Below are 57,671 nucleotides of genomic sequence, written 5' to 3' on the forward strand. Positions count from 1 at the left end.
ATCATGTGCTTCAAGACTGATTCTTAAAAATTTCTTAATCTGGGCTTCGTCTTCAATAAGTAATATGGTTGCCATAGGTGAATGCTTAATAGGTAACAGTGTTCAAAGGTGTGATTGGCAGCTTGACCCGCATCATTGTGCCTTGACCTGAGGGATTGTCCAACGCCATAACCTGACCATCATGGGCTTCTACCATGCCGCGACAAATTGCCAGTCCCATGCCTGTTCCGGGAGTGTTGGATGCATGGCGATCTCCTTGAGCTAGACTGTAAAACATATCAAACACTTTCTCTTTTTCAGATTCAGGTATACCAGGACCATTATCAATGATGTCCAGCGTGATCCATTCGCTATCATGATGCACATTCAAACTTATTTTCAGCTCGGCAGAATGATGTTGAATAGCATTATCCAGTAGATTAAAAATAGCTTGTTCGATAAGCAGTCCCTGCACATAGAGCATCGGGGTATCTTCGGCTAATTTGAGTTTTAGCTCGACATTATCTAATTGATGCCCGAAACGGTTTATCGCACCATTAATCAGATCATCAATATCTATCCATTGTCTATTTAGATTGAGCTTACCCTGACTCAAACGCGTCATATCCAGTAGATTTTGAATGTGACGATCTAGCCGGTGCGCTTCATCTTCAATGGTCTGTAGCAATAATTGCTGATCATCACTGGATAATTGCTGAGCGTATTCCCTTAACGATGAGCTTGCTCCAATAATCGAAGAGAGTGGTGTACGTAAATCGTGCGACACAGAAGATAGTAATGTGGATCTTAATTGTTCGGTCTCTGCGATTAATTTGGTCTGCGCTAATTCTTCAACCAGATTTGTCCGCTGTAAAACCACAGCGGTAAGTTGGCAGAAAGTTTGAATTGCAGCGATTTGCTTGTCATTGATCCGTTCATTAATCGCCACCAGACCAAGCTGCTTGCCATCCCAACTCAAGGGAAAAAATAACCAGCCTTTATGCCAAAACTCTGTTTTTAACGCTTTGGAAAACATATGTTTAAACAGCTCTTCACCAGGATGACCACTGGTAAATTGTGTTGAGTGCAAAATCAATTGCGAATCCTGTAGGGTGGCAATTTCCACGTGACCATCGTTAGATAAAACACGGTGTAAAGCCTGCTTTAGAATTTCGATAGAAGATTCCGTGTTGGTCGCCGACGATAACGTTTGGCTGAATTCATAAAAATGCGATAGACGGTTTAATGCTATTTCTTGCTTTGCTATCGCTTCACGCATTTGCGTCGCTAAATGCGCTGTCATCAGTGCCACCATCAAAAAGATAATTAAGGTGGCGACATCTACTTTATGCAGCATATTAAAACTGTAATAAGGTTCGGTGAAAAAGTAATTGAAACTCAAAAAACTTAATAAGCTGCTTAACAACGCGGGACCAATACTAGTTTTTGCGGATACCAGCAACACACCTGCCAGAAACAATAACAAAAGACTGGTATAGGGCAGATAGCGATTGAGCACTTGAGCAAACAGTACGACGACTATGATCAACCCAATGGCCAGCAGATACTGTTTGATAGAAAGGTTGGTTGGTAAATAACGCATAGCTGCTTCGCTTTTGGTTAATAGATTTGATGTCAGTTTTAACAATATTTCGTTATTAAAAAAGTAAAATTTTTATAAAATTTTTATCTTTTTTTTAGCTGACTTTGAACCGCATGACCCGAATAATCCACCCAAGATAAATGTTTTGGAAGGATAACGTGATGCCGTGTTTTAGTTCTGGGTTTGAAAAGCATAAGTTACAGCGTATTTATCAGCGGACATATCTGATTAAGGCGGCTGTCTAATGCACTGGCGCGCCATTATTCGACTGTTTGGCTTGTTACTGATGTTTTACAGTCTCAGTTTTCTGCCATCTTTGGTAGTTTCCTGGATCTATAACGATGCACAGTGGATGACCTTTATCGGTTCCAGTCTGATCGTTTTTTTGGTTGGATTGACTTTTTGGTTAGGTAATTACTATCAACGGCAAGAGCTATCTGTACGCGATGGTTTTTTGGTGGTCACGTTATTCTGGTTTTTACTTGGATTGGTGGGTGCGTTACCGTTTTATCTAAGTTTGCACCTTGATTTTACCGATGCTGTGTTTGAATCAATTTCCGGGTTCACTACTACTGGTGCGACTGTCATCGTTGGTTTGGATCAGTTACCACAATCCATTCTCTATCACCGCCAGCAAATCCAATGGTTGGGCGGCATGGGCATTATCGTTTTGGCTGTTGCGATTCTGCCTTTATTAGGAGTCGGTGGGATGCAGTTGTATCGCGCGGAAACCTCAGGGGTGGCTAAAAATGAAAAATTAACCCCGCGTATCGCCGAAACTGCACGATCTCTATGGATTATTTATGTGTTGCTCACGGTAAGTTGTGCATTAGCTTACTGGTTCGCAGGTATGAGTCTGTTTGATGCGATTGGGCATGCCTTTACCACCGTAGCAACAGGCGGCTTTTCTACTCATGATGATAGCATCGGTTATTTCAATAGCCCTTTGATTGAAGCAATTGCCATCGTATTTATGTTGGCTGGAGGGATCAATTTTGCCGTGCATTTTCTGGTGTTGAGACATCGATTAATGTCTCCTTACGCAGAAGATCCTGAAGTGCGAACCTTTGGTTTGTTATTTATCTTCGCCAGTGTATTTATCGCGATCAGCCTGTATTTTTCCGGTGCTTATGCCGGGGGATGGGAAGCTTTTCGTTATGCTGCATTCCAGGTCGCTTCCATTATGACTAGTACCGGCTTTGGTACCGCTGTTTTTGCCGAGTGGCCATTACATATCCCGTTAATTTTGGTCATTTTGTCATTTATCGGTGGCTGCGCCGGATCCACTTCTGGTGGCATCAAAGTTATGCGAGTGATGTTGTTAGCGAAACTGGGTTTACGACAACTTGAGTTATTGGTGCATCCGCGAGCGGTGTCAGTGGTCAAGTTGGGCAAGCGGCCGGTATCTGAGACAGTATTGTTTGCGATTTGGGGCTTCTATGTACTTTATATTGTCACAGCATTACTGCTTACCGTAGCCATGATGGCTGCGGGTTTGGATTTGGTTTCAGCATTTGGGGCGGTGGTCGCAACGATCAATTTATTGGGACCGGGTTTAGGAGAGGTGGCGTCGAATTTTGCCACTGTTGATGCTACGGTGAAATGGCTGGGGATATTTGCCATGCTGGTCGGTCGCCTGGAAGTATTCACCTTATTAATCTTATTTCTGCCAGCCTATTGGCGTAACTAACAAAGAGGTTTAGCAGATGAAAATAATTATTTTAGGTGCGGGACAAGTAGGCGGTTCAACGGCTGAGAGTTTGGCCAATGAAGGTAATGATGTGACGGTCATTGATCAAAACCCTGCATTGCTGGAGCGCCTTCAAGAGCATCTGGATATTCGCACAGTAGTTGGACATGCTGCTCATCCAAGTACATTGCTAAAGGCTGGTATTAAAGATACCGATATGCTGATAGCGGTGACGCATAATGATGAGATCAACATGATTGCCTGTCAAATTGCCAGCTCATTGTTTAATACGCCAAAAAAACTGGCGCGTATTCGAGCCACAGATTATCTGGCTTATCCGGCGTTATTTGCCCTGGATGCCGTGCCAATTGATGTCATTATCAGCCCCGAACAATTAGTCACTGACTATATTACCCATCTAATAGAACAACCCGAAGTTTTGCAGGTTTTGACCTTTTTCGGCGACCGCGCGCGTTTGGTCGCAGTCAAAGTCGATGCTGGAAGTATTATGGATGGTAAAGCTATCCATGACTTATTGGATATATTGCCTAAAGTCCAAATGCGTATTGCCGCCATCTTCCGTAATGAGAGTGCCATTCCACCGGGAGGAAAAATTACTCTACAAGCAGATGATGAAGTGTTTTTTCTGGCCGAAAAACATCAAATCAGTGAGCTAGTCAAAGTATTCAAAAAAGATTATCAGCCTTATCAACGTATTTTTATTGCCGGCGGAGGGCAGATAGGTAAACAACTTGCACAGCGATTGGAAAAGTCACATAACGTTAAAATTATTGAACATAATGAAACTCGTGCACGGATTATTGCTGAAGATCTGCATAAAACGCTTGTATTGCATGGTGATGTTGGCGATGCCAATCTGCTTAAAGAAGAAAACATTCATAAAACCGATGTGTTCTGTGCAGTTACCAATGATGATGAAGCCAATATACTTTCAGCGATGCTCGCCAAGCGTTTGGGGGCGCGTAAAACCTTCTCAATTATCAGTAAAGCCAGCCATGTTGAGCTGGTAGAAGGCACCAGTATTGATATCGCAGTATCACCAGCACAAATCACCATTGGTACCTTGTTGGCCCATATTCGCCGTGGGGATGTCATCACTGTGCATTCCTTAAGACAGGGAGCTGCAGAAGCCATTGAGATTGTGGCGCACGGTGATAAACAGACGTCTAAAGTAGTCGGTAGAACCCTGGCAGAATTGAAGTTGCCTAAAAGTGCTACTGTCGGGGCAATCTTACGTAAAGACAAGATTTTGTTTGCCGAAAAAAATATCGAAATTGAAACCGGTGATCACCTTGTCATCTTTCTGACAGAACAGCAGGATGTGGATGAAGTAGAAAAGCTATTTCAGGTTGGATTTGAGTTTTTGTAAACCCAGTTTTTCATTCTATGAGCTTTAACCTCGGCACGGGCAGTCAAGCTTTGTTTGGCTGCAATTCCAATGTCTGCATCATCTGATACAAGAAATAATTGATTGAGCTTCGCTACATATTTCCTATACATCTTCATGCAAAACAAATTTGATGATAGTTAAATGATATGATATATCATAATGTTTGTACGGCGAATCCAAGGTCAATATGTCAAATCAAAACCAGCAGGCAGTTGCTGCAACGATAGATTTATCAAGTAGTGAAAATAGTGAGTCCCCAATTTGGGATGATCAGCAGGCAGCCTTTTATCTTAAAGGCATTGAGCAGTCTGATTACGCTGAAAAAGTGGGGGCAAGTCTGCTTGAGGCAATTGGAATCCAAACTAATCTGCTTGATATTGGCGCTGGTGTCGGTAGCATCAGTCGCCGGATTCTTGCTGACCATGCGTTGTGGACTGCAATAGAGCCTAACCATTTTTTAGCCAGTTATTTAACCAGCCATGCGGAGAAATGGCCTTATCAGCTCAGCGTGATGCAATCCAGCTGGCAACGATTAACAGCCAATGAAATTAAACCTCATAAGACATCTCTGGCGGCAAATACAAGTGGCCCGGTCTATGACACAAAATCGTTCTGGCATTGGCAGCGAAACTACACCACGGATTTGATGATCTGGATAGTGCCAGCCCAGGATGGTCCGCGGGGTAAATGTTTAAGCGGCTTTTTATCCCCAGAACTTCACGGCGAAGCGGTGGGTTCAAGTTTAGAGACGATTGTTGATGAACTTGATGAGTCAATGCAGCCGCATCAAATCTTCACAGTGGATTGGACCTTTCGCCAGGACTTTTCGACACCTGAGGAAGCAAACCAGTATTTTCAACACAATTTCAACACGACTGCTGATCCTGAAAAAGCACAAGCAATATCCAATTATTTAACGCTTCATCTTAAGCAAGAAGGAAAGCAGTTTTTTGCGTCAGCGGCAAAAAAGAGTGCTGTGCTTATCTGGAAATTTAATTAAGGAACCTACATGAAAGTGAAACGTCTAGCCCCGGTTTATTATGCTTCAATGACTATGATGGTATTGCATAGTCCATTAGTAGCGGCACAGCAAGAAGCCTCTATGATGAATCTGGATGAAATGATTGTGACTACATCAGGTCGCAGCGAAACACTTAATAAAGTCACCACCACCATTCAGGTCATTTCAGAAGACAAGATAAGACGTTCATCAGCACGTTCGGTAACTGACTTATTAGCAGAAAATGCAGTGGGATTTTTCAGTGAATGGACGCCGGCTCAAACCTCGATCAATATTCGTGGTGGGGCAACCGATGGACAGGGGCGTGACTTTCGCAGTCAAACACTTGTATTAGTGAATGGTCGCCGAGCTGGTACAGCCAATATTTCCAAACTCAGCTTGGGTGATGTATCTCGCATTGAGATTATAAGAGGTCCTGCCTCTGTCGCTTATGGCAGTCAGGCAATGGGCGGGGTAATAAATATTATTACTCGTAATGGCAGTAATACAACGGGTAGCAGTATTAATCTCTCCGGTGGCTCATGGTCATTAAAACAGGGCCATGCTCACACCGCCTATCAAGGTGAAAACGCTGATTTCTATTTTGGCTTAGGTGCCAGTGAACGTGATGATTACGATTCGGGCAGGGGCAGTAAGGAAACCATGCATAACACAGCGTGGGAAAGACGCAGCGCCTTAGTGGCCGCTGGTCTGGATGTAAATGATTTTCATCGTTTTGGCCTGACGCTGCGTACGGATGGAATTTACAACGCTGGATTCAGAGGCTCAAGCTGGTCACCGGAAGGTGATGAAGATCGCAAGAACCACTCAATTGATTTCATCTATGACGGGCAAAACCCAACAGGTGATCTGGCCTGGAATGCACATGCCTATATTGTCAGGGATGTGGATCATTTTAATTGGGAGAACCGCACATTCCTCAAACTGGATAATGAACGTGTATTGGATCTTTATGGCCTGCGTTTGCTGACGGAGTGGAATGTCACACAATTCATGGAATTCAGGATCGGCGCAGATCTGGAATACAGTGAACTGCGAAATGATCGACTGAACACATTGAGAAGTACTGGCGAAACGGTCAGAGCGGCACCTTACGATAATGATCAGGATGAACGTGTCGGCGCGGTTTGGGGCGAAGTTATTCAGACGGTGTTTAATGATCGACTGACACTCAGAGCCGGTGGACGTTATACCGACGGTAAAACCACGCTGCAACCGACCCCTGGCCTGGATCTTTTAAAGAGTTCTGAAAACTATGAAGAATTTACCCATAGTTTTGGGGCTGCTTATCGGCTCACCGATCAGATCAAACTCAGAACCGGTTATGCAACAGGTTTCCGGGCACCAACCGCCACTGAAATGGCCGCTGACTTTGAGACGTTTGGCGGCTCGCAAATTATTGGTAATCCCAATTTGGATAATGAAACCAATCATCAGCTTGAGGTCGGCCTGTCATTTTCCAACAATTGGTTGTTCAGCGATATTGCAGTTTTTGATAATCGCATCAGTGATCGTATTACTTCTCGTCCCACAGCAGATGGACGCAGTACCTATGAAAATAATGCCGATGAAATTGAACTGAAAGGCATTGATTTGCAGCTGGAAGCCAACCTGTCTTCCTTGTTGCAGACTGATATGAACTGGCGGGTTTTTGCTAACGGCAGTTACCATTTTCATATGCGTGACAAGGGTACACCCGACACGCTAAATACTGACCGCATCCAACGTATTTACAAATATCAGGCCGGTATCGGTACGGTATTAAGTCAGAACAAATGGGAGATGAGTCTCACCGGCATATTGAGGGGCCCGGTCTGGTATGACACAGAAGAACGATTGCTGAGTCCGCTCGCCGAGTCCTCACGTGATTATGTACATAAAAAATCAGCCTTCTGGGTATGGAATCTTCGTGGCAGCTATCAGCTCAGCAACAATCTGCAATTATTTGCCGGTATTAATAATCTGCTGGATAAAAATGAGCACCCGTTATTTATCGCATTGAATAAAACACCCTATATTTCAGACCCTGCTTTTTCCAGTGGTGGCCGCGGCAACAGCATGCCAGGACGGGAACTGTATGCCGGTTTGAAGCTGGACTTTTAGGGTGCTGATGCAGCCAAACAAAAATTCTGCAGGCGCTACATTTGATGGTAGCCGTCGCCAGTATCTTAAAGCCGGGATATTGGCGATGGCGTTTATACCTTTAACGGCTAACAGTAATACACATTCTCTTTTACCAATAACGGTCACTGATGCATTGGGACGGCAGGTCAGACTTGATCGACCACCACAGCGTATCGTTTCGATTTTTGCCAGTAACACCGAACTAATGCATGCGCTAGGGGCAACCAATCGGATTGTGGGCATTGAAGATTTCACTCGCTTTCCACCGGATATTCGAGAGGGACGAACCATTATCGGAGGACGTCTGGGGTTTTCGGTTGAAGCCATCGCCCGGTTAGAGCCGGATTTAATAGTGATGACACCGGCACGGCAAGCGGTTAATACCTTGTTAAAACCCATGGAAACCATTGGTGTGCCGGTTGTGGTGTTGTTACATCGTGATTTGCAAGAAATCTTCAGCAACCTGAATTTGCTCGGCCAGGTGCTGGGCAATGAAAAACATGCGGATCAGGTCGTTGCACAATTACAGCGTCGGTTAACCATGATCGACAGGCAATTAGATGGTGTTCAACGTCCGAGAGTGTATTTTGAAACCGGCCAGAATGATCGCGGTAATTTTACAACGATCCGCAAAGGCCACTACACCTACGACGCGTTATTACAGGCAGGGGCAGAATCGATATTTGCTGATCTTGATCATATCAATCAGGTCAGCGGCGAAGCCATCATTGCCGCCAACCCCGATGTTATTTTGGTTGCCCGTAATGAGGGCAGTGTAGACAGTATTAAGAAACGTCCCGGCTGGCAGAATATCCAAGCGATTCATGATGATCGGGTTTTTATGGTGCCCCGTGAGTTATTTTTAATCCCGGGCCCTCGAATCATTGATGGTGTGGAGTATCTGGCACCGTTACTGCACCCCCAAATATTTTCCGACAGGGCAAACGTTTAATGGCCGTGCAAGTTTTACAACCTGTGTCACCAATCAGCACCCGTTTTCCAGCAATGGCCATCAGTATCGGCGTTGTAGTGTGTTTTGTTTTTTCTGCATGGTTAGGTTCTGAATTACTTAGTCCGATTGAACTTTGGCAAACGCTTAGTAATCCGGACTCGGTGATGCGAACACTGATTTTGGAATGGCGTATCCCACGTGTTTTAACAGCATTCTGTGTTGGCGCCTGTCTGGGAATGGCGGGGGTGATTTTTCAGGGCGTGTTTCGTAATCCGCTTGCCGAGCCACATCTGTTAGGCAGTGCCAGTGGTGCCTCGGTTGGCGCTGCCATTGCTTTGATGTTACCGATGTTATTACCGGGGCCGTTTTTATTACCGCTATTAGCCTTTGCCGGAGCCTGGTTAACCACGCTGCTGGTGGTCAGTCTGGCCCGATTAGCGAGAGTTGAAAGTGGTTTTGGTTTGATATTGGCGGGTGTGGCAATTGCTGCATTACTAACGGCGATTCGTGGTTTGATCATGCTGACATTGTCTGACGATGCAGTCAGTTTACAAGTGATTCTGAGCTGGACATTGGGCGCTATTCAAACACCAACCTGGCAGGAATTCTTTGTATTTATGTTGCTGACCGTGGCTGGATTTATCTGCTGTCTGCGGCTGGCCAGAGGCTTGGATATTCTTGGTTTGGGTTCTGATGCGGCAAAAAGCATGGGACTTGATGTTTCAAAATTTATGCATCGAGCGGTACTGGTAGCGGCGGCAGTGACTGCTTTAGCCGTGGTATGGGGTGGTTTGATTGGTTTTATTGGGCTGGTTATTCCACATATGATGCGCTGGTGGTTGGGACCACGTCATCATCGACTGATGATCTTTAGTGCGCTGGGTTCCGGTGCTGCTCTAATGGTATTTGATGGCATCGCCCGTTCAATAATGCCGCCCGCCGAAATCCCTCTGGGTCTGCTAACCGCGTTGTTAGGTGCACCATTCTTTTTATTTATCCTGATTCGGGAAGCACGTCGATGAGTGAATTTACGATTCAAGCAGAAAACATAAAAGTCAAAGCAGGACAAAAGATCTTGTTGCACAATATCAATCTCGCTATACCCACAAGCCAATTCGTGGCGTTGGTTGGGCCCAATGGCGCTGGAAAATCGACTTTGCTTAAACTGCTTTCGGGCTTAAACAGACCGGAAAAAGGTGATATCAAACTTGCTGGTCGTTTGCTTAAAAAAATGACCTCAGCGGAAATTGCCGAGCAGCTTTCTTATCTGCCACAACGTTCTGAAATTTATTGGGATTATCGAGTCAGCGATATTCTTGAGTTGCATGCCGATTCAAGTAGTTTTGCAGCTGCTTTTCTGCAGGAGTTTGATATTGAAAACCTGCTGGATCGTCAATTCAAAACGTTGTCAGGTGGAGAGCAGGCAAGAGTATTACTGGCGGCTTCATTAATTTCACAACCTGCCATTTTGCTTGCTGATGAACCGGCTGCTGCTCTGGATGTTGCCCATCAATTACAGCTGTTAAAACGCATCAAGGATCGTACTGCCGAGGGACTAACAGCAATCGTGGTGATGCATGATTTGAATCTTGCCATCCGTTTTGCTGATCGTATTGTTGTTTTGAATAATGGTGAGATCCAATTGGATGACGCTACCCAGAGTGTCATTATGTCACCGGCACTGGATCTGCATTTTGATGTGTATTTTCAACGCTTAACGATGGATTTGCAGACCATATTGATCCCGCATTTTCATTCTGAGAAGCCAGCAAGGGAAAATGCTCTGTTAAAAGCAGTTTAACTATCCAGTTAAATCCCGTCGCTTAGAAACTACTGAACTGAAAAAGATTATCGTCTGGTCGTACGGTGAAGAATCAAAAATATTCCCATGAGGATGAGTGTTATGAGGATTAAAAAAAGTCAATGAAAGATATAAAAAAGCTATTTCGTAACCTCGAACAAAATTTAAGGCAATCCAGTTGGTTTGACGATGGTTGGGATATTTATAACCGAGGTCCTTATCTCCAGCTCTATAAAGAGAACTGGTATAACCAGAATCAGGGCGGCGTCCATTTTGAAACCTATATTGAAGCGCCTCAGCTGCAAAAAAAAGAATTCCCTGTTCATATGCATGCAGAAGAAGACTGCCCACAACAGCAGCGCTTTATTGAAGCATTTCTAGCGCTGGAGGCAGACCGAATAAGAAATTGGAAGGGCTATAGCGTGATCGGTGAGGGCTATAACATCTGTTCACGAACACTGCCCCTTAATTTCAAAAATCTAGAGTTACGTCTTTTCGAAGAGTTCAACAGGCTACGGCAGCTCGAAGCGAGTATCGATGCAGCATTAAATAAAGTTGCGTGATAAATCATGAAAACACCAATGAGCCCCTGTATTGATATCTGTGAATTCGTCGGACCCAACGGGTGGTGTACCGGGTGTGGTCGAACACGCGAAGAATGCCAGCAATGGAAAAAGCTGAAACCTTACAGCAAAAATTTGCTGCAAAACTCCCTTAAAAAAAGGATGAGTCAAATGAAGGTTGATAAAAAGTAAGGGACTTTGCCTTAGGCAAATCTGTTATTTCTGAAAGATTTGATATATCGTATCAACACTACCAAAGAGATATGCCATGATTGAAACACTGGAAAAATCGGCGATTGGAACTTCTTTGGATCTCAAAGAAGTTCTTGCAACGCTGCCCTGGAATAGTCAGGGATTAATCAATGCGATTGCCCAGCAACATGACACCGGCGAGGTATTGATGCTGGCCTGGATGAATCAGGAGGCATTGCTTGAAACTATCGACACTGGCAAAGCCTGTTATTGGTCGCGCTCCCGACAATGTTTATGGCGGAAAGGTGAAACATCAGGCCATCAACAACTCGTCAAGTCGATCCGGTTGGATTGCGATGGCGATGCGGTGCTGTTGTTGGTCGAGCAAACCGGAGCCGCTTGTCATACCGGAAGAATGAGCTGTTTTTACAATCAGATTATTGATGATCGCGTGATTGTCATCAGCGAACCGATTAACGAATAACAACAGTATTTTTATTGAGGGAAGACCTATGAGCAAAACCAAGACCAAAACAAGAAAAAAAACAAAAAACAAACCCCAAGCCAAAGCTAAAACTCAAGCCAAAACCCAAGTCCAAATCCCGGTAACTATCCTGACTGGTTATCTTGGCAGCGGTAAGACCACTTTGATCAACCATATCTTGAGCGTTCAACACGGTCATCGTATCGCCGTCATTGAGAATGAGTTTGGTGAAGAGGGCATTGATAATGAACTGTTGGTTCAGGATCGCGATGAACAGATCATTGAAATGAATAATGGCTGTATCTGCTGTACAGTGCGTGGCGATCTTATCCGCATTCTCAACGAACTGGCAGCTAAAAAAGCCGATGGTCGGGTAAAGTTTGACAGAGTCATCATTGAAACCACTGGCCTCGCTGATCCTGCCCCAGTGGCTCAAACATTTTTTGTCGATGATGATATTAGGCAGAATTTTATATTGGATGCCATCGTCACCACAGTCGATGCCAAACATGCTCCGGAACAACTTGATAAACATCATGAAGCTCAGGAGCAGGTGGGTTTTGCTGATCGGATTTTGGTCACCAAATCTGATTTAGTTAGCCCTGAGGAATTAGAGGAACTGCATAGACGGCTGCGGAAGATCAATCCTAAAGCCGGTATCCGTGAGGCCATTCATGGTGAAACCAATATTGACAATATCCTGGATATTAAAGGCTTTAATCTGGATGCGATTCTGGAAATAGAGCCAGACTTTCTGGATGAAGATGCGCATGCCCACACACATGATGATCATATTGCTTCATTTGTCTTTTCAGAACAGCGTGCATTAGACCCGGATCGACTGGAAGAAGTACTGGCCGTTGTTGTCGAAAAATTTGGTACCCAGTTATTGCGTTACAAAGGCGTATTAAATGTCGATGGAATGCCGCACCGCATTATTGTGCAAGGTGTACATATGTTGGTAGGTAGTGCTGCTGGCAGCCCTGGGGTAAAAACGAAACCCGACAAAGTAAATTTGTCTTTATCGGCCATGATTTGCCGAAAGATATAATTTTGGAAGGTTTAATGTCTTGCGTGGTTGAATAAATAGTTTGAAAAAAACCACCAGGCGATGTCATCGCCTGGTGGTTTTTTATATTGCGATAACTATTAGATCACGCTGGTAAAGCTAATCTGGATTGCAGCTGTTTAAGCAGTCTTTGCCGCTTAATATCACCAGCGACACCATCCGGTGCCTGTGTGGCTGAAGTGAAAAAGTCCAAAGCCTGTTCAATGGTCATCACACCGAGATTGTCGCCGTCACGATTACGAATAGCCACACTGGCATTCGCCATTTCCTGTTCACCGATAACACACATGAATGGAATGCGCTGCAAAGTATGTTCACGAATTTTGAAGCCGATTTTCTCATTGCGAATATCGGCTTCAGCACGTAGTCCGGCATGACGGAATAATGTGGTCAGATCATTCACATAATCGGCATGACTGTCACTAATAGAAAGAATTTTCAGTTGAATAGGTGCCAACCAGGCAGGTAGTTTGCCTGCATGATGTTCTATCAAAATACCAATAAAGCGTTCCAGTGAACCAAATAAAGCTCGATGCAACATGACCGGACGTTTACGCTGACCATCATCTGCTACATATTCCAGATTGAAACGTTCTGGCAGATTCATATCCACTTGCAAGGTGCCACATTGCCAATCACGACCAATGGCATCGCGTAATACAAACTCTAGCTTGGGTCCATAAAAAGCGCCTTCGCCGACATTCAGCTGATAGGGCAGTTGCATGCTATCCAGTGAATTTATTAAAGCACCTTCCAGCACATCCCAGGTTGCTTCATCGCCCATTCGATTCTCCGGGCGGGTGGAAAGATTGATATCCACGTTATCAAAACTGAATACTTTATAGATATCCAGCACCATGGAAATGACCTTACGACATTCATCAAGCAGTTGCTGCTCGGTGCAATAAATATGCGCATCATCCTGAGTAAAGTGACGCACCCGAAGCAAACCATGCAAAGCACCGGAAGGTTCATAACGATGCACTTTACCGAATTCACCCATTCTTATCGGCAGGTCGCGATAGCTTTTCAAACCATGTTGAAACAGCAACACACTGCCCGGACAGTTCATCGGTTTAAGTGCCAGTGAACGGCCATCTTCGGTAGCAGTGGTGAACATATGATCACGATAATTTTGCCAGTGGCCGGAAATTTCCCACAAAGAACGATCCATGACATCCGGGCTATTTACTTCAGTATAGCCAGCTGCTTGCTGACGCCTCCGCATATAGTTAATCAACTGTTGAAACAAGGTCCAGCCGCGGCTATGCCAGAATACGGCGCCCGGTGCATCTTCCTGAAAATGAAACAGATCAAGTTCTCTTCCAAGCCGTCGATGATCCCGTTTCTCAACTTCTTTGAGATGTTCAAGATAAGCATTCAGACTTTTTTTATCGGCCCAGGCGGTACCGTAGAGTCGTTGTAATTGAGCATTTTTTGAATCACCGCGCCAATAAGCGCCGGACAGTTTGGTGAGTTTGAAATGCTTAATAAAGCGGGTGTTGGGAACATGTGGACCACGGCACATATCCACGTATTCTTGATGAAAATACAAATTGATTTGTTGCACATCCGGCATATCTTCAATCAGCCGCAATTTGTATGTTTCACCCCGTTCAGTGAACAGCTTGATAACCTCATCGCGAGGTGTAACACGTTTGATAACGTCGTAATCCTTGGCTATAAGCACCTGCATACGCTTTTCAATGGCGAGCAGATCTTCGGCAGTAAAAGGGCGATCAAAGGCAATATCGTAATAGAAGCCATCATCAATCACCGGACCAATCACCATCTGTGCGGTGGGATAAAGTTGCTTGACCGCATGACCGATCAGATGCGCACAGCTATGGCGAATAATATGCAATCCATCTGCATTACTTGCAGTAATGATTTCCAATGAAGCGTTTTCATTAATGGGATCACACAGATCTATCAGCTGACCATTCTTTTTGGCCGCAACGGCTTGACGGGCAAGACCGGAGCCAATAGCAGCTGCTATTTCTGACGCTGTAACTGGTTGATGGAATTCACGTGCTGATCCATCCGGTAAGGTGATGGTGATTTTTGCTGCAACTTCTGTGGTCATCACTAAAACTCGTTCTGAATATTCTTGTAACCACGCACCAGTTCGTTATTGGTACGGGCCACGTCTTCGGAAAAATCACTGGCAGCGGCGGATACCTGCCCCAGACCAGACAAATCGGTATCAGGACCGATCCTTTCCGTTGACGCAACATAAAAATTAGGCGGTAGATGACAGCCATCGACCACAGCGTTGTATCGCACCACACAACCATCCTCAACTACACAATTAAACAGCACACTGTTAAAACCGATAAACACCGAATTTCCCACGGTGCAGGGACCATGGACAATGGCACGGTGAGCAATTGAGGTATGTTGACCGATGGTGACTTTAGCGCCTGATTTGGAGTGGATAACAACCCCATCCTGAATATTGGAATGAGCACCAATAATAATGGGATCGATATGCCCATTGGCATCCATTTCATCGGCACGAATCACCGCGTAAGGCCCGATAAAAACGTTTTCTTCTACGACCACCAAACCACAGAGAATGGCGGTGGGATCAACAAAAGCACTTGGATGGATTTGTGGCAGATCGCCACGGGGATTTTTACGAATCATATTTCTTTCTTAAATTTGTTAACAGGGAAATAGGTGACAGACCGTTGGACTTCACCAGCATGTAACGCAAAGCGGTTAAATGCGGGAATTCCAGCAACATGCCAATCACAATGGCGGCATAAATCAGTGGCTGATCAGGCAGCGCGACCATGGTGACAGCCAGCATCAGCGGTGCATTTCGTGCAGCAATGGTCATCGTCAACAAGGCATGCTCTGGATAACGCAGTTTGGATACACCACTGATAACTTCGCCCAAGAGAAAAGTCGCGACAAAGAAAATAAAAATACCCAATAGCAACCAGCTGAACACATTGCTGTGTTGCAAAATCACTGTGATGTTGCTGGCAAATATTTCCAGTACCAGCAAAGCAATAATCCACGGTGTCACCTGATCGACTTTTTCAAGAATCTGATTAAAAACAGTGGGTTTTAATAACAAGCGCAACAGATAATGCAGCGTTATAGCGAATAACAGCGGTTGCAAAAACCATTGCAACAGCGTGCTGCTGATAATGTCCGGATCGACCTGAACAATATTATTGGTAAACAGCTGCAGATAGAGCGGGTAAAGCATCAGCTGTAACAGCATATTGATGGGAATAAGCGAAGTGCCTAAAGCAACATTACCTTTTGCCAGCTTGGTAAATCCCAAAAACCAGTCGGTACAAGGTGACATGAAATAGATTAGTAAACCGACCATAAACAGCGGATAGTCGGGTAATAACACCGAAGCGATGGCGTAGCCAATCAGTGGCACCACTATAAAATTGGCGATTATCGCGATACCGATAAATCGCAGATGTCCGAATGAACGTACGATGGCATCAAAACGTACGCCAAAGAACAGCAAACTGATCAGCACCAATAAGGTGATATCAATCTGTTCGCCAAGCCAGCTCCCGGCGGCTGGAGATAAATAGCCAATCGTGGCACCCAGAGATATACCGCCTACTAGCAGGACAGTAATACTCAGTAATAATAATTGATTCAGCAGTTTTAGCATTCGCAGCCCTCACAGCATTCGCTATTGCCAAAAGGACCCCATACACCGGGTTCTGGATCCAGTTGACTGCTATCCAGTGCCATACACAAAGCAAGGTTATGGGCGATCATCGCAAAGCGCTGACGGAACTTGTAAATGAAGCAATAGATGCGTTCTTCCTGCCGAACTTGGGGGCCGACCAGAAACAAACCAGGGGTACGTGTTGATTCATCTGCTTCGGTTAGCATGATTTTTCCGGCCTCATCCCATTCCCACAGCTTTGCTATCTGCTGTGCGCCGCCGCCACTGGCAAAGCCGGTTGCTAGAATAGGTTGCTGTTGTTCATGCCAACTACGGCCATCGGCTGCTTCGATAAGAAAACCACCATCGCCTTGTTGAGAAACCTTTATTACATCGACACCAAAAACAACCTCTAATAGCCCGCTATGGATTGCTTGTGCAAGTCGTTCTCGACTATAGGGGGAGAGTGCCACGCTGGGATCATCACTTTGCCTATCCCAACTGGCTTTGCGGACCAGTAATCTTACCTGTCGGCCTTGCTTGATCAGATTGAAAGTGGCATCTACTCCGCTTTCATATCCGCCTATCACGGTATAGCGAGCTTCTGAAAAATCCTTCCAAGTAGCTACCTGAGCGTAATGAACGCAATATTCAGCTCCTGTGAAAGCCTGTAAATCAGGAAACTGATATTCGCCGGTTGCCCAGATAACAAATCGGGCGCTGAGCGGGCCTTGCTCTGTTTCGAGGACAAACTCTTTTTCCTGAGTGGTATTGACGTCGAGCACTTTGCAGCCAGTCACCACCGGTAATTTATGTACCTGCACCAGCATATTCAAATAATCGGCATACAGCTCGCCACTTAGATGTTCCATTGCTGCAAAATGGGCGGGTGAGCTGTGTTCGTTAACAGCGTTCAAATCAGCAAGACCAAATGGATTGCTGTAAAACGATGGGGTGATAAAGCGCGTTTCCAAAGGCCATCTTCTGAACGATTCGCCGATACGCCCACTTTCGACCAGACCAAACTTCAAGTCGGGTATTTTTTGTAATGCGAGGGCCATACCAATACCGGCTGGTCCAGCACCGACAATCAAAACATCAAGATGCTGCATCAAACATTACCTTTATTGCTGGAAGCAATGCAGCTAGCTGAATAATTACGGATATGTTCAATCATGTTCATTAAGCCAGTGGAACGCTGAGAAGACAGGTGATCGATCAATCCAGTCTGAGTGAGAAATTCTGGTTCAAGCGCCATGACATCCTGTGCCGGTCTGCCCGAATAGACATTGAAGATAATGGCCATTAAGCCGGACACAATCAGCGAATCACTGTTTCCCTCAAAGGTGACAATGCCATCATGGTGAGCAGCGGTTATCCATACATTTGCCTGACAGCCGTATAAACGGTTTTCCTCTATGCGAGGCACATCATTGTCACGATTTAATCTTCGGCCTAAGTCGATCAGATACTGATAGCGTTCATCCCAGTTTCCCAGCAGATGAAAATTTTCAATGATCTGCTTTTGTGCAGCATCTGTGCAGGAGTTTTGCTGTGTAAATGTCATAACATCCATAATCAATCGTTAGGGAGGGTGGATTTTAACTATGCGTTTGTTCGGTACTCATCACACCGAGACTGAGATGAGCAGATAATGATATGTTGTATCATATCTGATAGGCGCTTTCAAACTGAGCGTTAAACTATCTTAAGGGGGATTCATTAAAAGCCTGTTGTAATTTCCATGATTTAAGTTACAAGCAAAGCATGCTTGGAAAACTTCAAAATCTGTTTCAAATAATTAAACGATTGCTTCAGCTGAGTCAGTGGTGTGATGGTTATTGCTTGCGTGGCCGACCTTGGTTGTGCTAACTAGGAATAAAGGAAAAGCATGGAGCCGAGGTCTATGAGTAAAGAAATAGAACAAAGCATGATCATTCTGGCCCGGCATCGGTTGAAATGGTTGAGGGTGGCGTTAGCAGGACGCGATGCGGATTTAAATCTGGTACAAAATACCTTTCATCAACTGACTGGGCTGACCAGTTTACGGTTTGTACAAGATAATGGCCTGAGTGCAGCGACAGCAAAAGAGCTTGCTATCATTGATAATCTGGCAATTTTAAATGTGCAGCAGCAACATCCGGAAGTGTTGGAAAAGTTTTCCAATGAGTCACAAAAACTATCCAAATATTTGGATATGCCAGCTCGAGACTTACTCGATCTGCTATTTAAAGACGGTGAGCGATTTCATAATCAGGAAGCCATTTCTGTTGCCATGCATCGAGGCCTAATTAGTGATATTCAACACGAGAAAGAGGCCTACGCCAAACTAGATGCTCGCGAACAGAAAAAAGATGGCTAAAGCATTTTTATCACCATTCAATCGACTTGCCCTCCCAGTCAACAAATGACAGCTCACCGTCAGCAGGCAAGTTTTTTAATATCTCAAACAGTCTGTCGGCTACAAAGCCTGGGCTGAATAATTTGTCTTCGGACACATTGGCACTATAGGGGCGGGAAAGCGGGGTATCAGTAGTACCAGGATGAAAGGCAATTAATTTGACCTGTTTTGCCCGACGTGCATATTCAATGGCAGTTGTTTTTAACAGCATATTCAACGCTGCTTTGCTGGCCCGGTAGCTGTACCAGCCACCCATATGATTATCTTTGATGCTACCAACTCTCGCACTAAAGATGATTAATTGACAGTTCGCGGATTGTTTAAGCACCGGTAAAAGATGTTTCAGCCAGAGTACTGGCGTTATGGTATTGATATTGAATATGTGGCTGATTGAATCTGCAGAGAGTTCTTCCAGACGTTTTTCAGGTTTTATGTCACCATCATGCAATACACCGTGACAGATAAAGACTTTTTCAAAATTACGTTGTTCATCATAAAACTGCATGGCCAGTTTGTTCATACTGGCCTCGTCATAGTCAGACTGATGCCAGATTACACCGGCAAATTCATCTGGTTGCCGCCCACGACTGATAACAACAATGTTTTCAGCTGTTATGTAAGTTAGAAGTTTATCAATAATGGCCTGAGCTATTTGCCCATTGCCACCAATCACCAAAGCCGATGTTTTCATTTTTAGAGCATGCGACTGAAGATGTGAATTTTGTGTTAAAAAATTAAGTCATGAATCAATCAGCATTTTCGATAAACAATATCTAAACAATAGTGACCAACCGTATTTCCAGTGAATCGTGAGCCATGTCAATCTAACTTACTGTAGATAACCGATGACTGTATCATGAGGCTTTACTCACGGGATTAATCATGTTGTCTGTCAAAGTTGATTAACATTGAATGTGAAGCGCTGAAATATAAACCTAAGTTTATTAGTTTTAATTATTACCATTCAGCTACCAGCCGGGTAGCGCTTTGTAAGATGTCACTCGACTGAAAGATTAACGGAAAAAACTTATTCGTAGTCTTTGCTGACAAATGCTTTACAAGAAAAGTATCAGCGAAAGTGTTTTATTTTTCTCTAGGTATTAATGGGTAAGTAAGCAATCATATGAAAACACTCAAACAGCGTTATCAAGCTTCTCGGAGTTTATTTTCTTTGAATAAATTGACGAACGTGGTTCTGTCAGTTTTATTGACAGGATTTATTAGCGTTCAAGCTGAAGAGGCGATGCTGTCTGAAGATGATTGTGGCAAAGCTGATATTCGTTACACAGATAGCCCGGAGCTCACTAGAGCCGAACGTATAGCATTAATGGAAAAAGCGTTTTTTGATTCGCTTAACCGCTTTGAATTATGCAAATTAACCGATCCGAATAATACTTCTGCGGATAGTAGCAGTGGGGCCGACCAAGGTGGCGGTGGGCTTGATGGTAACAATGGCGCTAATAATTCAGTTGCCAGTCAGGATATGCAGGGAACCGAGCCAGAAACTCAGGAATCGATACCATCGGCTATGGGCGGCTCAGAAATTGAAGACACAATTAATGGCCAATCCGGCGTGCCGGTAAATGCGGCAAACAATGGCGCCATTCCAGAAGATATTCCATCCGCGAATAATGACGATGCCATCGCTTCACAAATTAGAGTGGCTGCAGAAGCTGAACAAGATCCGGAAATCAAAAAGAAACTCTGGAATGAGTACCGCAAATATAAGGGGATGAACGTTGTTGAAGATTGAAAATTTTAGGGCACCCTCTAAATTTCTGATTTACATGATCATTATGATGCATGTACTGACAGGCTGCGCGACAACCTCCGGTACTGCCGGCGATGTGAAAACCGGACCACAGCTTGCCTCAGCTCAGGATGCCCCAAAAGAGGTCCCTTACCAGGGGATTAAACTGGACGTGATTATTCCGGTCTTTTCACCTGGCCTTTCAGATAAAGCCGCCGATTATGAAGAAGAAGGTATTTGGCCTGAATTAAGACGTGCCGAAGCCAATCGTTTTGCCTATAAATTAAAAACCGCCCTTGATGAAACCGGTAAGTTTGGTGCAGTACGTGTTGCACCGAATAGTACGGCGTCAGGTGATTTATATACCGTTGGTGAAATCCTTGAATCTACTGGTCAGGAAGTCAAATTTCGTCTTAACGTAGTCGATGCAAGTGGTAAACAATGGCTCAACACTACTATCGACCACGAGGTGAATGAAGGTTTCTACAAAAATCCTCGTAATGATGGCAAAGATCCTTATGATCCGGCTTTCGCCGAAGCTGCGCAGGCCATTGTAGAAGCATTACTCAAGCAACAACAACGCGAGCTTGCTCAACTGCAAAATATTGCCGATTTACGTTTTGCTGCCAGTTTTAACGAACAAGCCTTCATGGAACATCTTGATACCAGCGGTCGGCAAATCAAATTGGTGAGCATGCCAAGTGATTCCGATCCCATGTTTGAACGGGTTAAATCGGTTCAGGTTAGAGAACAGCTGTTCATTGATAATCTGCAACAGAACTACAGTGCGTTTTCACAGCAAATGGATGACAGCTATCTGGCGTGGCAGGAAGCCAGCGCTGCTGAAATGCAGCTGCGTAAAGAAGCTAACACGAAAAGTATGTGGAAAATGATTGGTGGGGCCGTATTGATAGGTGCTGCGGTTGCTGCGGCGACATCTGGCAATTCACGTAATCCGAATTTTGGCAGAGATATAGCGACTGTAGCCGGTGGTATCGGTGGTGCAGTGCTGCTGACCAGTGGTTTTAAATCTCGAGAAGAAGCCAAGTTTCATCAGGATGCGTTAAACGAGCTGGGTGAGTCCATTAATCTGGAAATGGCGCCACAAGTGCTGAGCTATGAAGAAGAATCAGTCGAGTTAACTGGTGATATTAACGAGCAGTACCGTCAATGGCGTGCATTTTTGAATCGCATGTATCAATTGGAAGCGACGCCTGATGTTCAACTGTAAGAGATAAGTATGATCACGCAGAAAATCGCTGAAGCCAAACTCGCCAAACGCAAGCTATTCTTCCAAACACTGATTATCATTTTGCTGCTCAGTGTGTTGTGTGTGCTATTAATTGTTTGGGCTTCGATGCCAAAAACCACTAAAACAACCAGCGCAGCCGAGCCACAGCAGAAAGTAGAAAGTGTTGAACGCCCAGCCTTATCGGATGGTCCACAAGATGATGCATCGCTGCGCCAAGCCTATCTTGAAGCCTATGCACATTATGAAAACACGCTCAAACCTGAGCTGAACAAGATTGATCTGCAGCAATGGGATAATGCTCTTGCCGAACGTTTGAAAACCACTGAAACAGCGGCTATTAAACAGTTTGGTGAAGCGAAATATGCTCAAGCAAGCACCACCTTAGATGAGCTTATTAAGCTTGCTGAAACGACAATCACCGATAGCCAGGATCAATTTCAAACGGCCATGCAGGATGCCCAGCAGGCTTTTGATGACAATCAATACCAGCCGGCAAAATTGGCAATTTCTAAAGCGTTAATGTTGGATACCACTTCTCAGCAAGCAACTGAACTGGCGGATAGAATCGAGCAGTTACCTGAAATTGCGTCGTTAGTTGAACAAATCAATGTTGCGAAAGTGGAAAATGATCTGCAAACCGAACTGACGTTAATCAACGAGCTGTTAAAACTGACACCGGAAAGAGAAGCCCTAAAACAACGTGCTCAAACATTACAGTCCACACTTAATAATCAGCGGTTTCAATCGCTTATCGCTCAATCCTACACTGCAATCGAAAACGGCCGAATTGAAGCTGCTAAAACCGCACTGAGTCAGGCAAGAAATATTCACCCCAATCGTTCCGAGATTGGTGATGTTAATTCAGCGATACAGCAATACGAAAAAAATCAGCGGGTTCAGACATCTCTGGCAAATGCAGCACAAGCCGAATCAAGAGACGACTGGCAAGCGGTTAAAACTAACCTTGAGCAAGTTATCAAGGAAAATCCCAATAACCAAGCGGCAACAGACAAATTGGCAATGGCAAATACTATTTTGTCAGTGAGAAATAAGATTGATGACTACCTCAAGACACCTTACCGACTATCAAATCCTGAGCTGGCTGATCAGGCCCGAGCTGCAATAAATGAAGCCACAAAATATCGTAACCAAAGTGCTTCGCTCACTACTAAAAGTCGAGAACTGGAGAACTTGTTAACTGCCGTTAACCGAACAATTCCGGTGGAAGTGCGTTCAGATAATCAAACCCATATTCTGGTGCGTGGTGTTGGCAATGTCGGCGTGACTGATTCAAAGGTGATTCAGTTGAAACCTGGCCAATATACCTTTGAAGGCAAACGCCAAGGCTTCAAATCCAAGCTAGTTGAGGTCACGATTCCATACGATCTGAATAGTTACAGTTTACGAATTGTTTGCGATGAGCCAATTTAACCAGCAGCTGGAGCTTGCCAGAAAACGCCAGCACAGAATGTATCTGTGGTTGCTGACCACCTTTGCCTTGGTTTTTCTGGTGATAGTAACGATTATCTTTGCTTCACGCGGCACACGCATTGAGGTGAAACCTGACGATGCTACAGCTGTATCGATTAATGCGGACTCCTGGCTGGCAATGGTGGTGTTTGGCTCGGTCTATTCACTTGCCGACAGTACTGAAATTGAAATCACAGCAGATGGCTTTTATCCTCATCGCCAAACCATTGAACAGGCAGATTCCGGCAAAGTTCTGCGCATTACACTCACGCCATTACCAGCCAAGATCGTGCTTTCCACTTCTCTGGAAGATAATCAAACCGCTTGGTTGATGGACGATAAAGTGATTGCGATGGCAAACACACTGGAATATGAATTGCCCGCAGGAGAACATCAGCTCAGCGTCCAGCACCCTCACTATCAAACCATGACTATCGATTTATCGCTCAGTCGCGGTGAGACGGTGGCTCAGGATGTTGAATTGCAACCTTTGCAAGGTGAATTAACGGTGAATTCGCTTCCTAGTGGTGCCATGGTGACCATTGACGAGGCGGACGTGGGTAAAACACCACTGACCTTGCCGCTGCAAGGTGGTTTGCATTCTGTCAAAGTGTCACTGACAAAATATGAAACCACCGAAGAAACCATTGAGATAAAAAACAGTAAACCAGAGCTAGAACGAAATTATCGTTTATCGCCGGAAACGGCGGGAGTGCGTTTAAACCTTAAACCCTCTGGTGGTCAGCTGACATTAAACGGCTTACGAATTGAAAACGCACAACTTATCTCTGTTGAAGCCGGTAAATCACACCGTTTGACCTATGCCAAACCCGGATTTTTCAGCCAGAGCGAAACGTTCACACTTTCGACTAATGAAAAACGCAGCTTCGATATCACGTTACAACCTGAAATGGGCAAGGTAGAAGTGCTCTCGGCACCATCTGCTACGGTCACGGTGGATGGCAAACCCATGGGAAACACGCCGATCGAATTGGATTTACAGGCGGTTTCTCATGATATTCAGCTGAGTCTGAATGGTTATCGAACTGTCGCGAAATCCATCACGCCATCTGCTGCAGAAGTGCAGAAACTGTCTTTTACGTTGATTCCTGAAGCTCAAGCCAAAAAGGCTGAAGCCCCCAGGCTCTATAAAAACAAAGCCGGTGGTGACATGGCTTTATTTTCCCCCAATGACATTATCAAAATGGGAGCAGGGCGAGATGAGCCGGGTCAGCGTGCCAACGAGTTTATAAAACAAGTCCGGCTCAATCGACCGTTTTATGCCGGCACAAATGAAGTCACCAATGCAGAATATCAGCAGTTTGACAGCAGTAAATCTGGCGATCCTCAATTACCCGTCACCAATGTGAGCTGGCTGGAAGCGGTCAAATTCTCTAACTGGCTAAGTGAGCAGGAAGGTTTAACCCCGGTTTATGATGTGCAGGGCAATCAGTTAAATCGTATTAATGACAATGCCGATGGTTACCGATTATTAATGGAAGCCGAGTGGGAATGGCTGGCCCGCAAGACCGGTAAGCCTGAGCAGACTTTGTTTGTCTGGGGTAATGAACGGGTAATTCCAACCAAGGCGGTAAATATCGCCGATGAAGCTGCCAAAGGCAGTGTCAGCCTTTATGTTCCCAGATATTATGATGGTTTTGCCGGAATCGCTCCGGTGAAAAGTTTTAGCCGCGAAAAGTCCGGGCTTTATGATTTAGGCGGTAATGTCAGTGAATGGACGCATGACAGTTATTCACTAACGGCACCCAAACCGGATACTGTTTATCCACATACGCTTGATAGCTCGACACTCAGCATGCGAGTCGTAAAAGGTGCAAACTGGCGTTCAGGTTCGCTAAGTGAATTAAGAGCATCATACCGAGACGGTGCCGAGCAGGCCCGTGATACGCTTGGTTTCAGAGTCGGGCGTTTTCTGAATGGAGGAAATGAATAATGATGAGTTTAAAAAAAGCGTTATTGATTGGCGGCTCGCTCCTGCTGGTTGTGGTCCTATCATTGATGATTCATAACGCCTGGGCCGGCGGTAAGTCGGTGATCAGTCTCAACTCTCCCGTTTCCTTCCCGGTGGACATTTAATAATGAGTGACTTGATGAAAAGCTTTGCCGCATTGATCGTGTCGATCATTGTGGTGCATATGATGTATATCGGTTATATCCGGCCTGAGGCCGCCCAATTAATTGATTTAGCCTTGCAACAGCAACAGTCTTCGCCTCGTAATATTGTGGTTATAATCAAAGATTACGAGCAGGAAATCTGTTTTATATTAATGATGTGGGGCTGTTTTCTCATTGCCAGCTCTTATCGCGAGATTCTGAAAACCAAATATCTGTACAGCGTCGATTTGATCGAAGATCCAAAAAGCGGTGATGAAGAAGAAGTTGCTCACACAGGCCATAAAGAGCTTGATGTAAACCGCATCATTCATCGATTGGATACCGAAATCCCGCAGGATTGCATGTCATCACCTTTGGTGCAGACGCTGCGTTCATCGTTGTGGCGTTACAGCTCAACCAACAATGTGCAAAACCTGTCGGATGCGATTGAAAGTAATCTCGAAGCTTTAGCCGTCAAGCAAGATTCTGAAAACACCATGATTCGTTATTTGATCTGGGCCATTCCCTCTATCGGCTTTATCGGTACGGTGCGAGGTATAGGGCAGGCGCTTTCTCAAGCTGACAAGGCGCTAGCAGGGGATATCTCAGGCATGACGGATAGTTTGGGTCTGGCCTTTAATTCAACGTTGGTAGCATTACTTATCAGTATCTTTCTGATGTTTTTGTTTCATCAGTTGCAACGTATGCAGGACAGTCAGATTGTTGATACGCAAAGCTATTGCGACAAATTCCTGCTGAGACGTATTCGCTAACACCTAATGGCCTACCGTCGTAAAAAAGCCGAAGGTTCCAGTCTGGCATTTCTGGACATCATGTCCTGTGGCCTCGGCGCGGTAATTCTGGTGTTTATGCTGGTCAAGCAGAAAATTGATGAAACCCCAGTTGAAATTGATAATCTCAAACAGGACATCAGTCAGTTGGAGCAGGCCAGAGATGATGCTGGATCAACTCTGGAACAGATCCGCCAACAACTCAGCAGTGAAAATGCCCGTTATCAGGCATTAAAAAAACAACTGGATGAAAAGCAATCCTCACTGGCCAGCCAGAGTGAAGAGGTACAACGCTCAGAGAGTGCATTAGAAGAACTTAAATCCAGCATTACCTCTATCGAAGTACCCAAACAACAGGCTGATCTGGTCGAAGCACCGCGAATAAATGAAGAAAATTATCTGCTGGGTCTCAAGGTTGAAGGCCCGAAAATTGCCATTCTGGTGGATACCAGCGCCTCGATGACCAATGAAAAACTGATTGATATTATCCGCACCAAAAGTAGTTCGCAGCAGAATAAACAGAACGCTGCTAAATGGCTGAGAACCAAAAATGTAGTGGAATGGTTGCTGGCACGGGTACCGGAAAACAGTGAAGTTGTGGTGGTTGCCTTTAGTGAGGATGCCAGGGTTTTAGGTGATCAAAAAGGCTGGCAAAAAGCCAGCTCACCACAAACGGCAACGTCGATATTGCGTGACTTGAATAGTGTGGTTCCTGAGGGTGCCACCAATCTTCAAAAAGGCTTGAATACCGTTAATCAGTTTTCGCCCTCCAATCTATATGTCATTACCGATGGACTGCCTACCAAAGGCGAATCGCAATATCGCAGCCTGAATCCTTTTTCCAGTTGCAGTTCACTGACCGGTAATGCCCAGACGATTTCCGGTGAATGTCGGGTTAAACTGTTTCAGCAAACCATCAATGAAAGTGGCAAGCGGGGCATGCAGGTTGATGTGATTATGCTGCCGCTGGAAGGTGATCCTGATGCGGTCAATCAATACTGGGTTTGGGCTGCCACCACAGGCGGTTTATTGATAAGTCCGGCGAGTAACTGGCCATGAAATTTCGTAAAAAAGGCCTGGATATCTTCAGTCTGTCTTTTCTGGACGTGATTTCCTGTGGTTTTGGCGCGGTAGTCATGTTGATATTAATTTCTAAAACGGATGTTGATGTGTCGATTGCTGGTGCCGATGATGTCAGCAGTTTATTGGCTTCATTGATTGGCCTGGAAAACTCGGTGGCTGAGATCAGTCAGCAAATCCAACAAGAGCTTTCCACCCTCGATGCCTTATCCAGTGAACAGCAATCCATTGCTCAAGCAGAATCATCATTAGAAAGCCGTCTCAAGGCATTGCAACAGCAAAATGCTGCGTTGGAAGAAAGTATCTCCGGAATGAGTCTGGTGGAATCACGGTTAAAACAAGCCGCCTTGCCTACGCCACGCAAACCGACAGATAAACGGTCTGAAGAAGTCGGCGGCATTCCAGTCGATAGTGATTATGTGGTGTTTATTATCGACACTTCCGGCAGTATGAAACAGATCTGGTCGCGGGTTTCGCGAGAAGTAGTCAATGTGCTGAATATTCACCCTGAAGTAAAAGGTTTTCAGATTTTAAATGATATGGGCACGTCAATGATTTCGGGCTACGATGGCCGTTGGATGCCCGATACACCCTCCACCAGAAACAGTGCAATTCGCATGTTTGAAAACTGGTCGGTAGTTTCCAACAGTAGCCCGGTCGAGGGTGTTGAAACGGCGTTGAGAAAATATGCCAAACCCAATATCACCACTTCAATCTATGTATTTGGTGATGATTACACCGGCTCATCCTATGATGCCGTTATTGACCGGATTACCAGACAGAACAGACAACTCAGTGATGGAAGACGCTTGCCAGAATTCATGGTGTCGGTTTTTTATCGATTCATAGCACCGACAGATACAGCATCCTGATGCGAGAATTAACTAAACGTAACGATGGTACGTATATCGCGTTACCGCCTTAGAGGGAAGGGCTCCCACGGAGGACCATGGGAGCCAGAGAAAGTTAAAAATACAGTAAACTCGTTCCCACGCTCCTGCGTGGGAACGCACATGGCCTAATCAATAAACTCGTACTTCCAACGGATCTCATCCGGCTTCATCATTTGCCCGACACTAAAACGAATCATACCGGTCGGGTCGGAAGCGTTGCCCAGCAATACATAACGACTGCCATCGCTATCAAATCCCACACCGGTTTTATCATTAAACTCTTTGATAGCACTACTGTTTTGCAAAATAAATGGCAGTAGGTCATCAGCTGCATCAGGTGGTGCAAACGGTGGTACTGTTTCTGGTCGATTGCACAAACCGACAAAGATTTCTTCATCGCTTGGCAGGATCAGAATATTCCAGTTAAAGAGGGTATATACCGATTTAGTGGTGTTTTGCATTAGATAAACAGTTCGTTTTGGGTGATTTCTGAGAGACCGTGAGAATCACTTAAAGAGGCTCCCACGCATAGCATGGGAGCCAGATTTAGCCTTTGAATTTCGTAACCATGCTCTTGCGTGGGGACGAAACAGCAATAAATTAACGTAATGTTCTGCTAAACAAATTCAACGCTAACTGATAACCAATTTGTGCAGTTTGTGCATCATAACGGCCGCCATCACCTTCATCACGCATAAATGCATGTTCAGCATTGAACTCATGCCAGGTAAACGGAATGTCCGTTTCATTCAATTTGCTGTAAATCAACGTACGGCCTTCTGATGGCACATGGTTATCCTGCTTGCCCCAAATCATCAACAACTCGCCTTTGATGTCAGCCAGACGTTCCATGCTGTGTTGACCCGGTTTGTTTGGGATTTTCTGGATATGTAAATCTGTGGCGTAAAAACAGGCGGTACCTTTCACTTCTGGTTGCAGGGCTGCACGGAAAGCCAGATGACCACCAATGCAATATCCCATCGCGCCAAATTGACCATTGCACCAAGCTTGTTGCTTGGCAAATTTGATCATTGCTTCATTGTCGGTGTCATAACCTTGAACATCTTTGTTTTCTTTATCGGCGTTCCCTTTATCACGACCGGCATCGTCATAGCCCAATACTGTGCCGATAGGATTCAGTTCATGAAACACCTCAGGGACTAATACCGCGAAACCATGGCTGGCCATTAATCTGGCAGCACGCTCAATCGGACCGGTCTGCTGGAAAATTTCAGAATAAAACAAAATGACAGGGTAGCTACCTTCGCCAACAGGTCGATGAATATAAGTACGCATCACACCGGTAGGTGTATCAAGATCGGCAAAATGGCTTTGGATTTTCATGAAAGCTCCCTAGAAGTTGAATAGAAAATAAAACGGCTATTGTACAACGAGTAATGGATTTCTAGAGCCCAGATTAACAGACTCCCAATATTGAAATTTATATCGATAACCTTGCCGTTTTCAGATCATTTGATTATGAAAAGTAGTTTATTATTCGGGAGTTAATTTCTATAAGTTTTTTCAATCTATTGAAATTTAAGTGAAAAACTAGATTTCTTATAAAACTTTACGAATTTAATATTTCTACAAAGACATAGTAAAGGGCAAAGAATTTATTATTCAATTTTCCACAAGGAAAGTCTTATGAAAAAAATTATTCAGAATATGGGTTTGTTTATAACCATTATTATTTCTTCTTCACTCACCGCCGATGAATTACCGGTTACCGAAAAATTGGTCAATACACTTTCCGAACTTGCCGGCGGGCCCCATGCCGGCATTCGTTCAAATCATGCTAAAGGTCTTATGGCTTCAGGTTATTTTGAAGCATCGAAAGAAGCCTCTGATATTACCTATGCACCGCATTTTAATTTTCCTAAAACAGACGTAGTGGTTCGATTTTCAAATGCGAGTGGTGTACCCGATATTGCCGATTCAAGCCCGGATGGTTTTCCAAAGGGAATGGCAATAAGGTTTATGCTACCTGAAGAGGAATACACCGATATTGTGGTGATTTCGGTAGAACGATTCCCTGTGAAGAATCCGGAAGATTTTCTGGAATTATTAACAGCGATTAAAGATTCTGCCAATGCACAAACGAAACCGACACCTATAGAAGCCTTTCTGGAGCAACATCCTGAGACACTAAGCTATGTGCAATTAGCCAAACCAGCTCCAATGAGTTATGCCACTGAAAAATTCCATGGCATTAATGCATTTGAATTTGAAAATGAACAGGGGAAAACAGTTTATGGACGTTATCTGATTACGCCATTAAACGGCCCTGAATATCTTTCAGATGAAGAAAGAGAACAAGCTGCCAACAATTATTTGTTAGATGAGTTGCCAGTAAGATTAAAGGATGATGGTGAAGCCAAGTTTATTATTGCCGTGCAAATTGCCGAAGAAGGTGATGCAATTACGGATCCTACTGTTGTGTGGCCAGCAGACAGGAAGATAGTTGAGCTAGGAACATTGACGCTGACTGAGATGATGAAGGACGCTGCAAGTTACGAAAAAGCCAATATGTTTAATCCTTTGGCTCTTCCAGAAGGCATTAGCCCAACCAACGATCCCATTCTTTTAGCTCGTCCAGTGAGTTATGCGATTAGTTTTGGCAGAAGATTAAATCCCTAAAAAAAGCTTATAAAAAAGGCTTGAGTTAAAGTTAACTCAAGCTTTTTTATTGCTAAATCGAAAGTTTTCCCTGAACCAAGCCATTGTGTAATTTGAAATAATTCAAACAATCAGATTCTGCTATTGGCGGGCTGTAAAAATAACCTTGGAAAATATCACAGCCCATTTCGGATAATGCTTCAAGTTGCTCTTTTGTTTCAACATATTCGGCTACCACATGTACTTTTTGTGCCTGGCCCAATGAACATATTGTTCTGATGATATCAGCATTGGTGTCATTGAGCAGGACATCACGAGTAATGGAACCATCAATTTTGATTGCATCTACCGGAAACCTGCGCATATATAACAACGACGAGTAGCCCATTCCAAAATCATCCATTGCCAGATTCACACCGGTATCGACAAGCTGTTGCAGAATAATATCGGTCAAATTTGTATCGGGAATCTCAGATGACTCGGTGATTTCAAGCTCTATTTCGTCAGCGATAATACCATATTCATTAATATATTTCGTCAAATAAAACGGTAAATCTTTGTCTGTCAGCTGAATCGGTGAAATATTTACAGCGATAGTTAATGCCTTATAACCAGACGTATTCCACCGGGCTTTGCAGGCACAGGCCTGTTTGATGACCCATCTACCCAGGCTATTTATCAGTTCACTGTCTTCTGCCACTGTCACAATTACAATCGGTGAGATCATGCCATATCGCGGATGAGTCCAGCGGAGCAGGGCCTCAACACCAATGATATGACCTTGACGATCATGTTTAGGTTGATAAACCAATGACAGCGCGTTCTGTTGTATCGCAAGCTGCAAATCAACCACCAGATCTCGGGCGATCATGCCAACCTTATCCTGTCTGGTAACAATCCTTTGTCTGTTATGCCCCTCCTTGATTATCAGGTCCGATGCCTGTTGAAATGCTGCTTTAGTTTGTTGTTGACGGCTTCTTTCGGCTCTTTTCACAAACGGCAAATAACATATTGTGCTGATAGCAATTAATAGCATTTGAAACGCCACACCACGCCAGGATTCTGTCAACATCCAGCCGGAAAACAAAGCCGGAGTTGTCCAGCTCACTTGCACAGAATCCAAAATATGAATTACTCCAAAATGTACTGCGGCCAGCGTAATCAACATCAAAATGAATGGGACGAGAATAAACGGGATTAGATAAAAGGGATTTAAGACAATCGGCAGCCCGTAGATCAGGATGTCATTAATATTGAAGATAGAGGGCACAACAGACACTTTGGCAATTTTGTTCTGGGCACCTTGACGAGTAACAATAAAAATAGCAATTAACAAACCAAGCGTCGATCCAGAGCCACCGATAGTCACAAAATTATCGAATAATGTCCTGAACATGAGATTGGTATCAAATCCAGCGCTGGTTGTCGAAGCTAATAAAGCTCCATCTGCTGTTCCCAACAGAACAATTCCACCATGCAGACCGAAAAACCAAAACAACTGATTCGCAACGATAAAAAATGAGCTTAATATCCAGTTTCCATTTCCGTCAGCTAATACCCAGTCGATAATTAGCTGAGTAATATTAGGAAAAGGTGGAGTAGTTGCCAGCAACATACCGACAGCGAAAAAGAGAATACCGCTAAGAATGACTGAAGGGGTTAAACGCATCGCATGATAAAACGTTGTATCAGAATCAACCGGCAGGTTAAGTAAATCAAGATAAGGGCGTTTTACAGCAAAAATCATCAGCTCGGCTGAGACTAAACCAATAACAATGCCCAAGAAAATAGCGCCGACACTAAATTCCATAGGGGATAGGTTAGGCAATGCGGTAGTAACAATCAGGAAATTTATGATGGCACTGATAGCACCATTAAAGGTGGAGCGATTTCACGTTGTTTTGTTGGCCTGGGAAGTCGATAAATCAATTGGGCTGCTACCACGGCAGCCAAGAACAGCCCAAAAAAGTTAAATGCCGTATTGATCATTTGTTGTAGTGGTTCACGCCATTCTGCGCCAAACCACTGATCCATAGCTTGTTGATAAGCTGGCCAAGGTAAATTAATAATTAATTCAGCGATTACTCTAAGGAAGGTGAGGGGCAAAAGTGCAACAAAACTGTTTCTTGTCGCTATCATCCATAAATACAGTCTTTGCTTCAATCTTGGCTCCTTTAAACCAACTTGTTACTTCTAATAATGCGTCAGATGAATGGTCTGTAAATGCCCGTCAACTGTAAATTTTCGTAAAGCCCAACAGTCAGTGATTTTGCAGGAAATTGTTTGGCATTGCTCATTTATCGGGCGTTATTTTTATAAAACTGGGGATTGCTTCAAAAAAAATACTCTACATAAGTCAAAAATTAAGATTGAGTTAACCTTTTCTATGTAATGAGAAGCTCATTTATTGTTTTTACAAGTTTCGGAATATGTTTAACGAAAGATGAAAAACAATCCTATTTAGTTTCTATTGCAGCTAAGTTCAACACTCGATATCACTGGATAAGCCTTTAAACGAAGGTGAATTAATAACCAAAGCAAAATACCAACACAATCAGATCAGAAACTAAAATGACAACACTTGAAGGTTTGACCAAAGTCCATTTTTATATGTTATGAGTTACAGATAGAGAATTCAGAGGTAGCTTTTTGTGATTTTCAACGCACCTTATTGTCTTTTTCTGCGTACATTTTCTTATCAGAGGCGGCTAAAAGATCATTAATATCAATATGCTCTTCTACTAAGGTATTGGTATATCCAACGCTGTATTCAATATCATAGCCACGTGCAGCTTCTTCATTGTAGGCCGTAATTTCTGCTTTGAATCGTTCAATTACTTTTTCAGTATTTTCAGCATCAACATCCATCATTAATACTGCAAATTCATCTCCACCTAAACGGCCGAAAACATCAGATTCACGAAAAACTTTTCGCAGCGTATTGGCAAATACGATGAGAGCTCTATCACCTTCAGCGTGACCAAATTTATCGTTAATAGGCTTAAATTTATTTAAATCAAACAGCAGGATGGATACGGGTAACGCCTTGCGTTTGCAGACACTTAAACTGTGTTTTGCCAAGTCTTTAAAACCACGGCGATTGGAGATTAAGGTTAGATCATCCAGGGTTGCTAATTGCAATGCTGCAATTTCCTGTTCGGCCATAACCCCAAGGTCTCTCAATAATTGCAAATCTTCAGGATCAAATTCTCTGGGTTGATCATCAATAATGCAGAGTGTGCCAAGGGCGCTACCATTACCAACTTTTAACGGATAACCGGCATAAAAACGGATATTGGGATTTTCAGTGACCAAGGGATTATCTTTAAAACGATGATCCTCAAAGGTGTCTTCGACGACAAACACATCATTGCCTAAAATGGCGTGTCCACAAAACGAGATTTCCCTTGGCGTTTCATCAGGAAGTTCATTTTCGGATGCTTTTGATTTAAACCACTGACGACCATCATCAATTAAACTTAATACAGAAATATCCACGCCAAACATGCGTTTTGCCATGCGTGTAAGTCGGTCAAATCTTTCTTCCGGAGCCGAGTCTAGAATTTTAAGCGCTCTTAGCTTTTCCATTCTTTGTTTTTCGTCTTCGGGTAGTAATGGCGAAATCATGAATTCTCTCCAACAGGTACTCTGTGTACATTGCGAACATTTATGTCTTTATTAATGAGGTTCATGCAATACAAATAACAACAACTTCCCAGAATTAAAATTAAATCTGTTATTTTTAAGCGATTAAACAAATGTAGTGACAACGAGCTGATTAGCGCAATCAGCATCATGATTAGTCTTCGATCAATTGATACCCATCACGAATCGTTATTTCAGTGCCTTTTGGCTGTCTTTCAAGCACCATACTGTTATCACCGATTGAGATTTTGAAACTTTCCCGTGTCACGTCTGAAACGATGTATTGAGTTTGATCAAGCAACAGTTTATTCCCTTCTAAGCGAGTAATACTGTCATCTGTCTGTGACAGATACATCATATTTTCATCGTAATAAGACACTAGCTCAGAAACAGTTTCCAGACCTTGTTCGGTCATGGTAAATGTTAACGCAAATGTGTATTGGCCCTGATTTCCAATCCAGGTTGTGTCAGTCAACATTGCGTAATCAATACCGCGAGTCAGTATAAGTTCATCACTTTGAAGATGATTCTCACCTGCAACTGTGAGCGTATCCGTAGGTAAATCCTGATCTGAACTGAGCTTAATAATTTGCTCATTGCTTTTATACTGATAATCAGCCGTTGTGAGATCTTCTCCCTGAATGATTTTCAGCGTCCCATCCGTCTGGAACTCATAACTCACGCTACCATCCGAACTGATAAATCTGCCCTCAAATTCATCGTAACCACAGCCAGAAAGTATAAGAGGGAAGATAAAAGCCATCAGCCAGACAAGGTGTTTCATAGAGATGGATTTCCTACGTAGTTCGATCAATATTGTGGTGAGGATACCTTTAAAATGGAGAGACGCAAAATCAAGCCGTTGATATTGCATCAACGGCAGGTTTACTCCATGACAAACTTATTTGGCTAACTCTGGTTTTTCTGCATGATTTCTAAAACCGTTTGTAATCGATCAGCCAATTCCTGATCGTTGAGTGACAGCGCGCCATCAATTCCTGAACGAGCTCGTTCAATAAAGTTGATACGGGTTGAGTCCGTTGCCATATCAACGCTTTGTCCGGTTTCCACTGATATTTTCATTGTCATGAGTAGTAAAGGGGAGCTTTCATCCAAAGTCATTTTTCCACTGCGAATTTGGCTATTCATCCAATCAAACATCTCTTGCCGAGTCATGTTTGTAAAATCAGCTTGATCACGGTCTTTAGAATCAATCGCATGGGTTTGCTTAGCTTGTTCAGTTTGAGCGTGCATGATATCGGCGAAAGATACTGGGTCGTTATACATATTACTGTTCAGCTTTTGGCTGCTTTGGCTGAGGTTTTGCTGATTGACTACATTATTAATGATCATGGTTGAATCCATTCCTATGTTTTAAGAGAGACAGCCTGATATAAAGCAAAACATGTTCCATGAGCAGAATGCTAACAATAGTAATGAGTGCAGCAGAATTAGTTTTCACAACAGGTAATTTTTGCCGTCGATATGGCAATCAATTGCCATATCAGCAGAAACAACTGTCCAATAATTAACGTTCAGTTATATACAAATTGCTGGAGAAATAACTCTCGGAATAAAAGATATAAAAAAGCCGGACCATGGTCCGGCTGTTTCACGTAACAACGAGCACTAAATCAACTGTATTCCGCCACCAAAACTGCGGTAAATCTCAACTAAGCGGATAAAGCTTTGCTGCTGCAGTTGAGCCAGTTGATCGCGGCTACGTAGCAGTTCGCGCTCGGAGTCGAGAAGATCGAGGAATTCGCCAGTGCCGGCGTTATAGCGCTCACGGGAAATAGCTACCGCTTTGTTACTGGCCTGCCACTGCAATTCAGTACTTAACTGCTGCTCACGACTCAAGTTGTAACTATTGAGAGCCAATTGCATTTCATTAATAGCGTTAAACACTTGCTGTTCAAACTCAGCTAGCGCCATTTGAGAACTAGCTTCAGCCTGACGGATACGTGCTTTCACTGATCCTAAATCAGCGGCCTGCCAACTTAAACTGGGGGCAACCGACCAGCTTTTAGTATCACTACCAAGTGATAAACCAGGGCCAGATAAAAAGCCTAGAAAACCGCTTATTGAGACATTCGGGTATAAATCGGCAGTAGCCACACCAATCTCTGCAGTTCGGGCAGCCAATAATCGCTCGCTGCTTGCCACATCAGCGCGATAACGCAGGTAGTTTTCACCTTCAACAACGGCTACGGGTTTTTTTAACTGCGGTAAACGGGGAACATTATCGAGTTCTAGCTGACCGGGCCGCTGTGCTAATAAAGCTGACAAAGTAGCATCTGCGGTTAACAGTGCAACACGATATGCAGGTATCGCAGCATTCACTTGATGCATTTGCACATCTATTTGTGCCAGCTCCAGTTCGGAAGCCATACCGGCCTCCAACCTGGCCATAACAATGGCACGGCTTTGCTGCAGATTTTGTAAGTTTTGTTCTGCCACGACCAAACGCAATTGGGCACCACGGTATTCACCGTAACTGGTTGCCACCTGGCTAATTAACTGTACCTGAGCGTCGTGCCATAAAATATCAGCCTGTTGAGCCTGGGCCTCAGCCGCTTCACTGGCACGGCGTAATTTACCAAACAAGTCCAAATCCCAACTTAAATTGGCACCGGTGCTATAGCCTCGGATAATCACACTGTCATTAGTTGTTGGCTGCAGCACAGCGTTTTCACTGGCTTGATAGCCCGCGTCCAATGTGCCTTTTGGCAGAATGTCATTATCAGCATCTTGAAACACAGCATAAGCCCTGTCGACATTGGCTCTAGCTTGAGCCAATGTTCGGTTTTCGTTCAAGGCCAGTTGAATCAGCCGATTCAGCGATTCATCATCAAAGGCTTGCCACCAGCTTTGTGTCAGTTCTGCCTGTTGATACGGGCTGCTAACGTTGATATCGGCCACTTTTGCAGGGGCCTGATATTCAGGCCCTACAGCGCAAGCGCTTAATGACATCACCAGTACTGCAATAGACGTAAGTTTGTGTGTGTTACGCATGGTTAGTCTCCGCCTTATCGGTTATTGCAGTTGACGATGGCAGCGCTTTTTTCTCGCCACGTTTGGCCAGCATGTAATAAAACAATGGCGTTAAGATTAAGCCAAAGAAGGTGACACCAATCATGCCGGAGAACACCGCCACACCCATGGCCTGACGCATTTCGGCACCGGCCCCAGTTGAAAACACCATGGGTACTACGCCCATAATAAAGGCGATAGAGGTCATCAAAATCGGCCGTAAACGCAGGCGTCCTGCTTCCAAAATGGCTTCCATCGCACTCATGCCATGGTCCTGCAGTTCTTTGGCGAACTCGACGATCAAGATGGCATTTTTGGTGGCGAGCCCGACCAGGACTATTAGCCCTATCTGAGTGAGGATATTGTTATCCCCGCCATAGATTAAAACGCCGCTCAGTGCTGACAATAATGTCATCGGAATGATCAGGATAATGGCCAGCGGTAGGCTTAAGCTTTCGTACTGTGCTGCCAATACCATAAATACCAGCATAATCACCAAAGGATAGATAAATACTCCGGCGTTACCGGCCAGAATTTGCTGGTAAGTCAGCTCAGTCCATTCATAGGTCATCCCATTGGGTAACGTTTCTGCCAGTATTTTCTCAATCGCTGCCTGAGCTTCACCGGTGCTATAACCCGGTGCTGGGCCACCATTAATTTCAGCGGTAGTAAAGCCGTTGTAATGCATGACTCTGTCAGGACCCGCTGTATCAGTAACATTGATAAAAGAACCCAGTGGAACCATCTCGCCGCTGGCATTACGTACTTTTAACTGGCTGATTTGTGACGCACTCTGACGGAATTGCTCGTCAGCCTGCATATTCACCTGATAGGTACGGCCAAACTGGTTGAAATCATTGACATACACCGAGCCCATATAAGCCTGCAGCGTTTGAAATATCTCATCCAGCGACACATTTTGCTGTTTGGCTTTAGTGCGATCGATATCCAGATCCAGTTGCGGCACATTAACCTGATAGCTGGAGAAGATACCTGTCAGCTCAGGTGTGGCCCAGGCTTTTTGCATTACCTGCATAGTCACGTTGTATAGCTCTTCGTAACCGTGACTGGCGCGATCCTGTATTTGCAACCTGAATCCGCCAATAGTGCCAAGCCCCTGTACAGGTGGAGGAGGGAATATGGCAATAAAGGCATCTTCAATACCGGCAAATTTCTGGTTCAACGCTGCAGCTATCGCATCGGCCGACATTGATGGATCGTTACGCTCATTGAAATCGCTTAAGGTCGTAAAGACGATGCCGGAGTTGGGACTGTTGGTAAAACCGTTAATATTCAGTCCGGGGAAAGCAACGGAACTGATTACGCCAGGTTGTTCAAGTGCAATACTCGACATTTCTTTAATCACCGCATCAGTACGCTCTAACGACGCAGCATCTGGCAATTGTGCAAACGCCACAAGGTATTGTTTATCCTGGCCTGGTACATATCCGGATGGGGTAGTGGCGAACTGCATTCCTGTTAATCCCAGCAGTGCAACATACATAATGCCAACCAGCGCCCCAAAGCGGATCACCTTTTTCACTAACCAGCCATAGCCTTTGGATAGACGAGCAAAGAAGCGATTAAACGGACCAAATAACCAACCTCCTAAGAGTTTGTCCATGGCACGTGTTAACAGATCTTTTTTCTCGCCAGGTGCTTTTAACAATAGCGCCGACAGGGCAGGGCTAAGGGTTAACGAGTTAATCGCCGAGATAAAGGTAGAAATCGTAATGGTTAAGGCAAACTGCTTATAAAACTGCCCGGTTAAGCCTGACATAAAGGCGGTAGGAATAAACACCGCTGCCAAAACCAAGGTAGTAGCAACAATAGGCCCGGTGACTTCTGTCATGGCTTTTTGTGTAGCGGCAATTGGCGTTAAACCTTCTCGAATATTCCGTTCTACGTTTTCCACCACCACGATGGCATCATCGACGACGATACCGATGGCTAATACCAAACCAAATAAGGATAGGGCATTAAGCGAAAAGCCGAGCAGATGCATAAAGGCAAACGTACCGATCAACGAGACAGGTACTGCCACCAGAGGAATAATGGATGCACGCCAGGTTTGTAAAAATAGTACAACCACCAGTACTACTAACACCAATGCTTCAAGCAGCGTTTTTATTACCGCCTCAATAGAACCACGAACAAACACCGTGGGGTCATAAACGATGTCGTAGGCTAAACCATCTGGAAAGCTTTTCGATAGCTCTGCCATTTTGGCGCGTACATCGTCAGAGATTTGAATTGCGTTTGAACCAGAGGCCTGAAAAATAGGGATAGCAACGGCGTCTTTATTATTTAATAGAGATCGCAGTGCATAAGTTGAGGCGCCCAGTTCAATACGGGCAACATCTTTTAAGTAACTGACCTCACCATTGTCACCGACCTTGATAATAATATTGCCAAACTCTTCCTCGGTGGATAAACGACCTTTCACGTTAATCAGCAGCTGAAACTCAGCCTCACCACTGGGCTGAGCACCTAAACTACCCGCTGCCGCCTGTTGGTTTTGCTCACGGATTGCCGCAGTAATTTGCGCTGGGGATAAACCAAGAGCCGCCACTTTATTGGGATCCAGCCAGATCCGCATACTGTAATCACCAGCACCGAACAGCTCTACATTACCCACACCATTAACACGTGCCAACTCGTCTTTAACATTTAAAAGCGCGTAGTTAGACAGATAGAGCATGTCGTAGCGATCATCCGGCGAGCTTAAATGCACCACCATGGTTAAATCAGGCGATGATTTCTCGGTGACAACACCTAAGCGTTGTACTTCCTGTGGCAACCGGGGCATTGCCCGATCGACTCGTGCCTGCACTTGCGTTTGGGCTAAATCAACATCGGTCCCAATGGCAAATGTCACAGTGAGTGTCATGCGGCCATCTGAGGTGGATTGAGATGACATATAAAGCATCTCTTCCACACCGTTAATTTCTTGCTCCAATGGTGAAGCCACTGTTTCAGCAATCACTTTAGGGTTGGCACCAGGGTAATTGGCTGTTACGACGACAGTAGGGGGAACCACTTCAGGATATTCAGTGATCGGCAATTGCCAGACTGCGATAGCACCGGTAATTAAAAAGAACAGTGAAATAACGGCCGCAAAAATGGGGCGTTTAATAAAAAATTGCGAGAACATGACGTTATCCTTAACCTTTGTCTGCCGCATTAACTGTTTCTGCAGTCAGTGCGGTGCTGGTTTTATCCAGCAGTTGTTGATTTTTACGTAAACCGGCTAATTGATCATCGGTTGCCATATTCACCAGTTTGGGTGCTATCTGAATATTCGGCATCACACGCTGCAAGCCGTTAACGACAATTTTGTCTGTTGCAGTTAAACCTTCACGCACAATACGCAGCCCGTTGACCTTTTCACCAAGCTTAACCGCGCGATACTCCAACTGATTTTCAGCATTTACCACCAACACATACTTGTTATTCAGATCGGTGCCGATAGCTTTTTCATCAATCAGAATGCCCTGATACGAGTCGCTACCAACCAGTTTGATACGAGCAAATAAGCCTGGTAAAAGCTTGTTGTCGCTGTTGGCAAAACTGGCACGGATGCGGATAGTGCCGGTTTGCTGATTCACACTATTGTCGACAAAATCAATATTCCCCGTGTGTTGGTAATTGCTGTCGTCGGCCAGCGCCATATAAACAGGATTTGCTGTGGCATCACGGGTATCTGCTCGTTTACCGTCCTCGCTCAGGCGAAGATATTTCAGGTAACTTTGCTCATCGACATCAAAATAAGCGTACATTTTTTCGGTCGATACCAAGCTGGTTAACTGGCTTTCACCTGCATTGACATAGTTACCCGCTGTTATCTGTGCATAAGACACCCGACCACTGATAGGCGCGGTGATGCGGGTGTAACTTAGATCCAATTCAGCACGATGCAGAGCCGCTTTCACAGAGGCAACGTTTGCAGCGGTTTGCTGTTTACGGGCTAAACGGGTATCAAGCAGCTCCTCAGAAATCGCGCGTGCAACACTCAGCTTTTCTGCTCGGATGTATTCGTTTTCAGCCAGTGCTAACGCGCTCTGTGCGCTTTGTAGTTCGGCTTTGAGTCTGGCGACTTCAGCCGCAAAAGGCTGTGGATCAATTTGCACTAATAAATCGCCCTTATTCACCAAAGCACCTTCAGTGAAATGTACTTGTTCGATATAACCGGATACTCGTGGCACCAGATTGACTGTTTCCGGTGCTTGTAAACGACCAGTAAATTCATCCCATTCGGTTATTCGCTCACTTACGACCTGTGCCACACTGACTTCAGGTGCGGGCGGTGCTTCTGCTTGATTCGCCGCTTCTGGATTACCACATGCGGACAAGACCATTGCTGCAATACTCCCCAGCAAAAATAATCTTAAGGTGTTTCCTGTGTTCATTATGTGGTTCTCCTTGAGTTTCTGGTTGGAAACGGCTTTTTAGTAAATTTATGATTCTGCAACTTACATACGATTCGTATGTCAGATGGCGTACGTAACGTATGTATAATTGCCTTAAATTTAGTGCGGAATTACTTTCTCATACGCGACGTATGTGATGTATATTATTTCGCATACGCATTGTATGTCAACTCACATGCATTACGTATGTAAAAGAATTGGAGAAAAAAATGGCGCAAAGACGTGAAGATATGATTGCCGAAACCCAGGCTAAGCTCATTAAATCTGCGAGAGAATCGTTCGCTCAACATGGATTCGCGGAAAGTTGTATGGATGATCTTACGGCAGAAGCCGGATTAACACGCGGCGCGCTGTATCATCATTTCGGTGGTAAAAAAGGCTTACTGAAAGCTGTCATTCAACAGATAGAAGAGGAAATGACCACACGACTTTCAGCGATAAAGTCGCAAGGCCCAACCACATGGGATGCGTTTATTAATGGCTCAATCGCTTATCTCAATATGGCATGTGAACCGGAAATTCAGCGCATCACACTTTTAGATGGTCCTGCTGTATTAGGTGATCCTTCGCAGTGGCCACGTAAAAACTGTTGTATTCGTAATACTCAGCTCAGTATTGAAAAGCTGATGGAAGAGGGTGTTTTGCGAGAAGTTGACTCACTGGCAATGGCACGACTGATTAATGGTGCTTTGTTTGGCGCATCTTTATGGATTGCTAATGCAGAGGATCCCCATGCTGCATCAATCAAAGCGGTTGATGCATTTTTGACGTTGGCTTCGGGTTTGTTAAAGTCGAACACTGCATAAGCCAATACATCGCTTCAACATGATTTTGATCAATAGAAAGAATTAAATGTAAGTTGGGCTGAATGTTTGAAGCCCAACACGTGAAACACCAGAATTGTTGGGCTTCGGCCTCAGCCCAACCTACCATGGCTACGGTATCACCAATTATTCGGCGGGCTTATAACCAAACAATTGCTGCGTTTTGATTTTCTCAGCCACGACTTCGGGGACTAAGTTTTCCCAACCTGGTTCGTTACTGGTGATCATTTTCAATACATCCGGTGAAAAGATGTGCAGATATTCTTCGTTAAATGCTTCAATCTGTTGGATATGTTCACCTTCTTTCAGATATTCGTAGAGATATTTTTGTTTAGCATCGACGTTGAGATTGTCTACCTTAAATAACGTGTTGGTTTCCGCGTCTTTATAAGGATAGATATATAGTTTGACGTTATTTTTAAATAACCGGCCAAAGCCTTCCAAAATACCGCCATGCAACGTGGTGTAGTAGCGATCGTGAAACAGCTCTATCAAACTGTGAGCCCCCATGGTGATCCCGATACGACGATTGGTGTAACGGGACAGATAAGTGGCTAACCGATAATACTCTGGATAGTCCGAAATCATCACCGTATGACCTGTTGCCTCCAACACATCAGCACGACTGATAAAATCTTCCAGATCAATACTGTCATTGCCATCAAGCAGATTATGCATGGTGATTTCCATAATGGAGATCGTCTCATCCGGAGCCGAGTCATCTTCGGCTTCAAACTGTTTTCTGGCTGCATTCAACATATCAATATTGACGTGGGTGACAGGGCGGAAACGGCCTCTTTCGACTAATACATTCTTCTTACGCAGATGCTCTGAGGGTTGTAGCACCCGACCATCCGCTGAAAACATCGCAGCATTACTTAAGCCCAGTTGTACCAGTCTCAAACTGATAACACGGTTATCAACATGCAAGAAAGCATCACCATGTAAGTCCACCATATCGACTTCAATTCGATCTGTGGTCAGATTATCCAGCAATGATTTTACTAACAGGTCCGGATTATGGCTCAGGTGAAATGCACCATGAACCAGATTCACCCCGAGAATGCCCAGAGCTTCTTGTTGCAGTGCATTTTCATGATCGAGCATTCGCACGTGAATAATGATTTCGCTATGCGCTGCGTGAGGTTCGGTCTGAAAACGAATGCCTAACCAGCCATGGCATTCATTAGTACCATGATAATTACGTGCCGACACGGTATTGGCAAAGGCAAAAAAAGCAGTGTTATCGCCACGCTGTTCGCTTAAACATTCCACGATTAAGTTATATTCATGGTCCAGCATGTCTTCCAGACGCTCACGGGAAACATAGCGGGCGGCTTTGCCATAAATATCATCGCTGACTTTCATATCATAAGCCGAGATACTTTTGGCAATCGTGCCCGCCGCACCTCCTACCCGAAAGAACCAGCGAACAACTTCCTGACCGGCACCAATTTCAGCAAAAGATCCATAACGAAGGGCATCAAGGTTTACTTCAAGCGCCTTGGCGCCAGTCGATAAGATTTTATTTTCCATAATCACTCTTAGTTTGTTTGGGTGTGTTACTGCTGCGCTGGGGAGTCTGACAACAGCAAAGTTGATGTGTTTCGATTGTAACGTCTTTGAGCTTGAACTCAAATGCGGGTTGAGAGAATTTCTATTTAGTCGAGCTGATATTTCTTTATTCAACCTAAGAATATTAATCATCAGTAAAAAGTTCTTTCGTTAATGAACTTTTTATAGAGATCACTCCATTTCTATTGCTAACAATATTTCTCGTATCAAGCTACGCCTTATATATATGGCGCTCTAGCACTTTAAAAATGCCTTTGGCACACGCATTGCAGCAACCCCTAAGCAAACGTAACCGTAAACGATGGCTTTAAGATTTATCTCAAATGCTTTTACGGCAGTCTAGAAAGTTAACTCAATGTGATTAAGCAATGCCGACTTAATGTTTTGGCATAAGAATCATACTCAAACGGAGAATTAATATGAAATTTAATAACGTAGTTTTATCTGCATCATCGCTTGAAGGTGAAGATGTAAAAAATGCTCAAGGCGAAAATCTGGGTAATGTAAAAGACATGATGATCAATACTGAAAGTGGTCAGGTTCAATATTATGTCTTATCTTTCGGTGGAGTTTTGGGCATGGGTAATAAGCTTTTTGCTATTCCTCCTCAAGCTGTAGCTGTCGACACAAAAGAGAAATGTCTTGTGTTGAATGTCGATAAAGAAAAATTAGAAAACGCTCCAGGTTTTGATAAAGATAATTGGCCTAATATGGCTGATGAAACCTTCCGGAATGAGATATACGGCCATTATGGTTATGAATATCGAGTTTAATTAATCTGCGTATAAAATAAACGGCCTGGTTTATATTTCTATAGCCAGTCCGTTTATTATTTTTATTAATAAATAAGCAACGTTACGATTAAAAAGTTTCTGTTTCAAGTTAGTTTATTTCTATAACTTCCTGGAAAATCCAGGCTGATTATTATCTGAAGCAGTGGTGCGGCCAATGTAATTGTATTTATCGTGTTTCAAAGGAGTTCAACCTAATGTCTAGTCCAGAACATAAGCAAAAAATTTGGGAAATGATAAAAGATATTAAAGTCGGCATGCTGGTCACACTTGATGATGACGTACCGCGTGCCAGACCAATGCATTTAGTTCAGGATGCGTATGATGGCACCATTTGGTTTTATACTCGTCGCAGTGCCGAGAAGGTCACTGAAACTGACCGTGATCATGATGTCTGCCTGACCTTTTCTGACCAGGATGAAGGTGTGTATGTCTCACTGTCAGGCAAAGCTCAGCTAACAAATAACCAAGCGTTGATAGATAAATATTGGAATCCGTTTATTGCAGCCTGGTTTCCTGAAGGCAAAGAGGATCCCGAGGTCGCCTTACTGGAAATCAAAGTAGAGATGGGTGAACACTGGATGTCCACAGAGAGTAAAGCTTTCCAGCTTTATGAATTTGCCAAAGCCAATATCACTCACACCAAGCCGAATATTGGCGAAAATGAAAAGTTTGGTGGCTAGGAAATGTTTTTTAGAGCAAAGGGCCATGCTGCATTGAGTTTCATTTCAATAAGTCTGGCCCTTTTTATTGAATTCGACGTAAATTCTCACCAATGACCATCGATAAGATAAAAAACGTAGGTTGGGTAGAGCATGGGAAACCCAACAAATCCAAAGTGTTATTTCATTTATTAAAGTTGGGTTTCATGCTTCAACCCAACCTACGATCCTCTCAAGCAACTGCTCCAAATCGCCAAAATGACCATCGCCGCGGGCAGGAAGGGTAGGGTCAGAGATAATAACAATGGATAACTGCAGCTCTGGAACAAGAACCAGCATCTGACCACCATACCCCCGAGCATAGACTGCTTTATGACCCGCATATTCAGTCAGAAACCAGCCATAGCCGTATAAATCACCTGAAAAGGGCGATAAGCCACGACGCTCCCAGGACGTTTCAAGCCAATTTTGGCTGACCACTTCCTCACCATCAATTGTTCCACCATTCAATACCATGTCGCCGATCCGAGCCAACCCAAGCGGACTCATTGCCATATCGTTACCGCCCATGTAACGCCCTTGTGGATCGGCGACCCAGGGTGGAATAACGATATTAAGCGGATTACCTAACCAGTCTTGGGCCAGACGATGCAAGCTGTGCCCGGAAGCTTGTGTGAGTGCTGCACCAAGGATATGCCAACCGCCTGTGGAATAGATGAAACGACCGCCAACACGATCCACTAATGGACGATTCAAAGCATAGTCGACCCAATTGTTGCTGGAGACCCATGCCCCATAATTCCTGCCTGATGTGCTATCCAACCCGGTCTGCATAGTTAATAAATGTTCGATAGTCAGATTGTCACGATCATCGCCAAAAGCTGATTTTCCCAGCAGAGGCAATACACGTTGATCAGGTCCCTCAATGATGCCACGGTCAATGGCGATACCGGTCAGCAGTGCCACAATGGTCTTTGAAACCGACTTGATATTAACCGGCGTATCCAAAGCTGGACCACGAAAGGCATTAGCGAATAACTGTTCACCATTTTGATGTATGACCAGGGATTGCAGCTGATCAAGTCGTTTTGCCTCATTTGCGATCGTCTTGAAATCAGGTTGTGCCAGAGCGGTACCATTGGTCAGGGCTATCGTTAATATTGCTGTGAATGTGATTAAGAGCTTTTGCAGGGAGATTTTTGACACGTGTAAATCCTATTTGATTTTGAAAACGATCAATTCATCAGTAGGACTATTCAGCAATCTAATAATTTAGTTGAATTCAAAAAAAGACAAACAAATTAACATTCACCCATATCCAGATCATTCATCGTTTCACCAACACCCCAATCACTTGAAATGATGCCTTTCTCAATAAACCGGTGAATGCTGGAATAAGGCTAATCAACCGCTTTTTCAACATAACCATGTTTCACCGGATTGTAATGAATGTAATCAATATGTCTTTGATAGTCCAAATCATCGCGGATTAAATGCTCCCAATAACGGCGTTTCCAAATACCGAGTTCAGATTTTTGTTTTCGTGAATTATTGATTCGTTCGGTAGAGGGAAGGGCACGAGAAAAATGCGATTTAATCAAACGCCATCGCGTGGCGAAGTCAGCGTCATTTGCAGGGAATGTCCAGATAGCATGCAAATGATCAGGCAACACCACGATGGCATCAATATCAAAAGGGTGGGTGGATTTAACTCTGCGAAATGCAGTTTTAAGCAGATCAATATGATCAGTAAGTAACGATTTATGTCGTTCCAGCAGATTGAACGTAAAGAAATACGTGCCAACGGCAACAAAAGCCCGACGATATTGCATCAATCACCATCCATGTGATTATAAAAATAAATAAATGTAGGTTGGGTAGAGCTTGCGAAACCCAACGATTCGGTAATGTTATGTCATTTATAAAATGTTGGATTTCATTCTTCAACCGGGTTTATGGTTTTTTGATTCATCATATTCATGAATTTTAGTGAGTCAACGAAATCAGTTTGTTTTATCACTGCTAAAACTGCAAACATTCCCAATGATATTGAGAGAATGATGCCTTTAGTATCCAATGGATTACTTTCATTTTTTAATAGAAAAGGCATCAATGCTGAAAATGATGTTATCGCATAAGCTAGGATCAATAATTTTGAAGCTATTTTTCTAAACCACTCTTTTTTATAAATACCAACCCATTCATACTGTTGCTTTTTTTTATTAAAATGAAGTGTTTTTTTGCTAGCAGATCGAAGATAGATTGTTTCCATGGAATCATCATGAGATAAAAGGATTTTTATTTCTTCAACAGGGTAAATATTATTAGTAAGTGCACGAAAACCTTTTTGTATAACAAATCCATGAGTTTTTGGATTATTCAAATCATCCAAATAATTTTTTGTAAATGCATAATCATCTCTATGTTTTGAGGATCGCGTTAAAGTTATCTCATTAACTATTTTGAATATGCCAAATATTCCAGTAATTGCCAGAATGATTGTTAAAAAATTATCCATAATTGATTAATAGTCCAATATTAACGAAGAAAAAATAATTCGTTTAAGCATGCTAATTTTCGCAAAACCTAAAGAATGGCTTTGCAAAAATTTATAGTCGTTTATTTGCTTCTTGTTCCGCATTTTTTTTATACAAATCATTAACAAACTTGATATTGCTAATCATTATTGAAAGAATTGCTACAATTTGTAGAATTGCCAGATAGACTGAAAAAGCAATTGAAAATAATAAAATTATTTTGTGATTTTCAATGACAAAGGGTAAATTTTTAAGTAATTCACTAGCTGTATAGAAAATTAGAGTTGAAATCAAAACAAAAGCTGATGTAAAAACTATTAATACAAGGTTTTCTATTCTTTTAGCTTGTTCAGAACCTTTCAGAATTGTTAGCTTCTCAGGGTTTGTAAAAGCCGCGATGGCCTCGGGATAGATTACAGCTATCCATATTCCAGAAAGAGTAAATACACCAATAGAAATTGTTTCAAGAGCATGAAATATTGTATGAAGCTGCTCGAATGTTACATGTTGATAGCTATAGAAACCTAATAACAAACTGACAGTGATATAGATAATCTGCCTAAATAGAAGCATACGCATTTATTTGCCAACTGCCAGTTGTTTTTCATCATCACTGTTTTTTGTTTCCGATTTGATGAATGATAAAATTTTCTCCCGCTCTTTCGCCAGCGTCTGAAGAATGACTTTAGGTGAATGATAGGACCTATTTATTGGTAAGTCATCGAGTAGTATGTGTTCTTTTGTGACAAACTTTCGAAACCACTTTGTTGGAGAATTTACATCTGATTTAAATCCAATATCCTTCCAATCACTTTTAGACTGTAATATTTCAGCTGAATAAACCTCGATTATTTGAGCCAATTCCTGTTGAGTTAGGCTTACTTCTTCGATAATTTCCACTTGTTTAGTAAAATTTTTACTCTTCTGTTTGCTAGTAATACGGTCATATAGCTTAAATAAAGAGTGTTTATTTTCCTCTACCTTTGTTGAAATCGTCTCTCTGACAACTAGATGTGAAATTTCTTCGGAAAGTTTTTTCAAATTTACTTTTTGTGCACTAAGTTCTTTCGTGTGAGCCCTAAACTTAAATCTTAACGAATACGAACCATCACTTGATCTGTAGGTAACTGTTTTTCTCGGAATTGTTTTGCCAAGTAATTCGTAATAATGATCACCTTCACTTATCACTTTCCTGGGATGATCAATCCTAAGATCCATGCAACGCTTAATATACAAACATGCATCCTCTGTGGAAGCTGTTGCATGTTGAAAGTTAATTGAAGCGATAATATTTAATTCTGGAATAAACCAATAATACATCGGTTGTCCAAGAATCAATTCTTTACCGTTTATTTTTGTTCCAACCTTTACTGAATCCCCTTCCTCCATACCGAATTTCGCATTTGGATCTATGCCATTAAGATTTTCGTTATCACTTGAAAACCTTTTCCAAAGAACAAAGACAGAGTCCTGAGTATCCGAGTCGGTGTGAATAGCCTTACAATATATTTGAGCACGATTAGGGGTGGTTAATGTATCCCATGGAATGGTTTCAGCGAAGCTTACAGTTCCTTTGAGCCAGTTTTCAATTAGACTGATTGTTTCGGACAGCGAACCTTCAATATGGAATGATTTTTTATCTTTAATCCTATAAAAACCACATTCTTGTAGCTCAAAAAAATTAATCAAGCCTCTATCCATGGTTCTACCTTTCCCCAGCAAATAATAATGACTGACTGTCCTTAACATTAAATATGAAAAACTAACCTTGATTATAATCAAGGCGTTGTAGTTATAAATAACATATAAAATAAGAAATATTTAACACTTAAAAGGGGTTTTTTGCGAGAAAGTAACACTAAAGAGGAGAAAATATTAAAAAATATTTATTTGAGGTTTTAGAGGCACATTAGGTTGCAATTCATGACTTAATGTAACGATGCTACATTAAATAGGAAATGTCAAGTAAGTGTTATATGTATATGATTTAATATTTATTGTTGTAAATTATGTAATCTTTACAAGACATAATTGTTCGAAATTTTATACATGCGTTTTGTTAAAATTTATAGTTTTTAACGTCGTTCCAATAAAGAAGTATCATTTCGGTATCGCACAAGTAATCTTTTTTACTCACAATAGGGAATCTGTTGCTTTTGACTAAATTGTGAAAATGCTTATCTGGTGCACTACGGAATTTATCAGCCTCTGAGCAGGTACAGAAAATTGATACGTGATCGTTAATTTTCTTCTGATCATCAAGGGACAAAAGTTGATTATCAATACTTAGCGTTAGTGGTTGTACATACTTGGTAGTAATGAAGAGTCTAGTAAGATGCCATTTATTTATCCCTAGTTCTGTGGCCAGATCCCCAAGCTCCTTGGCTTTGCTAAACCATTGCAGCGTTTTGTCGTATGAATCTTGGCTATAAACTCTGCGCTTGTCATTTATGTCATCTAAGGGAATCTGATTCAGTAGCCCATATTTTTCGATTTTAATGATTTTATTCACAGCAATACCTAACAATTTAGCAATCGCTTTCGCAGTCAAATGTTGTGGTGTATTGCTTCTACTGTACTTTGTATTATGTGAGTATCGTTCACGGTAGTCTGAGTATCTGATACTGAATAGATCATTTCTTTCAACTTCATCTCTGACGTATAGAGGTGTTAGTGTTCCATCTATTTTTGGACCTGATACTTCATTAATCTTTTTAGCCCTAAGCCTGTTAACAATGTCTCGAGGATCAATCTGATACTTACGGGCTAAACTGGCTGCGAAAACATATTTCTTATCAAATATTTCTATATCTTGTGTATGAAAAAAGGGCTGAGTTGCAACCGTAAGATAAGGCTCCAAAAATTCAGTTTTGGAAATACTTCTAATAGCATCAGGGTAAACATTAAGGTACATAGCGGCCTGTGATGACGTCATTAAATCAGGTCGGTCCATCTTTAAATTGCTGATAGATGGTATTTCTATCAAAAAAATGCCTGTAAGCCCTTTGGCTTGATTTACTTTAACAGTTGAAATTTTGCCAGATTGCACATCTTTTAATTTTTCGATCAGTGAATTTCCTGGGGCCGTGTATGAAATAGGCTGAAGCTTATCAGTCTCTTTTATGGCTTCTGATGTAGGAATAAACTTCCTGAAGAATTGACACATATTTTCATATGGAAAAACTTTCGATTTGCGAGTATCAGTACTAGATGCATGGATGAGTTGATTCTGGCATAGCTTGTTAAGTGTGCCACTTGAGATTTCCAAGCAAATCATTGCTTCTGTTGTGGTTAGATATTTTGACTTACATTCACAATTTTTACACTTAGACGGATATTCCTCTGAAAACTGCAGGAGGGCGTCGCTAACCTTTTTTTCTATATCTTCGTATCCAAGAGCAATTAATGGAGAAATCAGAACGCGTACTGGGATCCCGGGATATTTTTTTTGTTCGTCCAGAAGATAATTAGTAAAGACATCACTCTCTCCATCCAGCATTCTGACAGCCTGGTTAAGCAAATTATTTCTTTCGATTTTATCGGCAGATCTATGATGTCTTAATGCCTTTAATACACCCAGTAATTTACCCAGATAATGAGTCTCTGATTTATTGATAGCAAGAGCCACTCGCTCTGCACCGTCACAATTTAAGACGAGTGGTGCATCATTCTCTGTTACGGGGCAATTACATGACTTATGGCCAGTATTACGCCAATTGAAGGGTTTACTGCATGTTGTGCACGAATATTGAAGGTATGTTTTATGTTTAATGCACACATCGACAACACTAATATCGAAAGCTGCAGATATATGGTTGTTGTCTTTAAGACATTGCCAACAAATATGATGACCCTTTGAACGTAAAAGTTTAAAGGGCACTCTATTTTCATGGATAATAATATCTGATGTTTTTGTTACCCCTTTGATTTGCTTATAAAAAGCATCCATGATGTTGTCAGAAGTTTTATCATGAATGGCAACAAGTTTCTCTACAATATCTGACTTACCTAGTAAAGTATTTTGATAAGCTGGATTTGTATTAGCACCAAGTCTCACTGCTAACTCGCCGATAGTGGTATATCCATTATAAAATGCTGTTCTTAAAAGGTATCCCCTTGGGCTTTCTCCCTTTATGAACAAGCCAAGATATGGCAAATCTTTCATGAGACTCTGATGAGTATTTTTTCTTGTTCTGCAGCAGAAAGATTAAATGGGTTTTCGTCAGTGAGCCGAAAGTTAAGTCTCATTCCTTGCACTGCTTCTATGAAATCTTCGAGGATAACGTCATCTCTGTCATTTTTAAGAGCCCTATACAATGCACTAGTAAACATTTGACGTATAGATCGCATATTGCCACCTGTAGCTAAGTAAATGGCAGTTAGGTTAGGAGGTTGACTGAGTTGAGGCATGGAATTAACTTTTGCATGTTCTACACAAGCATTACTCAGTGCATCAATAACTTTTGATAAATATCGATATTTATTTTTCGCATAAGAGATATTAGTTAACTTTGCCCGAACCGGATAGCGACCAGACAGCTGAGGATGTGCATCAATCAACTCTTCGCATTCAGACATTCCCGATATAATGACGGGGGTTTTAGTTGTTTCTGTCAGGATTTTAACCCAATCTGTGACACTGTCTTTGCTATTTTTCGCACCTTTAGAAAGCAGGTGTTGAAATTCATCTAAAAAAATCACTTTTGTTTCACATGTTGATATAAGTCTGCTTACTCTCTTAGTAAGTTCAGTCGCCGAACCGCCAGTATCACCACAATCTAGATGTTTAAGCATTTCGATTGCGAGTGATTTTATGGTGGCATCAGCGGGAACGACACAGTGATATGCTGGAACTTGTTTAACTATTGCATCTTCACGTTCTATAGATACTGAATCAACCGTATATGAATGCATCAATGTCTTGATGATAGTCGTTTTACCTGTACCAGTTGAACCCGTAAGGACAGCTGACAGGCATTCACCCGTACTATTGGTTTGAGAAATTGAATCTTTAACTTTTTCCATGGCTTCCCTATAAATAGGATGTACATATACAAAGCGAGAAAAATTTCTAAGCCTGTCATCATTACTTAAATTGGTCATTGTCACTTCCTAGAGCAAGAATCCATCATCAGGAAAATCTGTTACATCAAATTCATCTTCTTCTGAATTAGTCCTATATGAAGGACTAGCTTTAAAAGAATCTAAAAATTCACTGTTATCGTCAGTGAGTAACTGTTGTGCTTTTTCCATTTTAGATACTTTTTTTCGTGCACTCTTATGTTTGGTGGATTGCTCTCTGATTTCTTCATGTAGGGCGATACGATTTAAAACAAGCTCTTTTTCCAAGTCAGTATCTTTGAATTTCCCGCGTTGCTTTAAAAGATTGAACTCGAATAGAGATAACGATTCTTGAAAAAAGGGGCGAGTAGCAAAAGCCTCATAGAATATGGATTTATCATGAGGATCTTTAATCCAAATTGTGGATAAATCACTACTGTCGTATAAAACCTCCACTGGTTTAGGTTTACCTCTGCTCTTCGATTTTTCTGAGATTATTGGTACCGATGGACCTGTCCAAGTTAATCCAAACATTTTTACTCGAGAATCGGTTATTACTCTTTGGGTAGTACTTCTGGAAATCGTATTCAGTGTTTCATGATCGTATCTGATGGTCGGGAGTTTTTTATGCTCTTCTCGCCAAAGAGATATGGGGGCTCTATCTTCTATACCGCTATGACCTTCAAGGTGGTAAACACCATCCACCCATTTAGCAAATAACTTACGAAGTTGGTTCAGTGTTAGAGACGCTTTTTTTTCAGAATCATAATTACCGCGTAAAGCTGGACTGGAGAATGTCTTACCTTTGATCTTGTCTAAAAATTTGTTGTTCACAGTTTTAAAAAAACTTTCAACGAACGCTTTTTGGTTGGGTGTCCCAGGTGGATTAATTAATATGGTAGTACCAGTGTATTTTGCGAAACTACTCAATGATTCATTAATAAACTCAGAGCCATTATCTATAACGAGTTCGATAGGAAGCCCACCTACTTCACGGGCAGTTGCGTCTGATCCAGCATGTTTCAATGTCCTAAGTGTCTTTTCAGCGCATCCAGGAATAAAAGATAAATCCCACCCAAGTACACATCTTGAGTACACATCGATTATGGGTAGAAGGTAAGGGTGACCAACCACTTCTGAATTTTCATCAAGCACCATGATGTCCAGAGGAGTTGTATCTATTTCAGTACGCAGACACAATTGGCTTTTATAATGAAGCGATCTTCCGTAATCAAATCGTTTTCTGGCGGTTTTTGCTCCATATCTTGCCGTAGCCACTGTCATCGGATGTATCTTTTTAATTTCTCTAAGAAAACTCATCAATGAAGGAATTGAAATCTGTTTGTCTGGGGGAAGTGATAAGTTTTTATAGTGCAGGCTATCTGAGAAAATGACATAGACAGATTGCATTGAAGGCCTTTCTGATACCAAATACTCATTGTTGATAATTTCATGCATTAATTCCAAGACATCATCATCAATACGCCTTTTGCGAGTTACCTTTTTTTTGTCATGAACAGAAAGTTGGCTTGCTGGGTTAAAGTTTGAATCGCGATATGCCACCACCCACCTATTAAGTGTTGAAAATGAAGGTGGATTCTTATCATAGAGTTCTTTTGCGGTGAGCTCAATGAACTGTTTGAAGTATCTTTTGGGGATAATTGATCCAAAAGTCATCCTTACTTTTTCGACGTAACTTAGCCTACGCTGGAAAGTTTCTTTTTTTTGTGGTGTTAATGAAGTGAAATAGACCGCATCCGTAATATCTGAGAGAGCTTTTTTAACAAGCTTTAACTTTCCTTCAGAAAATAGCTTTTCAAAATTTTCAGACTTGAGAGACCGTTGTCTTTTGTACTCTAGACTCCTTAGGAGGTAGTAGTTGTCATCAATGCCCGATAATTCGTATGTGGTAGCACCAAGTTTATAATGTGCCCCAACAATATGATTAAAAGTATTCACTGGGCAGCTCCACTATGGTGTGTTCATTAATTATCTCTTGAGATATATGTTTTGGATTACCTAAGAAGAGTGCTTTTCTGATCGCTAATTCTGATGGACCATCTGCAATTGCCCGAAGATCTTTAACAGTACAATTATTACCTAATTGCAAAATGGTATTTTTCAGTACTGTGAAGGCTTCGTCACTGCATAAGTGCATGCCTTGATAAAGCATTTGGATATTAGTCAATAACGGCTCTTGACGTATCTTTGATTCAGGAACAACGATGAGTTTTTTACCAATGTTATTTAAATTAATCTTGATTTCATGCAGTCTGTCTACCATTTCTTCATCATCAGTCCATACATCAGGCTTGGTATCAACGTATCTTGATGAATTGTCTGCATAGTGCACGAGAAAGTCTGGGGTATAGGTTGTTTTTTTTCCTAGGATGATGAAATTAAAAGTTTCAGGTTGGCACATATATCCAGTTACGTTTCGGTCATACTCCAGACGTAATGCATAGTCTTTCTCTATTGAGCTCTCACAGCTGAATGTCCTTTGATTCTTGTATGACGAAAAGTGGTAAATCGAAAAACCCAATCGACCTTTCTTGTGATGTCTGGCCTGATCAGCATCCCTGATTTCATCCTGAAGATTTTCCATTTTTATTGTTATTTTGCTATCCATTCGCATAATTTCACACATTTTAAATGGTTAAGCAATTTAATAGTGATTATTGTGACCAAATTTACTTTTTAGTTATTAACAAGTCATGCTTGTATCTTCATGGGGAAATTACAGCTCGCCCAAGCCTGTTTTCCCAAGATAATTAAAAGGACATGGTATGAATCAAGTATTTACACAATGGGCACTGTCAGATTTTAGCGGCTGCGATAATGGGGGTATTGAAGCTGGAAACGCTACTAATCCCTCAATTTGGCTAATGGGAATTGAGCACGGAACTTACATTCGTAATAGTCAAACGCGGACCAAACTTCTAATAAGAATTACTCTATCGCCTTACAACGACGCTGGCCATATAATCAAAAAGTATTCAAGCTCTTAGCAGCACTAGGAATGATGCAGTGCCTGCCTTTATTCCATGCATCACGAAAGCTCGGTTTGCTATCGGCTGTTTCAGAATGGGCATTGAAGGTATTGCGTGCAATTTTGGTATCTTTAGCCCAATGAGGAATTAGACCAAAGTTACCCACCAATAACTCGTTATGTGGGACAGCTTCATCACCTACGTCAGCAAACGCATGTTTGCGTATGAAGGGACCGACATAAGTCGGCCAGAGGCTGTTTTTTAAATCTAATGGTAGTTCGGGCTCGACCCCAAAAAAGGTTTCGAGCTTGTTTTTATCAAGTAATGGGACGAAATGGGAACACATGTTTTGATAGTACCAGTAAATTTAGTGCTGCTTAGAACATTCAATGCATAATGCTTTTTTTAATGGAAATAATACTAACCAATGTTTTTTGTTCTAATTTTTATATTTAGCGTTGAAGTATTTGCACAACCTCCGGTAACTTTCTAACAGGCAAAAACTCTTGCTAAAAAGCAAATCTATTTTGATCGCAATGATATAGGAACTACTTATTGTTCCTGCCAATGGAAATGGGTTGGGCAGACTGGTGGTCGAGTAGATTTTAAATCTCGTGGGTATAGCGTGTGAGCCGAAGGGCAGCGAAATCGTGCGAAGCGGATTGAATGGGAGCACATCATAAGTGGACTTAGCAACATGTTATCTATTCATAATTAGCTGCTTTAGTTGAAAATATGAATACATAACACTTTCTGAATTTCTATAGCTCAAGATCCTTCAGCCAATACATTTCTCTCGCTTTAGTATTAGCGAATTATTAAGTGTCTTAGTTTTGTTTATTGATCCGGAAACCCCGAGCATAAGATCTCATACATTATTAAAAATCATTACAAACTTTATGTTTGTTAGATAAAAATAGTGACAGCCTTTCACCAGGCTAAGCAGACAACTTTTAATTTTGCCAATCTTTTGGGAACTAAGTTATTATCATGTAAACTAATAAGTCTGAGTACAGCAATAAAATTTAACGAAATGTCAGTAAAATTCATTATCAACATGCTCATCCTCATGATTGTGATGCAATCAGGCATAGTTGCGGCTGACGTTCATATTTCTGATTCAGCGACACCACATGAACATCAGTTTGTTCTTGATGATTCCAATGCAATTCAACAAGCGAACAATGCGTCTTCGCATGATGCACAAAGTA

54 protein-coding genes (1 of these 54 cut by a window edge) are annotated in these 57,671 nt (G+C 42.8%); 26 read left to right on the forward strand and 28 right to left on the reverse strand.

What is annotated here, in order from left to right:
• Positions 1-85 precede the first annotated feature (85 nt).
• A complete protein-coding gene (locus E8Q33_RS05075; protein WP_136553264.1) occupies positions 86-1,582 on the reverse strand; it encodes a DUF4118 domain-containing protein in 1,497 nt (498 codons plus the stop codon).
• A 244-nt stretch (positions 1,583-1,826) separates the two neighbouring features.
• Here E8Q33_RS05075 and E8Q33_RS05080 point away from each other — a divergent pair, with 244 nt between their 5' ends.
• The 12 genes from E8Q33_RS05080 to E8Q33_RS16675 all read left to right on the forward strand — a co-directional run bounded on the left by E8Q33_RS05080 (position 1,827) and on the right by E8Q33_RS16675 (position 12,906).
• Positions 1,827-3,272 (forward strand): TrkH family potassium uptake protein, encoded by a 1,446-nt coding sequence (locus E8Q33_RS05080; protein WP_136553266.1) that lies wholly within the window; start codon positions 1,827-1,829, stop codon positions 3,270-3,272.
• Positions 3,273-3,288: 16 nt separating this feature from the next.
• On the forward strand, positions 3,289-4,662 hold the full coding sequence (gene trkA, locus E8Q33_RS05085) for a Trk system potassium transporter TrkA (RefSeq protein WP_136553268.1): 1,374 nt from the start codon (positions 3,289-3,291) through the stop codon (positions 4,660-4,662).
• Between the two features lie 208 nt (positions 4,663-4,870).
• The gene (locus E8Q33_RS05090; protein WP_136553270.1) at positions 4,871-5,683 is read left to right on the forward strand and encodes a hypothetical protein; all 813 of its coding nucleotides are present in this window, start codon (positions 4,871-4,873) and stop codon (positions 5,681-5,683) included.
• 9 nt (positions 5,684-5,692) lie between these two features.
• The gene (locus E8Q33_RS05095; RefSeq protein ID WP_136553272.1) at positions 5,693-7,807 is read left to right on the forward strand and encodes a TonB-dependent receptor; all 2,115 of its coding nucleotides are present in this window, start codon (positions 5,693-5,695) and stop codon (positions 7,805-7,807) included.
• Between the two features lie 7 nt (positions 7,808-7,814).
• Positions 7,815-8,780 carry an ABC transporter substrate-binding protein gene (locus E8Q33_RS05100; RefSeq protein ID WP_136553273.1) on the forward strand — a complete coding sequence of 322 codons (966 nt, stop codon included), beginning with the start codon at positions 7,815-7,817 and terminating at the stop codon, positions 8,778-8,780.
• Complete coding sequence (locus E8Q33_RS05105) at positions 8,780-9,802, forward strand: iron ABC transporter permease (protein WP_136553275.1); 1,023 nt, start codon at positions 8,780-8,782, stop codon at positions 9,800-9,802. The genes E8Q33_RS05100 and E8Q33_RS05105 overlap by 1 nt, the downstream gene beginning before the upstream one ends.
• The gene (locus E8Q33_RS05110) at positions 9,799-10,581 is read left to right on the forward strand and encodes an ABC transporter ATP-binding protein (RefSeq protein ID WP_136553277.1); all 783 of its coding nucleotides are present in this window, start codon (positions 9,799-9,801) and stop codon (positions 10,579-10,581) included. Before E8Q33_RS05105 ends, E8Q33_RS05110 begins: the two co-directional genes overlap by 4 nt.
• Positions 10,582-10,703: 122 nt before the next feature.
• Entirely contained in the window at positions 10,704-11,144 is a 441-nt protein-coding gene (locus tag E8Q33_RS05115) for a hypothetical protein (RefSeq protein ID WP_136553279.1), read from the forward strand.
• A gap of 18 nt (positions 11,145-11,162) precedes the next feature.
• The gene (locus E8Q33_RS05120; protein WP_247869945.1) at positions 11,163-11,336 is read left to right on the forward strand and encodes a DUF1289 domain-containing protein; all 174 of its coding nucleotides are present in this window, start codon (positions 11,163-11,165) and stop codon (positions 11,334-11,336) included.
• Positions 11,337-11,412: 76 nt separating this feature from the next.
• A complete protein-coding gene (gene hisI, locus E8Q33_RS05125; RefSeq protein WP_136553283.1) occupies positions 11,413-11,820 on the forward strand; it encodes a phosphoribosyl-AMP cyclohydrolase in 408 nt (135 codons plus the stop codon).
• Positions 11,821-11,848: 28 nt separating this feature from the next.
• Entirely contained in the window at positions 11,849-12,871 is a 1,023-nt protein-coding gene (locus tag E8Q33_RS05130) for a GTP-binding protein (protein WP_211116094.1), read from the forward strand.
• Positions 12,844-12,906, forward strand: a complete 63-nt coding sequence (locus tag E8Q33_RS16675) for a hypothetical protein (RefSeq protein WP_371413265.1) — start codon at positions 12,844-12,846, stop codon at positions 12,904-12,906. Before E8Q33_RS05130 ends, E8Q33_RS16675 begins: the two co-directional genes overlap by 28 nt.
• 68 nt (positions 12,907-12,974) lie before the next feature.
• Here the strand turns inward: E8Q33_RS16675 and thrS are convergent, their stop codons facing one another.
• From thrS to E8Q33_RS05155, 5 genes are read right to left on the reverse strand one after another with little or no spacing between them, the layout of a single operon-like run.
• Complete coding sequence (gene thrS, locus E8Q33_RS05135) at positions 12,975-14,975, reverse strand: threonine--tRNA ligase (RefSeq protein WP_136553285.1); 2,001 nt, start codon at positions 14,973-14,975, stop codon at positions 12,975-12,977.
• Between the two features lie 2 nt (positions 14,976-14,977).
• Positions 14,978-15,538, reverse strand: coding sequence for a carbonate dehydratase (locus tag E8Q33_RS05140; protein ID WP_136553287.1), 561 nt, complete (start codon positions 15,536-15,538; stop codon positions 14,978-14,980).
• Positions 15,528-16,541, reverse strand: a complete 1,014-nt coding sequence (locus tag E8Q33_RS05145; RefSeq protein WP_136553289.1) for an arsenic resistance protein — start codon at positions 16,539-16,541, stop codon at positions 15,528-15,530. Before E8Q33_RS05145 ends, E8Q33_RS05140 begins: the two co-directional genes overlap by 11 nt.
• The gene (locus tag E8Q33_RS05150; RefSeq protein ID WP_136553291.1) at positions 16,535-17,653 is read right to left on the reverse strand and encodes an NAD(P)/FAD-dependent oxidoreductase; all 1,119 of its coding nucleotides are present in this window, start codon (positions 17,651-17,653) and stop codon (positions 16,535-16,537) included. Before E8Q33_RS05150 ends, E8Q33_RS05145 begins: the two co-directional genes overlap by 7 nt.
• The gene (locus E8Q33_RS05155; protein WP_168800156.1) at positions 17,653-18,108 is read right to left on the reverse strand and encodes a SufE family protein; all 456 of its coding nucleotides are present in this window, start codon (positions 18,106-18,108) and stop codon (positions 17,653-17,655) included. Before E8Q33_RS05155 ends, E8Q33_RS05150 begins: the two co-directional genes overlap by 1 nt.
• A gap of 339 nt (positions 18,109-18,447) precedes the next feature.
• Here E8Q33_RS05155 and E8Q33_RS05160 point away from each other — a divergent pair, with 339 nt between their 5' ends.
• Positions 18,448-18,903 carry a hypothetical protein gene (locus tag E8Q33_RS05160; protein WP_136553295.1) on the forward strand — a complete coding sequence of 152 codons (456 nt, stop codon included), beginning with the start codon at positions 18,448-18,450 and terminating at the stop codon, positions 18,901-18,903.
• Between the two features lie 10 nt (positions 18,904-18,913).
• Here E8Q33_RS05160 and E8Q33_RS05165 read toward each other — a convergent pair whose 3' ends face one another.
• Positions 18,914-19,633 carry an SDR family NAD(P)-dependent oxidoreductase gene (locus tag E8Q33_RS05165; protein WP_136553296.1) on the reverse strand — a complete coding sequence of 240 codons (720 nt, stop codon included), beginning with the start codon at positions 19,631-19,633 and terminating at the stop codon, positions 18,914-18,916.
• A 480-nt stretch (positions 19,634-20,113) separates the two neighbouring features.
• On the opposite strand from E8Q33_RS05165, the gene E8Q33_RS05170 reads away from it, so the two are divergent.
• From E8Q33_RS05170 to E8Q33_RS05200, 8 genes are read left to right on the forward strand one after another with little or no spacing between them, the layout of a single operon-like run.
• Positions 20,114-20,695, forward strand: coding sequence for a hypothetical protein (locus E8Q33_RS05170; RefSeq protein ID WP_247869936.1), 582 nt, complete (start codon positions 20,114-20,116; stop codon positions 20,693-20,695).
• Positions 20,696-20,738: 43 nt separating this feature from the next.
• The gene (locus tag E8Q33_RS05175; RefSeq protein WP_247869937.1) at positions 20,739-21,923 is read left to right on the forward strand and encodes a hypothetical protein; all 1,185 of its coding nucleotides are present in this window, start codon (positions 20,739-20,741) and stop codon (positions 21,921-21,923) included.
• Positions 21,924-21,932: 9 nt separating this feature from the next.
• Positions 21,933-23,375 carry a hypothetical protein gene (locus tag E8Q33_RS05180; RefSeq protein ID WP_136553302.1) on the forward strand — a complete coding sequence of 481 codons (1,443 nt, stop codon included), beginning with the start codon at positions 21,933-21,935 and terminating at the stop codon, positions 23,373-23,375.
• Positions 23,362-25,368 (forward strand): PEGA domain-containing protein, encoded by a 2,007-nt coding sequence (locus E8Q33_RS05185; RefSeq protein WP_136553304.1) that lies wholly within the window; start codon positions 23,362-23,364, stop codon positions 25,366-25,368. Before E8Q33_RS05180 ends, E8Q33_RS05185 begins: the two co-directional genes overlap by 14 nt.
• Entirely contained in the window at positions 25,368-25,511 is a 144-nt protein-coding gene (locus tag E8Q33_RS15445) for a hypothetical protein (RefSeq protein WP_168800145.1), read from the forward strand. The genes E8Q33_RS05185 and E8Q33_RS15445 overlap by 1 nt, the downstream gene beginning before the upstream one ends.
• Before the next feature lie 2 nt (positions 25,512-25,513).
• Complete coding sequence (locus E8Q33_RS05190) at positions 25,514-26,302, forward strand: MotA/TolQ/ExbB proton channel family protein (protein ID WP_136553306.1); 789 nt, start codon at positions 25,514-25,516, stop codon at positions 26,300-26,302.
• Positions 26,303-26,308: 6 nt separating this feature from the next.
• Positions 26,309-27,379, forward strand: coding sequence for a vWA domain-containing protein (locus E8Q33_RS05195; RefSeq protein ID WP_136553308.1), 1,071 nt, complete (start codon positions 26,309-26,311; stop codon positions 27,377-27,379).
• Positions 27,376-28,272, forward strand: coding sequence for a hypothetical protein (locus E8Q33_RS05200; protein ID WP_247869938.1), 897 nt, complete (start codon positions 27,376-27,378; stop codon positions 28,270-28,272). Before E8Q33_RS05195 ends, E8Q33_RS05200 begins: the two co-directional genes overlap by 4 nt.
• A 146-nt stretch (positions 28,273-28,418) precedes the next feature.
• On the opposite strand, the gene E8Q33_RS05205 is transcribed toward E8Q33_RS05200, so the two are convergent.
• Both E8Q33_RS05205 and E8Q33_RS05210 read right to left on the reverse strand, forming a co-directional pair.
• Positions 28,419-28,754: a hypothetical protein gene (locus tag E8Q33_RS05205; protein ID WP_069296511.1), complete on the reverse strand. Its 336-nt coding sequence runs from the start codon at positions 28,752-28,754 to the stop codon at positions 28,419-28,421.
• A 139-nt stretch (positions 28,755-28,893) separates the two neighbouring features.
• Entirely contained in the window at positions 28,894-29,637 is a 744-nt protein-coding gene (locus tag E8Q33_RS05210) for a dienelactone hydrolase family protein (RefSeq protein ID WP_136553310.1), read from the reverse strand.
• 303 nt (positions 29,638-29,940) lie between these two features.
• On the opposite strand from E8Q33_RS05210, the gene E8Q33_RS05215 reads away from it, so the two are divergent.
• A complete protein-coding gene (locus E8Q33_RS05215) occupies positions 29,941-30,933 on the forward strand; it encodes a catalase family peroxidase (RefSeq protein ID WP_136553312.1) in 993 nt (330 codons plus the stop codon).
• Positions 30,934-30,985: 52 nt separating this feature from the next.
• On the opposite strand, the gene E8Q33_RS05220 is transcribed toward E8Q33_RS05215, so the two are convergent.
• From E8Q33_RS05220 to E8Q33_RS05250, 8 genes are all read right to left on the reverse strand, one after another.
• A complete protein-coding gene (locus tag E8Q33_RS05220) occupies positions 30,986-32,722 on the reverse strand; it encodes an EAL domain-containing protein (protein ID WP_247869939.1) in 1,737 nt (578 codons plus the stop codon).
• Between the two features lie 41 nt (positions 32,723-32,763).
• Positions 32,764-33,075: a hypothetical protein gene (locus tag E8Q33_RS15940; RefSeq protein ID WP_247869940.1), complete on the reverse strand. Its 312-nt coding sequence runs from the start codon at positions 33,073-33,075 to the stop codon at positions 32,764-32,766.
• Positions 33,076-33,570: 495 nt separating this feature from the next.
• The gene (locus E8Q33_RS05225) at positions 33,571-34,539 is read right to left on the reverse strand and encodes a sensor domain-containing diguanylate cyclase (protein WP_069297007.1); all 969 of its coding nucleotides are present in this window, start codon (positions 34,537-34,539) and stop codon (positions 33,571-33,573) included.
• A gap of 172 nt (positions 34,540-34,711) precedes the next feature.
• Positions 34,712-35,341: a hypothetical protein gene (locus tag E8Q33_RS05230; protein WP_136553314.1), complete on the reverse strand. Its 630-nt coding sequence runs from the start codon at positions 35,339-35,341 to the stop codon at positions 34,712-34,714.
• A 125-nt stretch (positions 35,342-35,466) separates the two neighbouring features.
• Entirely contained in the window at positions 35,467-35,910 is a 444-nt protein-coding gene (locus tag E8Q33_RS05235; RefSeq protein ID WP_136553316.1) for a hypothetical protein, read from the reverse strand.
• 276 nt (positions 35,911-36,186) lie between these two features.
• A complete protein-coding gene (locus tag E8Q33_RS05240; RefSeq protein ID WP_136553318.1) occupies positions 36,187-37,572 on the reverse strand; it encodes an efflux transporter outer membrane subunit in 1,386 nt (461 codons plus the stop codon).
• Positions 37,565-40,744 carry an efflux RND transporter permease subunit gene (locus E8Q33_RS05245; RefSeq protein WP_136553320.1) on the reverse strand — a complete coding sequence of 1,060 codons (3,180 nt, stop codon included), beginning with the start codon at positions 40,742-40,744 and terminating at the stop codon, positions 37,565-37,567. The genes E8Q33_RS05240 and E8Q33_RS05245 overlap by 8 nt, the downstream gene beginning before the upstream one ends.
• Before the next feature lie 10 nt (positions 40,745-40,754).
• Entirely contained in the window at positions 40,755-41,999 is a 1,245-nt protein-coding gene (locus tag E8Q33_RS05250; RefSeq protein WP_136553322.1) for an efflux RND transporter periplasmic adaptor subunit, read from the reverse strand.
• A gap of 230 nt (positions 42,000-42,229) precedes the next feature.
• Here E8Q33_RS05250 and E8Q33_RS05255 point away from each other — a divergent pair, with 230 nt between their 5' ends.
• Entirely contained in the window at positions 42,230-42,826 is a 597-nt protein-coding gene (locus E8Q33_RS05255) for a TetR/AcrR family transcriptional regulator (RefSeq protein WP_069297003.1), read from the forward strand.
• Positions 42,827-42,970: 144 nt separating this feature from the next.
• Here E8Q33_RS05255 and E8Q33_RS05260 read toward each other — a convergent pair whose 3' ends face one another.
• Positions 42,971-44,380, reverse strand: coding sequence for a TonB-dependent receptor (locus E8Q33_RS05260; protein WP_136553324.1), 1,410 nt, complete (start codon positions 44,378-44,380; stop codon positions 42,971-42,973).
• A gap of 458 nt (positions 44,381-44,838) precedes the next feature.
• Between E8Q33_RS05260 and E8Q33_RS05265 the strand changes: the two genes are divergently transcribed.
• Together E8Q33_RS05265 and E8Q33_RS05270 are read left to right on the forward strand one after the other, a co-directional pair.
• Positions 44,839-45,192, forward strand: coding sequence for a PRC-barrel domain-containing protein (locus E8Q33_RS05265; RefSeq protein WP_136553326.1), 354 nt, complete (start codon positions 44,839-44,841; stop codon positions 45,190-45,192).
• A 215-nt stretch (positions 45,193-45,407) separates the two neighbouring features.
• Positions 45,408-45,893, forward strand: coding sequence for a pyridoxamine 5'-phosphate oxidase family protein (locus E8Q33_RS05270; protein ID WP_136553328.1), 486 nt, complete (start codon positions 45,408-45,410; stop codon positions 45,891-45,893).
• A 183-nt stretch (positions 45,894-46,076) separates the two neighbouring features.
• Here E8Q33_RS05270 and E8Q33_RS05275 read toward each other — a convergent pair whose 3' ends face one another.
• The 10 genes from E8Q33_RS05275 to E8Q33_RS05320 all read right to left on the reverse strand — a co-directional run bounded on the left by E8Q33_RS05275 (position 46,077) and on the right by E8Q33_RS05320 (position 56,806).
• Positions 46,077-47,078 (reverse strand): serine hydrolase, encoded by a 1,002-nt coding sequence (locus E8Q33_RS05275; RefSeq protein WP_211116096.1) that lies wholly within the window; start codon positions 47,076-47,078, stop codon positions 46,077-46,079.
• A gap of 194 nt (positions 47,079-47,272) precedes the next feature.
• Complete coding sequence (locus E8Q33_RS05280; RefSeq protein ID WP_247869941.1) at positions 47,273-47,704, reverse strand: transposase; 432 nt, start codon at positions 47,702-47,704, stop codon at positions 47,273-47,275.
• A gap of 104 nt (positions 47,705-47,808) precedes the next feature.
• Complete coding sequence (locus tag E8Q33_RS05285; RefSeq protein ID WP_136553329.1) at positions 47,809-48,390, reverse strand: hypothetical protein; 582 nt, start codon at positions 48,388-48,390, stop codon at positions 47,809-47,811.
• A 91-nt stretch (positions 48,391-48,481) separates the two neighbouring features.
• Positions 48,482-48,988, reverse strand: a complete 507-nt coding sequence (locus tag E8Q33_RS05290; protein WP_136553331.1) for a hypothetical protein — start codon at positions 48,986-48,988, stop codon at positions 48,482-48,484.
• Positions 48,989-50,110: a hypothetical protein gene (locus E8Q33_RS05295; RefSeq protein ID WP_136553333.1), complete on the reverse strand. Its 1,122-nt coding sequence runs from the start codon at positions 50,108-50,110 to the stop codon at positions 48,989-48,991.
• A gap of 358 nt (positions 50,111-50,468) precedes the next feature.
• On the reverse strand, positions 50,469-52,574 hold the full coding sequence (locus tag E8Q33_RS05300) for a TniQ family protein (protein ID WP_136553334.1): 2,106 nt from the start codon (positions 52,572-52,574) through the stop codon (positions 50,469-50,471).
• Positions 52,571-53,512, reverse strand: a complete 942-nt coding sequence (locus E8Q33_RS05305; RefSeq protein WP_136553336.1) for a TniB family NTP-binding protein — start codon at positions 53,510-53,512, stop codon at positions 52,571-52,573. Before E8Q33_RS05305 ends, E8Q33_RS05300 begins: the two co-directional genes overlap by 4 nt.
• Before the next feature lie 9 nt (positions 53,513-53,521).
• Entirely contained in the window at positions 53,522-55,429 is a 1,908-nt protein-coding gene (locus tag E8Q33_RS05310) for a DDE-type integrase/transposase/recombinase (RefSeq protein ID WP_136553338.1), read from the reverse strand.
• Positions 55,416-56,099 carry a TnsA endonuclease N-terminal domain-containing protein gene (locus E8Q33_RS05315; protein ID WP_168800157.1) on the reverse strand — a complete coding sequence of 228 codons (684 nt, stop codon included), beginning with the start codon at positions 56,097-56,099 and terminating at the stop codon, positions 55,416-55,418. Before E8Q33_RS05315 ends, E8Q33_RS05310 begins: the two co-directional genes overlap by 14 nt.
• A 356-nt stretch (positions 56,100-56,455) precedes the next feature.
• Positions 56,456-56,806 carry an SOS response-associated peptidase family protein gene (locus tag E8Q33_RS05320; protein WP_136553342.1) on the reverse strand — a complete coding sequence of 117 codons (351 nt, stop codon included), beginning with the start codon at positions 56,804-56,806 and terminating at the stop codon, positions 56,456-56,458.
• 573 nt (positions 56,807-57,379) lie between these two features.
• Here E8Q33_RS05320 and E8Q33_RS05325 point away from each other — a divergent pair.
• Positions 57,380-57,671, forward strand: the 5' portion of a protein-coding gene (locus E8Q33_RS05325) for a hypothetical protein (protein ID WP_136553344.1). It continues 167 nt past the right edge of the window; 292 of the gene's 459 nt are visible here — the first part of the coding sequence; its start codon is at positions 57,380-57,382; the stop codon falls past the right edge of the window.

The organism is Methylophaga sp. SB9B (assembly GCF_004832235.1).
In the GTDB taxonomy this organism is placed as follows: domain Bacteria; phylum Pseudomonadota; class Gammaproteobacteria; order Nitrosococcales; family Methylophagaceae; genus Methylophaga; species Methylophaga muralis.

Coding starts and splice junctions, on each gene's coding strand:
- E8Q33_RS05075 (WP_136553264.1), bottom strand. CDS start 1,582: ATGCGTTATTTACCAACCAACCTTTCTATCAAACAGTATCTGCTGGCC.
- E8Q33_RS05080 (WP_136553266.1), top strand. CDS start 1,827: ATGCACTGGCGCGCCATTATTCGACTGTTTGGCTTGTTACTGATGTTT.
- trkA (WP_136553268.1), top strand. CDS start 3,289: ATGAAAATAATTATTTTAGGTGCGGGACAAGTAGGCGGTTCAACGGCT.
- E8Q33_RS05090 (WP_136553270.1), top strand. CDS start 4,871: ATGTCAAATCAAAACCAGCAGGCAGTTGCTGCAACGATAGATTTATCA.
- E8Q33_RS05095 (WP_136553272.1), top strand. CDS start 5,693: ATGAAAGTGAAACGTCTAGCCCCGGTTTATTATGCTTCAATGACTATG.
- E8Q33_RS05100 (WP_136553273.1), top strand. CDS start 7,815: ATGCAGCCAAACAAAAATTCTGCAGGCGCTACATTTGATGGTAGCCGT.
- E8Q33_RS05105 (WP_136553275.1), top strand. CDS start 8,780: ATGGCCGTGCAAGTTTTACAACCTGTGTCACCAATCAGCACCCGTTTT.
- E8Q33_RS05110 (WP_136553277.1), top strand. CDS start 9,799: ATGAGTGAATTTACGATTCAAGCAGAAAACATAAAAGTCAAAGCAGGA.
- E8Q33_RS05115 (WP_136553279.1), top strand. CDS start 10,704: ATGAAAGATATAAAAAAGCTATTTCGTAACCTCGAACAAAATTTAAGG.
- E8Q33_RS05120 (WP_247869945.1), top strand. CDS start 11,163: ATGAGCCCCTGTATTGATATCTGTGAATTCGTCGGACCCAACGGGTGG.
- hisI (WP_136553283.1), top strand. CDS start 11,413: ATGATTGAAACACTGGAAAAATCGGCGATTGGAACTTCTTTGGATCTC.
- E8Q33_RS05130 (WP_211116094.1), top strand. CDS start 11,849: ATGAGCAAAACCAAGACCAAAACAAGAAAAAAAACAAAAAACAAACCC.
- thrS (WP_136553285.1), bottom strand. CDS start 14,975: ATGACCACAGAAGTTGCAGCAAAAATCACCATCACCTTACCGGATGGA.
- E8Q33_RS05140 (WP_136553287.1), bottom strand. CDS start 15,538: ATGATTCGTAAAAATCCCCGTGGCGATCTGCCACAAATCCATCCAAGT.
- E8Q33_RS05145 (WP_136553289.1), bottom strand. CDS start 16,541: ATGCTAAAACTGCTGAATCAATTATTATTACTGAGTATTACTGTCCTG.
- E8Q33_RS05150 (WP_136553291.1), bottom strand. CDS start 17,653: ATGCAGCATCTTGATGTTTTGATTGTCGGTGCTGGACCAGCCGGTATT.
- E8Q33_RS05155 (WP_168800156.1), bottom strand. CDS start 18,108: ATGACATTTACACAGCAAAACTCCTGCACAGATGCTGCACAAAAGCAG.
- E8Q33_RS05160 (WP_136553295.1), top strand. CDS start 18,448: ATGAGTAAAGAAATAGAACAAAGCATGATCATTCTGGCCCGGCATCGG.
- E8Q33_RS05165 (WP_136553296.1), bottom strand. CDS start 19,633: ATGAAAACATCGGCTTTGGTGATTGGTGGCAATGGGCAAATAGCTCAG.
- E8Q33_RS05175 (WP_247869937.1), top strand. CDS start 20,739: ATGATGCATGTACTGACAGGCTGCGCGACAACCTCCGGTACTGCCGGC.
- E8Q33_RS05180 (WP_136553302.1), top strand. CDS start 21,933: ATGATCACGCAGAAAATCGCTGAAGCCAAACTCGCCAAACGCAAGCTA.
- E8Q33_RS05185 (WP_136553304.1), top strand. CDS start 23,362: ATGAGCCAATTTAACCAGCAGCTGGAGCTTGCCAGAAAACGCCAGCAC.
- E8Q33_RS15445 (WP_168800145.1), top strand. CDS start 25,368: ATGATGAGTTTAAAAAAAGCGTTATTGATTGGCGGCTCGCTCCTGCTG.
- E8Q33_RS05190 (WP_136553306.1), top strand. CDS start 25,514: ATGAGTGACTTGATGAAAAGCTTTGCCGCATTGATCGTGTCGATCATT.
- E8Q33_RS05195 (WP_136553308.1), top strand. CDS start 26,309: ATGGCCTACCGTCGTAAAAAAGCCGAAGGTTCCAGTCTGGCATTTCTG.
- E8Q33_RS05200 (WP_247869938.1), top strand. CDS start 27,376: ATGAAATTTCGTAAAAAAGGCCTGGATATCTTCAGTCTGTCTTTTCTG.
- E8Q33_RS05205 (WP_069296511.1), bottom strand. CDS start 28,754: ATGCAAAACACCACTAAATCGGTATATACCCTCTTTAACTGGAATATT.
- E8Q33_RS05210 (WP_136553310.1), bottom strand. CDS start 29,637: ATGAAAATCCAAAGCCATTTTGCCGATCTTGATACACCTACCGGTGTG.
- E8Q33_RS05215 (WP_136553312.1), top strand. CDS start 29,941: ATGAAAAAAATTATTCAGAATATGGGTTTGTTTATAACCATTATTATT.
- E8Q33_RS05220 (WP_247869939.1), bottom strand. CDS start 32,722: ATGGAATTTAGTGTCGGCGCTATTTTCTTGGGCATTGTTATTGGTTTA.
- E8Q33_RS05225 (WP_069297007.1), bottom strand. CDS start 34,539: ATGATTTCGCCATTACTACCCGAAGACGAAAAACAAAGAATGGAAAAG.
- E8Q33_RS05230 (WP_136553314.1), bottom strand. CDS start 35,341: ATGAAACACCTTGTCTGGCTGATGGCTTTTATCTTCCCTCTTATACTT.
- E8Q33_RS05235 (WP_136553316.1), bottom strand. CDS start 35,910: ATGATCATTAATAATGTAGTCAATCAGCAAAACCTCAGCCAAAGCAGC.
- E8Q33_RS05240 (WP_136553318.1), bottom strand. CDS start 37,572: ATGCGTAACACACACAAACTTACGTCTATTGCAGTACTGGTGATGTCA.
- E8Q33_RS05245 (WP_136553320.1), bottom strand. CDS start 40,744: ATGTTCTCGCAATTTTTTATTAAACGCCCCATTTTTGCGGCCGTTATT.
- E8Q33_RS05250 (WP_136553322.1), bottom strand. CDS start 41,999: ATGAACACAGGAAACACCTTAAGATTATTTTTGCTGGGGAGTATTGCA.
- E8Q33_RS05255 (WP_069297003.1), top strand. CDS start 42,230: ATGGCGCAAAGACGTGAAGATATGATTGCCGAAACCCAGGCTAAGCTC.
- E8Q33_RS05260 (WP_136553324.1), bottom strand. CDS start 44,380: ATGGAAAATAAAATCTTATCGACTGGCGCCAAGGCGCTTGAAGTAAAC.
- E8Q33_RS05265 (WP_136553326.1), top strand. CDS start 44,839: ATGAAATTTAATAACGTAGTTTTATCTGCATCATCGCTTGAAGGTGAA.
- E8Q33_RS05270 (WP_136553328.1), top strand. CDS start 45,408: ATGTCTAGTCCAGAACATAAGCAAAAAATTTGGGAAATGATAAAAGAT.
- E8Q33_RS05280 (WP_247869941.1), bottom strand. CDS start 47,704: ATGCAATATCGTCGGGCTTTTGTTGCCGTTGGCACGTATTTCTTTACG.
- E8Q33_RS05285 (WP_136553329.1), bottom strand. CDS start 48,390: ATGGATAATTTTTTAACAATCATTCTGGCAATTACTGGAATATTTGGC.
- E8Q33_RS05290 (WP_136553331.1), bottom strand. CDS start 48,988: ATGCGTATGCTTCTATTTAGGCAGATTATCTATATCACTGTCAGTTTG.
- E8Q33_RS05295 (WP_136553333.1), bottom strand. CDS start 50,110: ATGGATAGAGGCTTGATTAATTTTTTTGAGCTACAAGAATGTGGTTTT.
- E8Q33_RS05300 (WP_136553334.1), bottom strand. CDS start 52,574: ATGAAAGATTTGCCATATCTTGGCTTGTTCATAAAGGGAGAAAGCCCA.
- E8Q33_RS05305 (WP_136553336.1), bottom strand. CDS start 53,512: ATGACCAATTTAAGTAATGATGACAGGCTTAGAAATTTTTCTCGCTTT.
- E8Q33_RS05315 (WP_168800157.1), bottom strand. CDS start 56,099: ATGGATAGCAAAATAACAATAAAAATGGAAAATCTTCAGGATGAAATC.
- E8Q33_RS05320 (WP_136553342.1), bottom strand. CDS start 56,806: ATGTGTTCCCATTTCGTCCCATTACTTGATAAAAACAAGCTCGAAACC.